The sequence below is a fragment of the Microbulbifer zhoushanensis genome (assembly GCF_021729055.1).
GTDB classification, from domain to species: Bacteria; Pseudomonadota; Gammaproteobacteria; order Pseudomonadales; family Cellvibrionaceae; genus Microbulbifer; species Microbulbifer zhoushanensis.
The window spans coordinates 172,710-230,380 of sequence record NZ_JAJSAO010000007.1 but is presented as its reverse complement, the minus strand read 5'-3'; the positions used below and the strand labels follow the sequence as shown (position 1 = coordinate 230,380).

Annotated in this window: 50 protein-coding genes and 1 tRNA gene; 33 read left to right on the top strand and 18 right to left on the bottom strand. The window is 61.5% G+C overall.

The features are described from left to right. Positions 1 to 27 precede the first annotated feature (27 nt). Positions 28 to 1,053, bottom strand: coding sequence for a UDP-glucose 4-epimerase GalE (gene galE / locus LVD10_RS15690; protein WP_237064243.1), 1,026 nt, complete (start codon positions 1,051 to 1,053; stop codon positions 28 to 30). A gap of 370 nt (positions 1,054 to 1,423) precedes the next feature. On the opposite strand from galE, the gene LVD10_RS15685 reads away from it, so the two are divergent. The 3 genes from LVD10_RS15685 to LVD10_RS15675 are packed head-to-tail and all read left to right on the top strand — an operon-like array spanning position 1,424 to position 6,226. Then, positions 1,424 to 3,349, top strand: a complete 1,926-nt coding sequence (locus LVD10_RS15685; RefSeq protein WP_237064242.1) for a PrkA family serine protein kinase — start codon at positions 1,424 to 1,426, stop codon at positions 3,347 to 3,349. A gap of 16 nt (positions 3,350 to 3,365) precedes the next feature. After that, a complete protein-coding gene (locus LVD10_RS15680) occupies positions 3,366 to 4,646 on the top strand; it encodes a YeaH/YhbH family protein (RefSeq protein WP_232940813.1) in 1,281 nt (426 codons plus the stop codon). Beyond that, a complete protein-coding gene (locus LVD10_RS15675) occupies positions 4,646 to 6,226 on the top strand; it encodes a SpoVR family protein (RefSeq protein ID WP_232940812.1) in 1,581 nt (526 codons plus the stop codon). The genes LVD10_RS15680 and LVD10_RS15675 overlap by 1 nt, the downstream gene beginning before the upstream one ends. A 10-nt stretch (positions 6,227 to 6,236) precedes the next feature. On the opposite strand, the gene LVD10_RS15670 is transcribed toward LVD10_RS15675, so the two are convergent. Beyond that, on the bottom strand, positions 6,237 to 6,803 hold the full coding sequence (locus LVD10_RS15670; RefSeq protein ID WP_232940811.1) for a response regulator: 567 nt from the start codon (positions 6,801 to 6,803) through the stop codon (positions 6,237 to 6,239). Positions 6,804 to 7,318: 515 nt separating this feature from the next. Here LVD10_RS15670 and LVD10_RS15665 point away from each other — a divergent pair. From LVD10_RS15665 to LVD10_RS15640, 6 genes are all read left to right on the top strand, one after another. After that, positions 7,319 to 8,560: a multifunctional CCA addition/repair protein gene (locus tag LVD10_RS15665; RefSeq protein ID WP_232940810.1), complete on the top strand. Its 1,242-nt coding sequence runs from the start codon at positions 7,319 to 7,321 to the stop codon at positions 8,558 to 8,560. Then, entirely contained in the window at positions 8,553 to 9,287 is a 735-nt protein-coding gene (locus LVD10_RS15660) for a pteridine reductase (protein ID WP_232940809.1), read from the top strand. Before LVD10_RS15665 ends, LVD10_RS15660 begins: the two co-directional genes overlap by 8 nt. A 120-nt stretch (positions 9,288 to 9,407) precedes the next feature. Continuing rightward, positions 9,408 to 10,097 (top strand): response regulator transcription factor, encoded by a 690-nt coding sequence (locus LVD10_RS15655; protein ID WP_232940808.1) that lies wholly within the window; start codon positions 9,408 to 9,410, stop codon positions 10,095 to 10,097. Next, the gene (locus LVD10_RS15650) at positions 10,087 to 11,334 is read left to right on the top strand and encodes a histidine kinase (protein WP_232940807.1); all 1,248 of its coding nucleotides are present in this window, start codon (positions 10,087 to 10,089) and stop codon (positions 11,332 to 11,334) included. Before LVD10_RS15655 ends, LVD10_RS15650 begins: the two co-directional genes overlap by 11 nt. A gap of 108 nt (positions 11,335 to 11,442) precedes the next feature. Beyond that, positions 11,443 to 12,546: a type 1 glutamine amidotransferase domain-containing protein gene (locus LVD10_RS15645; protein WP_237064241.1), complete on the top strand. Its 1,104-nt coding sequence runs from the start codon at positions 11,443 to 11,445 to the stop codon at positions 12,544 to 12,546. Between the two features lie 234 nt (positions 12,547 to 12,780). Next, positions 12,781 to 13,695 carry a dienelactone hydrolase family protein gene (locus LVD10_RS15640; protein ID WP_237064239.1) on the top strand — a complete coding sequence of 305 codons (915 nt, stop codon included), beginning with the start codon at positions 12,781 to 12,783 and terminating at the stop codon, positions 13,693 to 13,695. Positions 13,696 to 13,782: 87 nt separating this feature from the next. Here the strand turns inward: LVD10_RS15640 and folK are convergent, their stop codons facing one another. The 3 genes from folK to tsaD are packed head-to-tail and all read right to left on the bottom strand — an operon-like array spanning position 13,783 to position 15,694. After that, positions 13,783 to 14,274, bottom strand: coding sequence for a 2-amino-4-hydroxy-6-hydroxymethyldihydropteridine diphosphokinase (folK, locus tag LVD10_RS15635; protein ID WP_232940804.1), 492 nt, complete (start codon positions 14,272 to 14,274; stop codon positions 13,783 to 13,785). 2 nt (positions 14,275 to 14,276) lie between these two features. Next, on the bottom strand, positions 14,277 to 14,657 hold the full coding sequence (gene folB / locus LVD10_RS15630) for a dihydroneopterin aldolase (protein ID WP_232940803.1): 381 nt from the start codon (positions 14,655 to 14,657) through the stop codon (positions 14,277 to 14,279). Continuing rightward, positions 14,657 to 15,694 (bottom strand): tRNA (adenosine(37)-N6)-threonylcarbamoyltransferase complex transferase subunit TsaD, encoded by a 1,038-nt coding sequence (gene tsaD / locus LVD10_RS15625; protein WP_237064237.1) that lies wholly within the window; start codon positions 15,692 to 15,694, stop codon positions 14,657 to 14,659. The genes folB and tsaD overlap by 1 nt, the downstream gene beginning before the upstream one ends. 358 nt (positions 15,695 to 16,052) lie before the next feature. On the opposite strand from tsaD, the gene rpsU reads away from it, so the two are divergent. The 13 genes from rpsU (at position 16,053) to LVD10_RS15560 (ending at position 29,625) form a co-directional block, all read left to right on the top strand. Continuing rightward, positions 16,053 to 16,268: a 30S ribosomal protein S21 gene (rpsU, locus tag LVD10_RS15620; RefSeq protein WP_020411530.1), complete on the top strand. Its 216-nt coding sequence runs from the start codon at positions 16,053 to 16,055 to the stop codon at positions 16,266 to 16,268. A 237-nt stretch (positions 16,269 to 16,505) separates the two neighbouring features. Then, positions 16,506 to 16,952: a GatB/YqeY domain-containing protein gene (locus tag LVD10_RS15615; protein ID WP_232940801.1), complete on the top strand. Its 447-nt coding sequence runs from the start codon at positions 16,506 to 16,508 to the stop codon at positions 16,950 to 16,952. 71 nt (positions 16,953 to 17,023) lie between these two features. Further along, entirely contained in the window at positions 17,024 to 19,051 is a 2,028-nt protein-coding gene (gene dnaG / locus LVD10_RS15610; RefSeq protein WP_232940800.1) for a DNA primase, read from the top strand. A 199-nt stretch (positions 19,052 to 19,250) separates the two neighbouring features. Then, positions 19,251 to 21,119, top strand: coding sequence for an RNA polymerase sigma factor RpoD (gene rpoD, locus LVD10_RS15605; protein WP_232940799.1), 1,869 nt, complete (start codon positions 19,251 to 19,253; stop codon positions 21,117 to 21,119). 119 nt (positions 21,120 to 21,238) lie between these two features. Further along, a complete protein-coding gene (locus LVD10_RS15600; protein WP_233006716.1) occupies positions 21,239 to 21,628 on the top strand; it encodes a diacylglycerol kinase in 390 nt (129 codons plus the stop codon). Between the two features lie 134 nt (positions 21,629 to 21,762). Beyond that, entirely contained in the window at positions 21,763 to 22,767 is a 1,005-nt protein-coding gene (locus LVD10_RS15595) for an autotransporter domain-containing protein (protein WP_237064235.1), read from the top strand. A gap of 88 nt (positions 22,768 to 22,855) precedes the next feature. Next, a tRNA-Ile gene (locus LVD10_RS15590) sits at positions 22,856 to 22,932 on the top strand. A gap of 304 nt (positions 22,933 to 23,236) precedes the next feature. Next, entirely contained in the window at positions 23,237 to 24,088 is an 852-nt protein-coding gene (locus LVD10_RS15585; protein ID WP_237064233.1) for a DNA adenine methylase, read from the top strand. Positions 24,089 to 24,090: 2 nt separating this feature from the next. Next, positions 24,091 to 25,290: a metallophosphoesterase family protein gene (locus tag LVD10_RS15580; protein ID WP_237064231.1), complete on the top strand. Its 1,200-nt coding sequence runs from the start codon at positions 24,091 to 24,093 to the stop codon at positions 25,288 to 25,290. After that, entirely contained in the window at positions 25,290 to 27,053 is a 1,764-nt protein-coding gene (locus LVD10_RS15575; protein WP_237064230.1) for an ORC-CDC6 family AAA ATPase, read from the top strand. Before LVD10_RS15580 ends, LVD10_RS15575 begins: the two co-directional genes overlap by 1 nt. 16 nt (positions 27,054 to 27,069) lie before the next feature. Beyond that, on the top strand, positions 27,070 to 27,999 hold the full coding sequence (locus LVD10_RS15570) for a hypothetical protein (RefSeq protein WP_237064229.1): 930 nt from the start codon (positions 27,070 to 27,072) through the stop codon (positions 27,997 to 27,999). Between the two features lie 541 nt (positions 28,000 to 28,540). Further along, complete coding sequence (locus LVD10_RS15565) at positions 28,541 to 28,927, top strand: DUF3775 domain-containing protein (RefSeq protein ID WP_237064228.1); 387 nt, start codon at positions 28,541 to 28,543, stop codon at positions 28,925 to 28,927. Positions 28,928 to 29,172: 245 nt separating this feature from the next. Further along, the gene (locus LVD10_RS15560; protein WP_237064227.1) at positions 29,173 to 29,625 is read left to right on the top strand and encodes a DUF2721 domain-containing protein; all 453 of its coding nucleotides are present in this window, start codon (positions 29,173 to 29,175) and stop codon (positions 29,623 to 29,625) included. A 148-nt stretch (positions 29,626 to 29,773) separates the two neighbouring features. Here LVD10_RS15560 and LVD10_RS15555 read toward each other — a convergent pair whose 3' ends face one another. Continuing rightward, the gene (locus LVD10_RS15555; RefSeq protein ID WP_237059388.1) at positions 29,774 to 30,505 is read right to left on the bottom strand and encodes a DNA recombination RmuC family protein; all 732 of its coding nucleotides are present in this window, start codon (positions 30,503 to 30,505) and stop codon (positions 29,774 to 29,776) included. A gap of 328 nt (positions 30,506 to 30,833) precedes the next feature. Between LVD10_RS15555 and LVD10_RS15550 the strand changes: the two genes are divergently transcribed. Continuing rightward, entirely contained in the window at positions 30,834 to 31,319 is a 486-nt protein-coding gene (locus LVD10_RS15550; RefSeq protein WP_237064226.1) for a DUF2306 domain-containing protein, read from the top strand. A gap of 13 nt (positions 31,320 to 31,332) precedes the next feature. Here the strand turns inward: LVD10_RS15550 and LVD10_RS15545 are convergent, their stop codons facing one another. From LVD10_RS15545 to LVD10_RS15530, 4 genes are all read right to left on the bottom strand, one after another. Beyond that, entirely contained in the window at positions 31,333 to 33,291 is a 1,959-nt protein-coding gene (locus LVD10_RS15545; protein ID WP_237064225.1) for a DUF3604 domain-containing protein, read from the bottom strand. A 244-nt stretch (positions 33,292 to 33,535) separates the two neighbouring features. Beyond that, entirely contained in the window at positions 33,536 to 34,612 is a 1,077-nt protein-coding gene (locus LVD10_RS15540; RefSeq protein WP_237064223.1) for a lipocalin-like domain-containing protein, read from the bottom strand. Continuing rightward, positions 34,605 to 36,986 carry an FtsX-like permease family protein gene (locus LVD10_RS15535; RefSeq protein WP_237064221.1) on the bottom strand — a complete coding sequence of 794 codons (2,382 nt, stop codon included), beginning with the start codon at positions 36,984 to 36,986 and terminating at the stop codon, positions 34,605 to 34,607. The genes LVD10_RS15540 and LVD10_RS15535 overlap by 8 nt, the downstream gene beginning before the upstream one ends. Further along, a complete protein-coding gene (locus LVD10_RS15530; RefSeq protein WP_237064219.1) occupies positions 36,962 to 37,648 on the bottom strand; it encodes an ABC transporter ATP-binding protein in 687 nt (228 codons plus the stop codon). Before LVD10_RS15530 ends, LVD10_RS15535 begins: the two co-directional genes overlap by 25 nt. A gap of 150 nt (positions 37,649 to 37,798) precedes the next feature. Between LVD10_RS15530 and LVD10_RS15525 the strand changes: the two genes are divergently transcribed. Then, a complete protein-coding gene (locus LVD10_RS15525; RefSeq protein ID WP_237064217.1) occupies positions 37,799 to 38,767 on the top strand; it encodes an endonuclease/exonuclease/phosphatase family protein in 969 nt (322 codons plus the stop codon). Positions 38,768 to 38,833: 66 nt separating this feature from the next. Here the strand turns inward: LVD10_RS15525 and LVD10_RS15520 are convergent, their stop codons facing one another. Then, the gene (locus tag LVD10_RS15520) at positions 38,834 to 39,526 is read right to left on the bottom strand and encodes a CAP domain-containing protein (RefSeq protein WP_232940786.1); all 693 of its coding nucleotides are present in this window, start codon (positions 39,524 to 39,526) and stop codon (positions 38,834 to 38,836) included. A gap of 125 nt (positions 39,527 to 39,651) precedes the next feature. Between LVD10_RS15520 and LVD10_RS15515 the strand changes: the two genes are divergently transcribed. From LVD10_RS15515 to LVD10_RS15495, 5 genes are all read left to right on the top strand, one after another. Further along, positions 39,652 to 40,527, top strand: a complete 876-nt coding sequence (locus LVD10_RS15515) for an alpha/beta fold hydrolase (RefSeq protein WP_237064215.1) — start codon at positions 39,652 to 39,654, stop codon at positions 40,525 to 40,527. Between the two features lie 179 nt (positions 40,528 to 40,706). After that, positions 40,707 to 41,576: a putative selenate ABC transporter substrate-binding protein gene (locus LVD10_RS15510; protein WP_232940784.1), complete on the top strand. Its 870-nt coding sequence runs from the start codon at positions 40,707 to 40,709 to the stop codon at positions 41,574 to 41,576. Continuing rightward, positions 41,576 to 42,253 carry an ATP-binding cassette domain-containing protein gene (locus tag LVD10_RS15505; RefSeq protein ID WP_232940783.1) on the top strand — a complete coding sequence of 226 codons (678 nt, stop codon included), beginning with the start codon at positions 41,576 to 41,578 and terminating at the stop codon, positions 42,251 to 42,253. Before LVD10_RS15510 ends, LVD10_RS15505 begins: the two co-directional genes overlap by 1 nt. Continuing rightward, positions 42,250 to 43,785 carry a PhnE/PtxC family ABC transporter permease gene (locus LVD10_RS15500; RefSeq protein WP_237064213.1) on the top strand — a complete coding sequence of 512 codons (1,536 nt, stop codon included), beginning with the start codon at positions 42,250 to 42,252 and terminating at the stop codon, positions 43,783 to 43,785. Before LVD10_RS15505 ends, LVD10_RS15500 begins: the two co-directional genes overlap by 4 nt. Before the next feature lie 87 nt (positions 43,786 to 43,872). Further along, the gene (locus LVD10_RS15495) at positions 43,873 to 44,256 is read left to right on the top strand and encodes a DUF805 domain-containing protein (protein WP_232940781.1); all 384 of its coding nucleotides are present in this window, start codon (positions 43,873 to 43,875) and stop codon (positions 44,254 to 44,256) included. 207 nt (positions 44,257 to 44,463) lie between these two features. Here LVD10_RS15495 and LVD10_RS15490 read toward each other — a convergent pair whose 3' ends face one another. Beyond that, complete coding sequence (locus tag LVD10_RS15490; protein ID WP_237064211.1) at positions 44,464 to 45,306, bottom strand: helix-turn-helix transcriptional regulator; 843 nt, start codon at positions 45,304 to 45,306, stop codon at positions 44,464 to 44,466. A 120-nt stretch (positions 45,307 to 45,426) separates the two neighbouring features. Here LVD10_RS15490 and LVD10_RS15485 point away from each other — a divergent pair, with 120 nt between their 5' ends. After that, positions 45,427 to 45,729, top strand: a complete 303-nt coding sequence (locus tag LVD10_RS15485; RefSeq protein ID WP_232940779.1) for a family 43 glycosylhydrolase — start codon at positions 45,427 to 45,429, stop codon at positions 45,727 to 45,729. A gap of 163 nt (positions 45,730 to 45,892) precedes the next feature. Then, positions 45,893 to 46,120 (top strand): dihydroxy-acid dehydratase domain-containing protein, encoded by a 228-nt coding sequence (locus tag LVD10_RS15480; RefSeq protein WP_237064209.1) that lies wholly within the window; start codon positions 45,893 to 45,895, stop codon positions 46,118 to 46,120. Here the strand turns inward: LVD10_RS15480 and LVD10_RS15475 are convergent. After that, entirely contained in the window at positions 46,117 to 47,304 is a 1,188-nt protein-coding gene (locus LVD10_RS15475) for a DUF3667 domain-containing protein (RefSeq protein WP_237064207.1), read from the bottom strand. The genes LVD10_RS15480 and LVD10_RS15475 overlap by 4 nt on opposite strands. A 79-nt stretch (positions 47,305 to 47,383) precedes the next feature. Further along, complete coding sequence (gene pepB, locus LVD10_RS15470) at positions 47,384 to 48,673, bottom strand: aminopeptidase PepB (RefSeq protein WP_237064205.1); 1,290 nt, start codon at positions 48,671 to 48,673, stop codon at positions 47,384 to 47,386. Positions 48,674 to 48,907: 234 nt separating this feature from the next. On the opposite strand from pepB, the gene LVD10_RS15465 reads away from it, so the two are divergent. Together LVD10_RS15465 and LVD10_RS15460 are read left to right on the top strand one after the other, a co-directional pair. Then, positions 48,908 to 49,810, top strand: coding sequence for a tetratricopeptide repeat protein (locus tag LVD10_RS15465; protein ID WP_237064204.1), 903 nt, complete (start codon positions 48,908 to 48,910; stop codon positions 49,808 to 49,810). A gap of 131 nt (positions 49,811 to 49,941) precedes the next feature. After that, positions 49,942 to 51,345 (top strand): hypothetical protein, encoded by a 1,404-nt coding sequence (locus LVD10_RS15460; RefSeq protein WP_237064203.1) that lies wholly within the window; start codon positions 49,942 to 49,944, stop codon positions 51,343 to 51,345. Here LVD10_RS15460 and LVD10_RS15455 read toward each other — a convergent pair whose 3' ends face one another. The 4 genes from LVD10_RS15455 to LVD10_RS15440 all read right to left on the bottom strand — a co-directional run bounded on the left by LVD10_RS15455 (position 51,346) and on the right by LVD10_RS15440 (position 57,606). After that, positions 51,346 to 52,764: a rhomboid family intramembrane serine protease gene (locus LVD10_RS15455; RefSeq protein WP_232940773.1), complete on the bottom strand. Its 1,419-nt coding sequence runs from the start codon at positions 52,762 to 52,764 to the stop codon at positions 51,346 to 51,348. A gap of 250 nt (positions 52,765 to 53,014) precedes the next feature. Further along, positions 53,015 to 55,189, bottom strand: a complete 2,175-nt coding sequence (locus LVD10_RS15450; protein ID WP_237064202.1) for a mechanosensitive ion channel domain-containing protein — start codon at positions 55,187 to 55,189, stop codon at positions 53,015 to 53,017. A 397-nt stretch (positions 55,190 to 55,586) separates the two neighbouring features. Continuing rightward, complete coding sequence (locus tag LVD10_RS15445) at positions 55,587 to 56,417, bottom strand: LytR/AlgR family response regulator transcription factor (protein ID WP_232940770.1); 831 nt, start codon at positions 56,415 to 56,417, stop codon at positions 55,587 to 55,589. Continuing rightward, positions 56,377 to 57,606, bottom strand: coding sequence for a sensor histidine kinase (locus LVD10_RS15440; RefSeq protein WP_233006715.1), 1,230 nt, complete (start codon positions 57,604 to 57,606; stop codon positions 56,377 to 56,379). The genes LVD10_RS15445 and LVD10_RS15440 overlap by 41 nt, the downstream gene beginning before the upstream one ends. Between the last annotated feature and the right edge of the window lie 65 nt (positions 57,607 to 57,671).

Below are 57,671 nucleotides of genomic sequence, written 5' to 3'. Positions count from 1 at the left end.
CACGAGGGCGCCCCCTTTCAGGCAAGGTCAGCCCTGGTAACCCTGCGGATTCTGCGACTGCCAGCGCCAGGTGTCTTCCACCATGCGCGGCAGGTCATATTCCGCTTTCCATCCCAGCTCTCGCTCCGCCGTTGTCGGGTCGGCGTAGCATTCGGCGATATCGCCGGGGCGGCGCGGCACCACCTTGAAAGGAATGGCACGACCGGAGGCCTCTTCAAAAGCTTTTACAATTTCCAGCACGGAACTGCCTCGACCGGTCCCCAGGTTGTAGGTGTAACAGCCGCTGTCGGTGTCCCCACGGCCCAACTTCTCCAGGGCTGCCACATGGCCGCGAGCCAGGTCCACCACGTGGATATAGTCGCGTACGCCAGTGCCATCCACGGTTGGGTAATCGTCGCCGAACACCTGCAGCTCGGGCAGGCGCCCCACGGCCACCTGGGCAACATATGGCAGCAGGTTGTTGGGAATACCCTGGGGATCTTCACCGATAGTGCCACTCTCGTGGGCGCCGATGGGATTGAAATAGCGCAACAGACTGACCTTCCAGCCCGCATCAGGAGCCGCGCACAGGTCACGCATGATGTCTTCCACCATCAACTTGCTGGCACCGTAGGGATTGGTGGCGCCGGTGGGGAAATCCTCGCGGATCGGTACGCTGGCCGGATCCCCGTAGACCGTTGCGGAGGAACTGAAGATCAGCTGCCTGACGCCAAACTCCTCCATGACCCGGCATAAGGCCAGGGTCCCCGCCACATTATTCTCGTAATAACGCAGGGGCTGTGCCACCGACTCGCCAACGGCTTTCAGGCCGGCAAAATGAATCACCGCATCTATCTGGTATTGGGAAAATATTTCCCGCAGCACCTGCTCATCGGCGATGTCCCCACGATGGAAACTGACCGGCTGGCCGGTAATGGCCTCGACCCGGTGCAGGGCGGCCTCGCTGCTGTTGCACAGGTTGTCCAGCACCACCGGCTGCCAGCCAGCGCTGATCAGTTCCACGCAGGTATGGGTGCCAATGTAGCCGGCCCCGCCGGTCACAAGTATTGCCATGGGTCTGGCCCTTCATTTTTTAGTTCTCGGGAATGGGGCGTAAGTAGAGCGCAAAACTGCCGCCCTTTTCAACCTGTATTGAGGTCTCTCCGGCGTCTCCCTTTAAGGGAGAGCTATGCTGGAAAAGCGAGAGTAAAAAGTAATTTTCCTCGCCCGGCGCGTCCCGGCAGCGCCGCCCGGTCATCGAGGGACCGGAAATAAAGATAGATTTTGGTTTAAGCGCAGCAGCGCGATTCAGCACCAGTGTCGCCCCCAGGGCGCCACCATCTCGCCGACAGTCCATGGCCTGGTCACCCCCGGCGCAGTATCCCGCGAGCCTGAGCCCCGACTGGAACACGAAGGTCGCCCGACACGCTACAGGGAGTTGTCAATGAATACGATTTTCAATCACTACCAGGAAAGGTACGAGTCCATCCAGGAAGAGGAGCTCAGCATCCAGGACTACCTGGAGCTGTGCAAGGCGGACCCCAGCGCCTACGCCTCTCCGGCGGAACGCATGCTGATGGCGATCGGCGAGGCAGAATTGATTGACACCTCCCGCGATCCACGCCTGTCGCGCATCTTTTCCAACAAAGTGATCAAGCGTTACGCTGCCTTCAGCGAGTTCTACGGCATGGAGGAAGCGATCGAGCAGATCGTTTCCTTCTTCCGCCACGCAGCCCAGGGCCTTGAGGAGAAAAAGCAGATCCTCTACCTGCTGGGTCCGGTGGGTGGCGGCAAGTCCTCCCTGGCGGAGCGGCTCAAGGCGCTGATGGAGAAGATCCCCATTTACGCCATCAAGGGCTCACCAGTGTTTGAATCGCCCCTCAGCCTGTTCTCTCCAGAAGAGGACGGGCAGATTCTCGAGGAGGATTACGGCATTCCCCGCCGCTACGTGAATACCATCATGTCTCCCTGGGCCATGAAGCGACTGCATGAGTACCAGGGCGATATCAGCAAGTTCCGGGTGGTGAAAGTCCGCCCGTCCATTCTCGACCAGGTGGCAATTTCCAAGACCGAGCCCGGCGACGAGAACAACCAGGACATTTCCTCGCTGGTGGGCAAGGTGGATATCCGCAAGCTTGAGGACTTTCCCCAGAATGACCCCGATGCTTACAGCTTCTCGGGCAGCCTGTGCCGCGCCAACCAGGGCCTGATGGAGTTTGTGGAGATGTTCAAGGCGCCGATCAAGGTGCTCCACCCACTGCTGACTGCAACCCAGGAAGGCAACTACAACAGCACCGAGGGCCTGGGCTCCATCCCATTCAATGGCATTATTCTCGCCCACTCCAACGAGTCCGAGTGGCAGTCCTTCCGCAACAACCGCAACAACGAGGCGTTCCTCGATCGCATCTATATCGTCAAGGTTCCCTACTGCGTGCGGGTGCTGGAAGAAATCAAGATCTACCAGAAGTTGCTGGAAAACAGCTCCCTGAACAGGGCCCCCTGTGCGCCCGACACCCTGCGCATGCTGGCGCAATTCTCCGTGTTATCCCGGATCAAGGCGCCGGAGAATTCGAGTATCTATTCCAAGATGCGAATCTATGATGGTGAGAACCTCAAGGACACCGACCCCAAGGCCAAAACCATCCAGGAATACCGTGACAATGCCGGTGTAGATGAGGGCATGAACGGCCTCTCTACCCGCTTCGCGTTCAAGATCCTTTCCAAGGTATTCAACTTTGACGCCACCGAAGTGGCCGCCAACCCGGTACACCTCCTCTACGTGCTGGAGCAGCAGATCGAGCAGGAGCAGTTCCCGCCGGAATACCAGGAGAAGTACCTGGGCTTTATCAAGGAATACCTGGCACCGCGCTATGTGGAGTTTATCGGCAAGGAAATCCAGACCGCCTACCTGGAGTCCTACGCCGAATATGGCCAGAACCTGTTTGATCGCTACGTCACCTACGCCGATTTCTGGATCCAGGACCAGGAGTACCGCGACCCGGAGACCGGCGAGATTCTCGACCGCGGCGCCCTGAACGAGGAACTGGAGAAGACCGAGAAGCCCGCCGGCATCTCCAACCCGAAAGACTTCCGCAACGAGATCGTCAACTTCGTGCTGCGCGCCCGCGCCAACAACCAGGGCAAAAACCCGGACTGGCGCTCCTATGAAAAGCTGCGCGCAGTGATCGAGAAGAAAATGTTCTCCAATACCGAGGACCTGCTCCCGGTTATCTCCTTCAACACCAAGGCTTCAGCGGACGACAAGAAGAAGCACGCCGACTTTGTCGATCGCATGGTGGAACGGGGTTATACCGAGAAACAGGTTCGACTGTTATCGGAGTGGTACCTGCGGGTACGCAAATCGCAGTAACCGGCTGTAGGGGTTTATGAGCTACATCATCGACCGTCGGCTCAACGGTAAAAACAAGAGCACGGTGAACCGGCAGCGTTTCCTGCAGCGCTATAAAGCGCATATCAAGAAGGCTGTCGGCGAGGCGATGAACAGTCGCTCGATCACCGATATGGAGAAGGGCGAGCGTATCAGTATTCCCACCCGGGATATCAGCGAGCCCATCTTCTCCCACGGCGCCGGCGGTCATGTAGACAGGGTACTGCCGGGCAACAAGCAGTTTTCCACCGGCGACCGGATTCCCCGTCAGGGGCAGCAGTCCGGCTCCGGCGGCGGTGGCGGCAGTGCCAGCGACAGCGGCGAGGGCATGGACGAGTTTGTGTTCCAGATCTCGCAGGAGGAATTTCTCGACTTTATGTTCGAGGGCCTGCAGCTGCCGAACATGGTCAAGCGCCGACTCGCCGGCAATGAATCCTTTCAGGTGGTGCGTGCCGGTATCAGCAACGAGGGTACGCCCGGCCGCCTGAACGTAGTGCGGTCCCTCCGCGCGGCTCACGCCCGCCGGATTGCACTCACCAGCAGCAAGCGCCGCAATATCCGCCTGCTGGAGGAGGAGCTCGAGCAGGAAGAGAACAAGGATCCCGCACTGCGGGACCAGCGCCGCGTGGACCTGCTGCAGGGCCAGATCGCCGACCTGCGTGGACGCGTGAAACGGGTTCCCTTCCTCGACGATTTCGACCTGAAATACAACCTGCTGGTGAAGCAGCCCCGGCCCCGCTCCCGTGCCGTGATGTTCTGCCTGATGGATGTGTCCGGCTCCATGAACCAGGCCACCAAGGACATGGCCAAGCGTTTCTTCCTTCTTTTGTACCTGTTCCTGCAACGCAGCTACGAATACACCGAGGTGGTATTTATCCGCCACCACACCAGCGCCAAGGAAGTGGACGAGGAGGAATTCTTCTATTCACGGGAAACCGGCGGCACCATCGTCTCCAGCGCCCTCAAGCTGATGCGCACGGTGATGCGCGAGCGGTATCCGGCCAGCGAGTGGAACATCTACGGTGCCCAGGCCTCCGATGGCGATAACTGGAACGACGACTCCAGCACCTGCCACAAGATCCTGATCGACGACATCATGCCCCACGTGCAGTACTACTCCTATGTGGAGATTACGCCCCGGGACCACCAGGCACTCTGGGAGGAGTACGAAAGTGTCCGGACGCTGTTTCCCGAGCACTTCGCCATGGAGCAGATCGTCGATGTACAGGATATCTACCCGGTCTTCCGCCAGTTGTTCAGCCAGAAGGTGAGCGCGTAATGTTCGATCAAGCCAGCTCTTCGCCGGATGCGCATGCCGAGGGCCCCATATCCACTACATCCGAGTGGACCTTCGAGCTGATCCGGGAATACGACCGCGCCATAGCCGAGCTTGCCGAGGAGTTTGGCCTCGACACTTACCCCAACCAGATCGAGGTAATCAGCTCCGAGCAGATGATGGACGCCTACTCCTCGGTGGGTATGCCGGTGGGCTACAACCACTGGTCGTTCGGCAAGCAATTCATCAGTGTGGAGAATAACTACCAGCGCGGACTGATGGGCCTGGCATACGAGATTGTGATCAACTCCAATCCCTGTATTGCCTACCTGATGGAAGAGAACACCATGACCATGCAGGCGCTGGTGATTGCGCATGCCTGCTACGGCCACAACTCATTTTTCAAGGGAAACTACCTGTTCCGCTCCTGGACCGATGCCAGCAGCATCATCGACTACCTGATCTTTGCCAAGAACTATATCCGCGAGTGTGAGCAGCGCCACGGCCAGGCCGAGGTGGAAGCCGTGCTGGATTCCTGCCACGCACTGATGAACTACGGCGTCGACCGCTACAAGCGGCCCTACCCGATTTCCGCGGTCGAGGAGGAGCGACGCCAGAAAGAGCGCGAGGAATACCGCCAGCGCCAGCTGAACGACCTGTGGCGGACCATCCCCAAAATGGGAGAGGACGATGAGGGCAACAGCCCACACCGCTTCCCCGAAGAGCCGCAGGAGAACATCCTCTACTTTATCGAGAAGAACGCCCCCCTGCTGGAAAACTGGCAGCGGGAGCTGGTGCGGATCGTGCGCAAGCTGGCGCAGTATTTCTACCCGCAGCGCCAGACGCAGGTAATGAACGAGGGCTGGGCGAGCTTCTGGCACTACACGCTGCTAACCGAGCTGTACAAGCGCGGGCGTGTGACCGAGGGATTCATGATCGAATTCCTGCAGAGCCACACCAATGTCATCTACCAGCCGGCGTTCGACAGCCCGTATTACAACGGCATTAACCCCTACACCCTGGGCTTCAGTATTTTCAGCGACCTGCGTCGTATCTGCGAGGCGCCGACGCAAGAGGATCGGGAGTGGTTCCCGGACATCGCCGGCAGCAACTGGAAGGAGACCCTGCAATTTGCCATGCGCGATTTCAAGGATGAGAGTTTCATCCTGCAGTTCCTGTCGCCCAAGGTAATGCGGGATATGAAACTGTTTTGTATCAGTGATGACGACCGCGAAAATGAAATTGTGGTCAACGCCATTCACGACGAGGACGGCTACCGCCAGTTGCGAGCTAACCTGGCGGGACAGTACAACCTGGGCAACCGCGAGCCCAATATACAGGTGTTCTCGGTGGCCAACCGCGGCGACCGCTCACTAACGCTCCACCATACCCAGCATCGCCGCCGCCCCCTGGGCAAGGACACCAAGGAAGTGCTGCGGCATATCCACCGGCTCTGGGGGTTCGATGTGCACCTGAACAGCCTGCACGGTGATGAGATCACCGCAAGCTTTCATTGCCCGGACCAGGGGCGCGACCGGACAGAACGGGAAGAGGAGTCCATGCTGGTTCCCAAGCCCATCTGAGCCGGGCGCTTCACATTTCCAGCAGCAGCTTCGCCTTGGCCACCAGTTCGGCGCGATCCCCCGGCCCCTGGATTACGGCGTCTGCCCCCGCATCCAGCCAGCGCTGCGAGTCGCTTTCGGACGCTTCGGTCACGACCAGTACCCGCACATTCGCAAACTCATTGCGCGAACGCAGGTGATCGATGATACCGAAGGCGTTGTTGTGCTCGAGGCTGACATCGATAACCAGCAGGGCCGGCTTGGCCGCCGCCAGCATGGTGCCCGCCACAAAACTGTTGCCGGCCACATCCACCTCGCAGCCCCCCTGCTGCAACGCCTGGCGACCCGCAGCAATCAGCTCCTGGCTCTGCGCCATAATCAGGACCTTGCGGCTGGCCGCGGCCAGTTCTGCCGGGACCGGCATGGCGTTGTCGCGCAGGAAGCCAACAAAGTCTTCCACACAGATCCGGTGGTCGCCCCGCCCCGGCAGCTTGTAGGCCTTCAACTGGCCCCGCTCGATCCAGCGGATCACCGTACGGAAATTAACCCCACAATAACGCGCCGCTTCCCCGGTGGTGAGCACATGCAGTTCGTTCATCGTTCTTATTTCCCCCAACATCTGCGGTTACTTACAGGCCATGTCGAAATCTGCGCCACCGTACGGGGCCAACACCCCCCGCCGACGCGCATTTATGCTGTGATATCGACCTACCCTTATAAAATATGCTGCTTGCTTTGGCAAAATCAGCCGTTAGCTCGGCCTCATAGTGTATTAACGAACGTAATCCCAAGTCCCTCAATAAAATCTCGAAATGAATTGTTGACAGGTAAGACAGGTTTAATAGAATTGTCATCATCTGGCAGTCAGGTCTTTACTGCCACCCGAGTCGCCCGGCGACTCCGCCCGTCCCCGGGCACAGTCTTTTTCGGCCCCCGGGCCGACGCGTATACCCTAAGACCCTGGGCCCCCTTGTTTTTTCGGGGCCTTTTTTTTATCTTCCAGAAGCTCAATCCCCTCCTCTTTGAACGCTCTCCACGGCGCCGGACGCAAGGAATTACAGTGGTACAGAGCCGAGACCGGCACAGCAGTATTCCCCCCGCGAGGCCCCCGCGATGAAAATCTACCTGGTGGGCGGCGCAGTCCGCGACAGGCTCCTCGAGCGCCCGGTGCACGAGCGGGACTGGGTGGTCGTGGGTGCAACCGAAGACGATATGCGCGCGCAGGGCTTCACCCCTGTAGGCCGCGACTTCCCCGTATTCCTGCACCCGGATACCAGCGAGGAGTACGCCCTGGCCCGCACCGAGCGCAAGAGCGGCCACGGTTACGGTGGTTTCACCGTTCACGCCGACCCCGACGTCACCCTGGAGCAGGACCTGCTGCGCCGCGACCTCACCATCAACGCCATGGCCGAGGATGACAGCGGCGAGCTGATCGACCCCTATAACGGTCGCGCCGACCTTGAAGCCCGGTTGCTGCGCCACGTATCCCCCGCTTTCGCCGAGGACCCCCTGCGCATACTGCGGGTGGCCCGTTTTGCCGCCCGCTACCACCACCTGGGCTTCCAGATTGCCGACGACACCATGGGCCTGATGCGCCAGATGGTTGAGGCCGGTGAGGTCGAGCACCTGGTGGCCGAGCGGGTATGGAAGGAAATCAGCCGGGCAATCACCGAGCCGGACCCGGATGTGTTTATCCGCGTGCTGCGGGAATGCGGCGCACTGAAGATACTGCTGCCGGAAGTTGACCGCCTGTTCGGCGTGCCGCAGCCGCCCAGGCATCATCCGGAGGTGGATACCGGCGAGCATGTGCTGCTCGCCCTGCGTATCGCACCGCCCCGCCTGGAGGTGCGCTTCGCAGTGTTAATGCATGACCTGGGCAAGGGCATCACCCCCGAAGAGGTCCTGCCCAGCCACCGCGGCCACGAAAAGGCCGGCCTGCCGCTGGTGCGCGACGTATGCAAGCGCTGGCGGGTGCCGAAACAACTGACCGCACTCGCTGCCGGCGTCTGCGAATATCACCTGCACTGCCACCGCGCCTTCGAGCTGCGCCCCCAGACGCTGATGAAAATGCTGCGCGCCCTGGATGCCCTGCGACGCCCGGAGCGTTTCGAGGATTTCCTGCTGGCCTGCGAGGCCGACGCCCGTGGGCGCGCGGGCTTGGCAGATCGCGACTACCCCCAGCCGGACTTCCTGCGCAGGGTGCGCGCCGCCGCCGAGGCCGTCTCGGTACAACCACTGATCGAGCAGGGCTACGAGGGTGCGGAACTGGGCCAGGCACTGGACCGGGCCCGGATCGACGCCATTGCGCAGGTCATGAAAGAGAAAGAACAGGAACAGAAGGACGCAGATGCGTAACGCCCTCGTCACCGGCGCCGCCGCCCGCCTGGGTCGCGCCATCGCCCGCGAACTCCACCGCGACCACCGGGTGGTGATCCACTACCGCAGTTCCGGCACCCGGGCCCGGGCCCTGGCCGAAGAGCTGAACGGTATCCGTGCGGACTCCGCCGTTGCCATCCAGAGCCCGCTTGCCAGCCAGGCGGACTGCGAGGCCCTGGCAGCGGCGGCAACGGCGCAGTGGGGCGGCATCGATGCGCTGGTGAACAACGCCTCGGCCTTCCATCCCACCCCCATCGGCGAGGCCGACGAGTCCGTCTGGGATGAACTGATGGGCAGCAACCTGAAAGCGCCCTTTTTCCTCAGCCAGGCGCTGGCACCCAGCCTTTCCCGCGATAACGGCTGCATCGTCAATATGGCCGATATCCACGCCGAGCGGCCCATGCCGCAGCACACCATCTACTGCGCCGCCAAGGCGGGGCTGGTAATGGTCACCAAGAGCCTGGCGCTGGAGCTGGCACCACAGGTACGGGTCAATGCCGTGGCGCCCGGGGCCATCCTCTGGCCGGAGAGCGAGGACGAGGCCGTGGACAGCGAAACCCAGGCCGGCATCCTCCAGCGTATCCCCATGGGGCGCACCGGCCGCGAGGCGGATATCGCCCGTACCGTGCGCTTCCTGGTCAGTGGCCAGGATTACATCACCGGCCAGGTACTGGCCGTGGATGGCGGGCGCAGCCTGAATATCTGATCCACCCCGGGCGCGGCCCGACCTGCGCGGCCCGACCTACGCGGCCCGACCATATTTCACTGCAATTTCACCGGGAAGTTGCCACAATGCCTTTCCACGTCGGTAATCGGAAAGCCCCCGGTGAACAGCCTCAAGATACTCCTGGTCGAAGACAACCCCACCCTCGCCCGCCAGACCGGCGAATTCCTCGAGGGGCATGGCTGGCAGGTGGATTTTGCCGATAACGGGCGGCTGGGCCTGAAGCTGGCCCTGGAACAGGTTTACGACCTGGTCCTGCTGGACCTCAACCTGCCGGACATGGACGGCGTGGAGCTGTGCCGCCAGTTCCGCCAGCGCGCCACGGTCACGACCCCGGTATTGATGCTCACTGCCCGCGACGCCTTCGACGATAAGGCCCTGGGTTTCCATTCCGGTGCCGACGACTACCTGTGCAAACCCTTCGACCCGCGCGAGCTGGCACTGCGGTGCGGCGCCCTGGCAAGACGGCGGGAGCTACATCGCAATGACGAAATCCGGATCGGCGCTTTACAAGTCCGCGGGCGCGGGCGTGAGGCGGAACGCGATGGCGAGCCCCTCAGGCTCACCGCCATCACCTTCAATATCCTCTGGGAACTGGCCTGTGCCTATCCCGAGCCGCTGACCCGCGCTGAGCTCTGCCACCGCATCTGGGGCGACAACCCGCCGGACAGCGACGCGCTGAAATCCCATATCTACAGCCTGCGCCGCCAGCTGGACCGGCCATTCGCAAGCCCCATGCTGCGCACCATCAGCAATATCGGCTACCGGCTGGAGCTGCCAGATGAAGGCTGAGCAGCCGCAGCGGAGCCTGCAACGCCGGGTATTTACGATATTCGGCAGCTTCACCCTGGTGCTCTGCCTGGTTTATAGCGGCATCGGGATCATGGCGGCTTACATCATCGAGGACCAGCTGCTCGATAACCTGATATCGGACGAAGCCCGGTATATCGAGCGACAGTTCCATACCCACGGCAAGCTGCCGACACCACGACTGCCCAATTTTTCCCTGTACGCTTCCGCCGGCGATGCCCCGAGCAACTTCCGGGTCGCCCTGGCAGGCGGCCGGAAAAGCGCCGAGCTGTTTGTTACCGGGGAACAGCATTACCACCTGCGGCGCCTGGAACTCGACGGTGGGCCGGTACTCGCTGCGGACGTGGGCAACCTGCTGACAGTATCGCGCCAGTCCGGCCGTCTCGTATGGCTGTTACTGGCTGCGCTGCTCGCTACCACTGCCCTGGCCCTGTGGCTGGCACACCGGCTGGCCGCCGGTACCATCCGCCCCCTGCTGGGCCTCGCCCGGGAAGTGCAGCAGCAACACAATGACCGTCAGCCAGTCGCCCTTTCCGCCACCGAAAACCAGGACGAGATCGGCTTCCTGGCGCGAACGCTGGAGCGCAGCCTCAACGAGCTGCAGCAGGCCCAACAGCGGGAAGCGGAATTTACCCGCGATGTCAGCCATGAACTGCGCACCGGCCTCGCCATAGCCACCAACACCATCGCACTGTCCCGGCAGCGGGAATTGCAGGACAGCGAGAAACACGAACTCTGGTCGACGCTGACGGCAATGGAAAAGACCGTCAGCACACTGCTGGCACTGGCGCGCGCCGAATCAATCGAGCGCTCCACTTTTGACCTGCGCCCCCTCCTGGAAGAGAGGCTGCTGGCCCGGCGCGAGATCGCAGCGGGAGAGAATTTCCAATTGGATCTCGCGCTGCCGGACAAGCTGCCGGTCAATGGCAACCCCCGCCTTACCGTACTGCTGCTGGATATCCTCCTGGACAATGCCATTCGGCATGCCGCCGGGCCCGCCCTGCAGATTCATGCGAGCGGCAGTGGGCTGAGCTTCACCAACCCGGTCAGGGAAAACACCGATACCGAAAACCTCTTCCTCGCCGGCACCCGCAGGCCGGGCAGTGACGGTCTCGGCCAGGGACTGTACCTGGCAAGCCGGATCCTCAATGCGCAGGGGTGGGGCTATGGGGCCAACTGCGAGAAACAGCTGTTCTCAATCTCCATCTATCCGGCCTGACATCCCGCCTGGCCCGCGCCCGTTCCTCCACGATATTTCCCGAGGAATTTCACCAGCGCTTCACGCGCACTGCGCCACGATGCTCCTGAAACAGCAAGGAGAATCATCATGGCCAAGAAAATCCTGTTAACAATATTATTCAGCGTGACACTGCTCGCCGGCACCGGCTTTTGGCTGAAAAGCCTGATTCCCCCACCGCCGGATCACCAGGCCCTGGCGCAGACACAGCCCGGGGATATCCCCTATCTCCAGCAACCCCGGCCCGCCGGTGACCGCGGCCGAATCCTGATGGTGGTGACCAGTGCCTCCACCATGGGTGAGCACGGCAAGGACACCGGATACGAACTGACCGAGCTCGCGCGGTCCTACTACGTATTTACCGCCAATGGCTTTACCGTGGATATCGCCAGCCCCCGGGGCGGAGAGCCGCCGGCAGTGATCGACCGGGACGATATGGGGCCAATCGAATACGCATTCCTGAACGACCAACTAGTGAAGGCAAAGCTGCACGACAGCATCCCGGTGGCACAGGCCAATGCAGGTGACTACCGCGGTATTTTCTTTGTCGGTGGCAAGGGCGCCATGTTCGACTTCCCCGGCAATGCCGACATCCACAACCTGGTGGCATCCATCTATGGGGACGGCGGTGTCGTCGGCGCGGTCTGCCACGGACCGGCAGCACTTGCCGATATAGAGCTGGAGCCGGGGGTGCCGCTGCTGCAGGGGCGGCGTATCAGTAGCTTTACCAACGAAGAGGAACTGTTCCTGATTCCGGAGGCGGAGGAAGTATTTCCCTTCCTGCTCGAATCCCGGCTGCGGGAGAACGGCGCCGTGTTCGAGGCGGGCCCGGCCTACCTGCGCCAGGTCAGCACCGATGGCAGGCTGGTTACCGGGCAAAACCCCTGGTCGGTATGGGCACTCGCCGAGGAAATGGTGAAAACACTGGGCTATCAACCGGTACAGCGAAAGGTTACCAGTGAAGAAAACACCGTGGAGCTGCTACTGGCCTATGAAACCGATGGCCACCGCGGCGCCCTGACCAGGCTGGAAACATTCCAGCAGGCGGCCAGTGGTGAGGGGGAAGCAATCAACCGGCGATTACTGGCGATGCACGGCATTGTCGCGGTGATGCAGGGACGGGTCGGCAAGGCGGTGGATATCGTGCGGCTGCTGTCCGCTGCAAAAAAGTGGCAACAGGGGAAACAGGTGTAACCAGGACCGTCGCCCCGGCTTCGTATTTCCGTGTGAGCCAGGCCGCGACCGGCCTGCGCACCCGGCCAGGAGCTTTCAATGCCCCCTGCCAGACCCGGTGGGCTCATAGAGCCCACCGCCAGTGAACCAGCCTTCCCCCGGCAATACTGCATCGCACACGCTTCGGCCGGAATTTTCACCTGAATTTTACCGGGCCACCTGCAGACTTCCCCCATCAATCAGGAGAACCAAACCATGAGCAAGAAACTGAAATTTACGACCCGAATGATCCTGCTGCCAGGGCTGGCAATCGGTTGCCTTACCGCCCTCTGGTATACCTTTGTAGCGCTGAAAGAGGAGCCGGTAGCCCGGGATGCAATCGTGGCGTCCTACGCTTACCAAACGCCGGCGGATATCGGCATGTCGATGGAAGAAATCGGGGGAGGCCAGTTTGAGTTTTCGTACCGGAGCTTTGACGGGGCACTGGTCAACGGCCGCATCAGCTATCCCTCCGTAAAACAGGAAAAATATCCCGTGCTGGTCGGCATGGCGGCCATGGGAAGAGGCTACCAGCGCTGGTGGGTGGACTCCTTCAAGGGACGCCCGACAGTGACCCGGGTGAATGAAATCACCGAGCTCGCCAGCGAAAAAGGCTATGTGGTGGTCGCCATCGATGCACGCTTTCACGGCACCAGGAAAGACCCCAACCGCACCCTGGCGTCGATCATGAATGACCTGCATTACTTCGGGGACAAGCGCGACTACGAAGCAATGATCCGGGACACGGTCCTCGATTACCGGGTCCTGATGGACTGGATCGCTCAGCAACCGGACCTGGACGGTGGCAACCTGACCCTGGCGGGTTACAGCATGGGCGCGCAGGTCGCCCTGCTGGCCTCGGCCCTCGACCCGCGCGTGGACCGGGTTATCGCTATGGTGCCGCCACATATCGACGACAAGACGGCGGTCGTGGCGCCCAGGAACCTTGCCGGCCTGATTAAAAAACCCGGAGTTCTCCTGATCACTGCAGAGGATGATGAGTACGCTTCGAAAGAGGACAACCTGCAGCTGTACGATGCGATTGCAAGCGCAGACAAGAAGCACCAGGCGCTCGCGGGAGGCCACATACTGCCAGGTGATTACATCGATGCGGTGCGCGGCTGGCTGTAAGGCAGCGTAGCCGTTGCTCCCAGCGGGTACGCCCGCAGCCCCACGCGCCGGTTTTGGCACTGGGGCCCGGGTGCAGGACAAAGACAGTCAGGGCCAGGGAAAGTGTACCGGCCAGAGTTTCTGCTTGTCCTTGTCGTAATCTTCCCACATCTCGGCAAAGGTCTGGCCGGTGAGGGGGTGGCGCTGGGCTGGCGCCAGCTCGGCCAGGGGCTGCAGCACGAAGGCGTTTTTCACAATCTCGCCGCGGGGCAGTTTTACCCCATCGAATTCGCCGGCCAGGTCGTCGTAGGTGAGGATATCGATATCCAGCGTCCGCGCGCTGAACTTGGGGCCGCTGCGCACCCGGCCATTGGCATCCTCGATCTCCCGCAGTCGCAGTGCCAGCTGGCCCACCGGCAGGTCGGTGTGCAGGCCCACCACCAGGTTATAGAAATTGTCGCCATCGAAGCCCACGGCCTCGCTCTCGAATACCCGCGAGACACTCAGGTTGCCGAATTCAGCGGCCAGCGCATCCAGGCCGGCACGAATATGCCGCCCGCGGTCGATGTTACTGCCGAGACTGAGGTATACCTGTGCCACGCTCACACTCCTGCGGCGGCGCCGCTGGCCGGGCGTTCGCCGCGCTCGATAATCACACCCACATCGCGGGAACCGCGAACGGCCCCCGGCTTCGACAGCCGCAGCCGCAGCCACGGCACGCTGAACTCGTCGCGCACAATGCCTGCCGCCTGTTCCGCCATGGTTTCCACCAGCAGGAACTCGCTGCCCTCGATAAAGCCGATCAGCCGCTTGGCCACCGCCTTGTAGTTGAGGGTGTGCTCGATATCGTCGGTGCGCGCCGCCTCGGAAATATCGAACGCCATCTCCAGGTCCAGGCTCACGGTCTGGCGCACCTCGCGCTCCCAGTCGTAGATCCCGATAATGGTGTTCACTTTCAGGTCCCGTATATAAACGATATCCATCAGCCGGCCAGGCCTCCTTCCAGTTCCGTCATCGGCCAGCGCGGCCGCACTTCCACACCCAGGCCCGACTGCTGCCCGGCCTTGAGGCGCAGGTAGCCGGCGTAGGCAATCATGGCACCGTTGTCGGTGCAGAATTCCTGGCGCGGGTAATAGACCTCCGCGCCATCCCTGGCCAGCGCCTTCTCCAGGCGCTCGCGCAACAGTTTATTGGCGGAGACCCCGCCGGCCACCACCAGGGTCTTGCGACCCGACGCCTTCAGCGCGCGGCGGCACTTGATCACCAGGGTGTCCACCACCGCTTCCTGGAAAGCCGCGGCGATATCGGCACAGGTCTGGTCGTCCGGGAGCCCGTCTTCCAGGGCGTGGTCGCGCACCGTGGTCAGGGTATAGGTCTTGAGGCCGGAGAAGCTGAAGTCCAGCCCCGGGCGATCGGTCATGGGCCGCGGAAAGGTAAAGCGCGCCGCATCGCCCTTCTCCGCCAGCGCGGCCAGGCGCGGCCCGCCCGGATAGTCCAGGTCGAGCATCTTGGCGGCCTTGTCGAAGGCCTCCCCGGCGGCGTCATCCAGGGACTCGCCCAGCAGTTCGTATTCCCCCAGACCACGCACATCCACCAGCTGGGTGTGGCCGCCGGAGACCAGCAGGGCAACAAAAGGAAAGGCGGGCGGCTTCTCCTCCAGCATCGGCGCCAGCAGGTGGCCCTCCATATGGTGGATCTCCACCGCCGGCACGCCCCAGCCGTATGCCAGGGCCCGCCCGGCACAGGCCCCCACCATCAGCGCGCCCACCAGGCCGGGACCGGCGGTATAGGCAATACCGTCCAGGTCCGCCGGCGCAGTGCCGGAACGCTCCATCACCTGGCGCACCAGTGGCAGCAGTTTGCGCACATGGTCGCGACTGGCCAGTTCCGGCACCACACCGCCGTAATCGGCGTGCAGGTCCACCTGGCTGAAGAGCGCATGCTCCAGCAGGCCCCGTTCGCTGTCGTACAGGGCTACGCCGGTTTCATCGCAGGAGGTTTCGATACCCAGAATCCGCACTTGGTCTCACACTCGTGGCTGAATCAAAGGGCGCCTATCATACTTGAAAGGGTAGTCAGGGTGCAGGCATCCCCCGGGAAGCTGCATATGGCACCCGCAGGCGGGCCAAAGCCCCCGCCAGACGGCCCTCTGGCGCCATTTCCGCTGCTGCCGGGATGCTTTTCTTCCTATATAGGGGCATACCGGCGCCACCGACCCGCAGAGACGGGCGGAAATGGCTATAAACCGGGCGCTGACAGGCTTGCGATCCCCGGACCAAGTGTTTAGAATTTGCGCCCTCGCTGTGAACCGGCCCCCGGATTGCATCTGCGAGAGCAATTGCCGGAAGGCCGAGAGAAACGAATTTTACAGGTAACTTATGCCCTCTGTACGAATCAAAGACAACGAACCGTTCGATATCGCCCTGCGCCGCTTCAAGCGCTCTTGTGAGAAAGCCGGTGTACTGTCTGAAGTACGTCGTCGCGAGTTTTACGAGAAGCCGACTGCCGTTCGCAAGCGCAAGGCTGCCGCGGCTGTGAAGCGTCACGCCAAGAAGCTGCAGCGCGAAAACCGCAAGTTCCAGCGCCTCTACTAAGCAGCGGCCCCCGAGGCTGCTCTCAGCGAGGCCGGCCGGGGCCAGAACCCCGGGGCGGTGATCGAAAAACGGCGTGCGAGCTGGACTCGCGCGCCGTTTTGCGTTGTGCTGGAGTTAAAAGGCGTGGCCCCGCCCCGCCACCCCACCGGGATGCCCCGTGCATGCCGGCGGCCCGGATACTGACCCGCCGCCCGCGCGGCCGGGTGAATAACAACCCTAAAGACCGGATCCATACCCATGAGCACTCTCAAGGATACCCTCGCCCAGTCCACCAAGGAGGCCATGAAGGCCCGTGCCAAGGAGCGCCTGGCGACCCTGCGCCTGATCAATGCCGAGATCAAGCGTGTCGAGGTGGATGAGCGTATTGAGCTGGACGACGCCCGCATCCTGGCCCTGCTGGACAAGATGACCAAGCAGCGTCGCGATTCCATCGCCCAGTACGAGAAAGCCGGCCGCGCCGAGCTGGCCGCCGTGGAACAGGCCGAGATCGACGTCATCCAGGAGTTCCTGCCGGAGCAGCTGAGCGAGGCCGAACTCGCCGAGATCGTCAGCGCCGCGGTCAAGGACACCGGGGCCAGCGGCATGGCCGACATGGGCAAGGTAATGGCCCAGGTGAAGCCGCAGGTACAGGGCCGCGCCGATATGGGTGCGGTGAGCAAAATGGTGAAAGCCCAGCTCGCCTGAGCCGGGCCATTCCTACACTACGCCGGGTGCCCAGCGCCGCCCGGCCGCAGCAAATCTCGTGGAACGACTGAATGGCCGGAAAGATCCCCCAGCATTTTATCGACGACCTGCTCGCACGGGCCGATATCGTCGGGGTGATCGACAGCCGGGTGAAACTGCGCAAGACCGGGAAAAACTATTCCGCCTGTTGCCCGTTTCACGACGAAAAAACCCCGTCCTTTACCGTAAGCCCCGACAAACAGTTCTACTACTGCTTCGGCTGTGGTGCCAACGGCAATGCGATCGGCTTCCTGATGGAATACGACCGCATGGGCTTTCCCGAGGCGGTGGAAAAGCTGGCGGCCAGCCAGGGCCTGGAAGTGCCACGCGAGCAGCTGGCCCCTGGCGTCGAGCAGCGCCAGCGGGAGAGCCAGTCGCTCTACCAGCTGACCGGCAAGGCAGCGGATTTCTACCGCGCCCAGCTGCGCTCGCACCCCTCCGCGGGGCGAGCGATCACTTACCTGAAACAGCGCGGCCTGTCGGGTGAGATCGCCCGCGACTTCGGTATCGGCCTGGCGCCGCCGGGCTGGGACAACCTGCTCAACGAGCTGGCGGACACCCCGGACAAGGCCGACCAGCTGGAGCGCGCCGGCCTGGCCATTCGCCGCCAGGACAGCAACGGCAACAGCGCCTCCCGCGGACGCCACCACTACGACCGCTTCCGCAACCGGATCATGTTCCCGATCCGCGACCAGCGCGGACGCACCATCGCCTTCGGCGGGCGGGTACTGGGTGACGACAAGCCCAAGTACCTGAACTCGCCGGAAACCCCGATCTTCCACAAGAGCCGCGAACTCTACGGCCTGTGGGAGGCGCGCCAGGCCAACCGCGACCTGCAGCGGCTGATCGTGGTGGAGGGCTACATGGATGTGGTGGCGCTGGCCCAGTTCGGCATCCGCTGCGCGGTCGCCACCCTGGGCACCGCCTGTGGCGAGGAACATATCCAGCTGGCGTTCCGCCATACCGGCGAACTGGTGTTCTGCTTCGACGGCGACCGCGCCGGCCGCGCGGCCGCCCGGCGGGCACTGGAATCCGCCCTGCCGCAGATGCAGGACGGCCGCAGTGTGCGCTTCCTGCTGCTGCCGGAAGGCGAGGACCCGGACACCCTGGTGCGCCAGCTGGGGGGCGAGCGCTTTACGCAACTGGTGGAAGAGCAGGCACGGCCGCTGGAAGACTTCCTGTTCGACCTGGTGGGGGAAGGCATCAACCTGCAGACCATGGACGGGCGCGCGCGCCTGTCCAAGCAGGCCGCCCCCCTGCTGGACCTGCTGCCGGCCGGCGTCTATCGCCAGCTGATGTTCCAGCAACTGGCGGCGCGCACCGGCCTCGACCGGGAGATGCTGGAAGAAATCATCGAGGCAGAGCAGGCCAGCCGCGCCAGCCGCCCACCGGAAGCGGCCCCAACCGCGCCGCAGCCCCACAGCGCCCCGCGCAGTGAGCCGGCTGCACCGCGCGGCGAAGCCGCCCCGGGCAGCCCGGACCCGGGCCCCGGGGAGATGCCGCCGCAGCCGCCCCAGGACTATATCGACGAGTTCGACCAGCCCCCGGACATGGCCGCCCCGGAGCCGGCACCGGCAGCCGCCACCCCGCGCCGGCGCAGCGGCCAGTACCGCCTGCCGCCGGAGCGCATGCTGATTGCGCTGCTGCTGCACCACCCGGAGCTGGCGGCACAGATCGCCGACAGCGCGCAGTTCCGCAATCGCGGCGTGGCGGACCTGGCCCTGTTCGCCGACCTGGTGGAGCTGCTTCGGCAGCGGCCAGACTACAATCTGAACCAGCTGCTGGGTTACTGGCGCGCCCACCACGGTGCCGCATCCTGCGACACCCTGGCGCAACTGGCGGCCTCCCAGCTGGTCAGCGGCGTACGCCAGCTGGCCCGCGGCGACGCGGGCCTGGAGTACGACCCCCAGGCCGAATTCAGGGACTGCCTGCAGCAGCTGGAGCGCAGCGAGGCACGCGAGCACAATCGCGGCCTGCTGGAGCAGCTGCGCAGCGGTGGCGGCCAGTTGAGCGACGAGCAGCGGGCGCTGCTGGCCAACTGGCGGCGCAAGGACGACTAGTCAGGTGCCGGGCCTTGAAATACCGGGGCCCAGCACCATATCGATAAACCCCGGACGGGAGACGGGATCGGGAACCGAGCACAACAGACTTCGCACCACGGCGTCACTTGACAGCCAGAGTGGTTATTGCTATCGCAAATACGCTATAATCCCGCGTCTTTGTCCCGACTTTTTAACCCCCAAGATTTCAGGGTTGTGCATGACCGACAAAACCCAACAGCAGACGACTTCCCGCATCAAGGAGCTGATCGCCCGCGGTAAAGAGCAGGGCTACCTGACCTATGCAGAAGTAAACGACCACCTGCCGGAAGATATTTCCGATCCCGATCAGGTGGAAGACATCATCGGCATGATCAACGACATGGGTATCAAGGTGTTCGAGAGTGCACCCGATGCCGAAGAACTGTTGATGGCCGAGGGCGACAGCTCCGCCGATGAGATAGCCGCCGCCGAAGCCGCCGCCGCCCTGGCCGCGGTGGAATCCGACGTGGGCCGCACCACCGACCCGGTGCGCATGTATATGCGCGAGATGGGTACCGTGGAGCTGCTCACCCGCGAGGGCGAGATCGCCATCGCCAAGCGGATCGAGGAAGGCCTGCGTGAACTGATGGCAGCCCTGGCCTACTGGCCCGGTGCCGTCCAGCACGTGATCGACGAGTACAAGCTGATCGAGGAAGGCGAGCGCCGCATTCCGGACGTGATCGCCGGCTGGCTGGACCCGGCCGACGAGGTCCCGCCGGGCGCCCAGACCGGCCAGGCCGCCGCCCCCGCCCCGAGCAGCGACAAGTCCGATGACGACGACTCCGACGATGACGACGACGATTCCTCCGAGGAAGAGGAAGAGAACGTCGGCGGTATCGATCCGGAAGAACTCGCCGAGCGCATGAACAAGCTGATCGCCGCGCAGAAGAAGGCCGACGCCGCCATCAAGAAGCACGGCCGCGACTCCAAGCAGGCCGGCGAGGCCCTGGAGGCCGTGGGCGAGGTGTTCCGCTACTTCAAGCTGGCCCCGCGCCAGTTCGACCCGCTCTACCAGCAGGTGCGCAGCATCCTCGACGAGGTGCGCCTGCAGGAGCGCGCCATCATGCACCTGTGCATCAAGAAAGCCCGGATGCCGCGCAAGACCTTCATCAAGGAGTTCCCGGGCAACGAGACCAACGAGGACTGGATCCCCGGTATCGTCAAGAAGAAGCGCGACTACTCCGACAACCTGCGCCACCTGGCGGAAGACATCATCCGCTGCCAGCGCAAACTGGCCCAGTGCCGCGAGCAGGCCGGGCTGGAGATCGGCCAGATCAAGGAGATCAACCGCCGCATGTCCATCGGCGAGGCCCGCTCCCGCCGCGCCAAGAAGGAAATGGTCGAGGCCAACCTGCGCCTGGTGATCTCCATCGCCAAGAAGTACACCAACCGTGGCCTGCAGTTCCTGGACCTGATCCAGGAGGGCAACATCGGCCTGATGAAGGCGGTGGACAAGTTCGAGTACCGTCGCGGTTACAAGTTCTCCACCTACGCCACCTGGTGGATCCGCCAGGCCATCACCCGCTCCATCGCGGACCAGGCGCGCACCATCCGTATCCCGGTGCATATGATTGAGACCATCAACAAGCTCAATCGCATCAGCCGCCAGATGCTGCAGGAGATGGGCCGCGAGCCGACCCCGGAAGAGCTGGGCGAGCGCATGGAAATGCCGGAGGACAAGGTCCGCAAGGTACTCAAGATCGCCAAGGAACCGATCTCCATGGAGACGCCCATCGGCGACGACGAGGATTCGCACCTGGGGGACTTCATCGAGGACCAGAACCAATCGTCCCCGGTGGATACCGCCACCCAGACCGGCCTGCACGACGCCACCCGCTCCGTGCTCGGCGGCCTGACCGCGCGCGAGGCCAAGGTACTGCGCATGCGCTTCGGTATCGACATGAACACTGACCACACCCTCGAGGAAGTGGGCAAGCAGTTCGACGTGACCCGCGAGCGTATCCGCCAGATAGAGGCCAAGGCACTCCGCAAGCTGCGACACCCGTCGCGCTCGGAGCACCTGCGAAGCTTCCTCGACGAAGGATAAGCACCCAAAGCCCGGCACCGCCGGGCTTTTTTTTACCAACAGGTTACACAGTCGTGGCCAGGAAACCGCGCCTGACCGATACCAACGCCACAGGAAATGAACGCCGGAGGGAAACCGCAATGCAGGAAGAGTTCGTCAACAAGCCGGGCAAGACCGGTATCCCGCGCCTGATCGATGCCACCAACTACTCCTGGCAGGGGTTGCTGGCCACCTGGCGCAACGAGGCCGCCTTCCGCCAGGAGGTAAGCCTGGCCGTCTTCCTGATCCCGCTGGCCCTGTGGCTGGGCGAGACAGGCATCGAGCGCGCCCTGCTGATCGGCGTCACCCTGCTGGTGATGATCGTGGAACTGCTGAACAGCGCCGTGGAGGCCGCGATCGACCGCATCGGCCCGGAAAAGCACCCGCTGTCAAAGATCGCCAAGGACACCGGTTCGGCCGCGGTATCCCTGTCGCTGCTGATGTGGCTATTCACCTGGGTGTGCATCCTGCTGCCGCGCTGGGTCACCTGATCCTCCTGCGGCGTTCGCCGCGCCCATGCACCACTCCTGCCCCGCGCCAGGAAATCTCCGCCACCGCGCGCCACAATTCGTACGCCCGTCTAAACTTTCCCCACTGCCCATAAAGCATCAACCACGGAAGGTTTATGGCACCAAAGTTTCTGGCGACTATAGGGCTGCTCGCCCTGCTCTGCGTCGCCCCCGCGCTCTCCCACGCCCAGGCCGCCGATCGTGGCGAGCTCGCCGTGTTCGCCCAGATCAAGCGACTCGCCCAGCAGGTCTCCCTCGAACAGCTCGACGGCTTCCAGCAACGCCGGGAGGAATGGCGCAATGCACCAATGGGCTACAGCAACAGCCGCCTGCAACTGCACCACGGCGGGCTGGAACTGGACTGGCGCGGCGATGCCCCGAGCCGCTTTGACGGCACCCTGACCGGCTTCCGCGCCAGCCACGACTTCTTCGCCGGCCCCACCTGCAACGGCAGCCAGCAGGCCGGGGTCAGCGCCGGGAGCAGTTTCGCCAGCGGCGACAGCTTTGCCCGCCGCCGCGATGGCAGCAATGGCCAGGTGGGCACCAACGACCTGCAGAGCTATTTTGTTGGCGCTTACTTCAGCGACCTGCGCAATAGCGGCCGCTACCTGGACCTGCAGGCCAAGGTCGCCTACCTGCGCGTACAGACCGACACCTATCGCGGCGCCAGCGGCGACACCCACGGCGTGCAGCTCGCTCTGGCCGCGGAAGCCGGCTACGACCTTGCCCTGACCGAGCGCTACGGCATCGAGCCCCAGCTGCAGCTGCTGGCCAACTACACCAACCTGGCAGTGATCGACGCCGGCCGCTACGCGGTCGATTCCGACGTCACCCCGGAGCTGGCACTCCGTGCGGGGGTGCGCGCCTACCGCAGCGACCGCCCGCACTTCGCCTATGCCAACCTGTGGCAGATCCTGGATGGCGACGACGAACTCTACAGCTCCAGCGCCGCAGACCTGCGCCACCAGCGCGGCGCCCGCTGGATGGAACTGGGTGTGGGCACACGCCTGCTCACCCTAGCCATGGGGGACCTGTCCCTCGACCTCCGTTACCGCACTTCGGTGGACGATCACGACTGGCAGGGCCTGCGCGCCGGCCTGGGCTTCAGCTGGGCCTGGTAGCACCGCGCGACAGGCAAAAGCCGTTGATTTAACGGGGAAAATCGAGTACTTTTCCCGACCGCCTGCCCCATCAGCAGGCACTCCATGGGGGCCCTTAGCTCAGTTGGTTAGAGCATCCGACTCATAATCGGCAGGTCCTGGGTTCAAGTCCCGGAGGGCCCACCATTTTCCCGAAGCGATTTTCGATAATCATCGATTGGCCACTCTGTACTACGGAGCTTAGAAGTGTGTAGACTGGCAGAAAGCCGCGTCTCTCACATATAACCCGTAAATAGCCACTGCTATAACACTATCAGTTGATAAATAAAGCGCTGAAAATCGACGCCGATAGCCTCAACAGCAAGATTGCATTATCATCCCTAATTGCTTCTACGAGCATATTACAGCTGTTGAGCTAATACATTTATGGGTACCACCTCCGCTCAAGGAGGGGCATCGAAAAAGAGCAAAATGAGGCCCCCTGGAGCCAATGCCAGACAACCTAAATATAGCGATAAAAAAAAGTAGCGAAATTTGGACAAATCCAATTTTAAGGTGGGCCGGCAGCAAAAAAAAATTGCTCCCAATTCTGCTCAAGAATATACCAAATAATATAAATCGCTATGTTGAGCCATTTTGCGGTTCTGCATGTCTATTTTTCGCCCTGCGACCTCAGAAAGCGATATTGAGCGACCTGAATAATGAGCTCATGCATACCTACGCTCAATTAAAAAAGCACCCCAAAATACTGCACAGACTGGCTTCATCGTATTCAACCGAGAACGAAGAATATTTACGAATTAGGGCGCAAAACCCTGAAGCACTTACTCCGATTGACCGTGCTGCAAGGTTTATTTACCTTAACCGTCACTGTTTCAATGGTGTCTACAGGACCAACAGACAGGGACAGTTTAATGTGCCGCAAGGTAATCGAACCGGTGCCTTCCCAGAATCCAAGCACTTTTTACGCTGCTCCATAGCCCTGAGGGACGCAGAACTTAAAGCATGTAATTATAAGACTATTATTACCCGAGTTAAAAAAGGTGACTTTGTATACCTGGACCCACCATATGCTAAAGCAGATAGCAGGAACCGTGGCGAATACGGCCCTAAATCTTTCACCTATGCCGACCTACCAGACATGCTTAGCCAACTTGCCGAGATTAACAGAAGCGGGGCCACGTTCCTCTTTTCCTATTGCTTAGAGCCTAATCACATTGAATATTTCAGAGAAAACTGGAATGTTGAAGTAATAAAGGTTCAAAGACACGTGGCGGGTTTTTCGAAGCACAGAAATAAAGTCAGTGAAATTCTAGTATCGAACCGGAAAATAACGGTATAAAAATGTCGACGCATGGAAAGGCGATAAAGATAATCGTTCTCAGCGATATTCACCCAACAATGAGCAGCTTGCCGGAGCTCGGCGAGAGCCATTTAAAAATCGACCAATCAGAAGAAACCTATAACAATCCTTTTGCGGGCTTATTTACTCTGGTGTCAAAGGAAAGCATTGAAGCGGACATCATATTATGCGCTGGTGATCTAGGCACTCGAGCCCACCCCCTGACAATCAAATACACTTGGGACAAGCTTCAAGAACTTAAGGAAAAAGCAAAAGCACAAGCATTGATAGTTACCCCAGGCAATCACGATCACGATTCCAGGTCAAAATATCTGAAATACGACCCCAAAGGGTTTCTCCAATCTTTAACCCCCCCTTTTCCGTATGATTTTGGAGATGAAAACTCTCACTTTTGGGCGTGGAATTTCGACATCATTGAACATGACAATGCGAGAATAATCACCTTAAATAGCTCTGCATATCATGGCATAAGCGATGAATATCTCTATGGGAGAGTCACCGAAATAACCATAAATAAAATAAAAAATAAGCTAGCTTCACTACCAGAAAAACCAATAAATATTTTACTCTGCCATCATCATTTCCATAAAAATGAAGAAATAAAAGTGGAAGACTATGACGCAATGGAAGGCGCATCTCGTCTAATGGCAATGTTATCTGAAGAAGCCACTGGAGACTGGATGCTCATCCATGGGCACAAACACTTCCCCAAAATTTATTACGGGCAAAGCTCTTACGGACAATCACCCATTATATTCTCTGCCGGCAGCTTTTCGGGCGACACTAATGGAGAACTGGGAACAGTTGCCAGCAATCAGGTTTACCTTCTCGAATTTAATCTCGAAGAGATTGAAAATTACGGACTCGTGGGCAAATTTAAAACGTGGGACTGGGCCCACGGAAGAGGCTGGCTCAAAGCGTCGGATCGGTCTGGAATCCCCCATGAAGGCGGATTCGGGTGCCAAGCGGCGCCAAAACTACTATTAAAAGAGCTGCAAGAAAAGTTAAACGGGAAATCTTCATATTCACGAGATGAAATAGTCTGTCTTATACCCCAGCTTCAATTCTTAACCCCAATGGCGGTTCAAAAGCTCAAACAAATCAGTGAAGAAAATTTAGCTTTTGAGGTCTTCACGAGCTCAGGGCAAATCACGGAAATATCAAAAATAAAGAGAACATAATGAACACGGCACCAAGCATATATGAGAGCTTCAATGCAAAAAACTTGGAGCCCGAGCAAGTTGCAAAATCCTTTGTTCCTTCAGAAAATTTTCAAAAACTAGCTCGTAGGCGCCACAGCGTAATTGTTGGCCCCAGAGGTAGTGGCAAAACCACACTACTGAAAATGCTCCAAGCTGAAGCTCTTACAGCCTGGCCACACCCTGAAGCACAGAAGTATAGAGAGCTGGTTGATTTTAATGGGGTATTCATTCCCACAGATAGAGTATGGAAAGAGCAAATAGACGCCATACTTGACTATAAGCTCCCCAGAGAGGCTTGCGAAGATCTGGCTATAGGCACATTCACAACTCATGCACTACATAAGTTTGCGTGCGCAATAGACTTCGTTCTTATTCAAAATAGCGTCACACCCACTGAGGAGTTCATTGATGCACTTTCTAAGGCCTGGAAAACACCAGCTAAATCCATCAGCCTACAATCACTTATCTCCTCTTTGTCAATTCGAAAGAGCGACATTCCTCTTTTTGCAAACAAAATTAAGAGAATGGATAAAGAGAAAATCAGTGAATACCTATTAAGCGATGAAAGAGAATACTTATACTTAGACCTAATTCAGGCTATTCATGCGGGAATAGATATAGTCAACAACCACTTCGACCTAAGGACACAAAACTGGGCATTTCTATTCGACGAGTTAGAGCTCGCTCCACCAACGATTCTTCAGAAACTCATTGATGCCCTGAGGGGCTCTCATGAAAATCTAATCCTAAAACTATCACTTGCGCCTTTTGGGCAAGAGCGAAACATCATAAAAGACGTCTTCTCTGCCATGCCCGGCAACGACTACGAAACAATACTTTTATGGAATGCGAGGAAGAACTCCAACAATAGAAAGTTTTCCCGATCTCTCTTAAAGTCGATGCTAAAAGAACGCGGAATAGATCTAGAGGATCCTGATAGTATTTTCCGAAAGCCTCCACTGAAATTACACGCGGCCCTTTTTCAGGAAGCATATAAAAACGATCCATCTTTTAGGCATTACCTAAACAAGAGAAATATTGACCCCGAATCGATCGAGAAATTAGCCAGCAAGGATAAAGATAAAATAGTAAGAAAAGTTTCTCCTATTTTAAGAATCCGAAATCACGCAAGAAGACCACAAAATGAAGGAGACAAGCCAGCATTAAAGAGCTTGAAGTCTTTACATTATTATTATTCAGGTCCTGACTCACTGTACGACATCCTAGAGGGTAATCCTCGATTTTTAATTGGGGTAATGACTGCCCTAATAGATGAATATGAAGAAAATGGTAAAATTAAGACCGAAAAACAGCTCCAAGAAATTAATTTGGCTATCGAAAGGTTTAGCTCTCTCCTAAGAACTATTCCAAGCCCCATCCATGAAACCAAGAGAAAATCCCAAGGGTTGGACTTCACCATTTCCTTGATAGGTAACTTTTTCAAAAAATCAGTAATTCTTGATGATTTTAAGGACCAGCCTTTCGGCTCTTTTGTCGTTGATAAGTCTACATCAAGGGAAATACAAGAAAGCTTGGGAGCAGCCCTCAATGCCGGCGCGATTGTTCATGTATACGGCGATTCGACAGATGTCTTCCTAGGAAATCTCGAAAACCAGCGTTTCCGGCTCTCTTACCTACTAGCACCCAAGTATTTCCTACCACTAACCTTATTAAAAGAAGTTACTTTAAGAAAAATATTTGAAGCCGAGAGCCAAAATTATGAACTTTCACTCTTTGAATAAAAGTACCTCTCTCTCTGTGCAAGTAAAGCAAGTCGACACCAAAGAGTGCATTTCTAAAAATTATGACTTTTGCATTTTTTCACTTGGCTACGAGAGTAGATGTACCAACTTGCCTAAACTCATGGCAAAAAATCCCTCTAAAAAAATTTCATATAGATTTTCGCACAGTCAGGTACTTAGCTATAAATCCAATGAGGACTGGTACAATTCAAACGATATTGAAATCCTGTCTATTCCGCACGACGAGATCGAGAATCATATATTTAGAACTTTCGCCAAGAAAAAATCTAAAGAATTTTCTGTGCTGCTTGACATCTCTAGCTTTGATAGGGCTTACATAGCTTCGTTCCTGCAAGCTTTTTATCAGCTTTCAAAAGAAGAAACCATTTCGATTAATGTTAATATTTGTTATTCGATTGCGAATTATACGCCACCAGTAGAAGATGGTCCTGTCATCAAAGCAGGCCCAGTGATCCCAGAGTTTGCAGGCTGGCCTAGGGACCCTGCCCTACCCACTGAATGTTTTATTGGCCTGGGCTATGAAGAAGGAAAGGCTCTAGGAGCTTTAGAGTACATTGAACCAAAATCAACATGGCTCATCAAACCAAATGGCATTGACAAACGATTTGATCAGTCAGTGGAATTGGCCAATAAAACTCTATATGACTATTCCTCAAAAACGAGAGTAATCGGCTACAATCTCACACGCCCGTACGCTACGTTCATAGAAATTGAATCTTTAGTTTCCTCCTTTATTGACGACTCTCGTCCGATCTTCGTCCCATTTGGTCCGAAAATTTTCTTTGCCATTTCTGCACTCATAGCGCTCAGAAATTATCCTTATGTATCTGTTTGGAGGGTTAGTTCAGGCGTTAACGCAGAGCCCGTAGACCGAGAGGCTGCCGGTCAAGTTTGCTGCCTATCAGTAGTCTTCCAGAACCAATAGTTAACTTTCTATTGTACGTCGCAACGGATAGTTATTGCCCGACAAGAAATCTACTGTCTAAGGGATATTTGGTGCAGGAGTAGGGAACTGGAGCTGATTGCAAATATATCGTAAATATCGCTTGGTTCGGCTTGCTCATAGCAACGGCGGGGCCGCTGACTGTCTGCGGCTTCTCGTCCTTGATGGGTTCTGAGAGCCCCTCGAGGGGTCAGCAAACTAATCAACTTTGCCATTAACGAATGGCGAGCTTCATGCTAGCGTCTGCACACCGTCTTAGCGAATACTGTGGCCACAACGCCCTCCATCAATATTCAATCAATGATGGAGCTCTGACCACCGCCTGCAGCGACATACAGGCGGCTGTTGTCACGCCTTCGGTTTTGATCGGCCATTCCGTCGCTTCGCAGTTCCATGACTTCTATGTCTCTTCGTCTAGCCACATCCAGACTTCACTAAAAGCGCCTAACCTATATAGAACCGGAAAGCTATGCAGACGATTGGCTCTGCTACGATGGCACCAAATTGCCTGAGGGAGAACACTATGCTCAGTCTTAACCTCGACACAACCTGCCGCCTCATCGACCTGGCGAAGGAATTTCATGCCCAGGAGGGGGTAAGCTTTCCCGATGAGCCGGACAACGCCAGTGGGGACTGGGCACGGCAGATCCTGGCCAGCCACGGGGGCGACAAGACTTTCCAGGAGTTCAAGTCCATTGTGGAGGACCTTGAGCCGGACCAGCAGCAGGAGCTGGTCGCACTACTGTGGATAGGCCGCGAGGATTACAGCCTGGGGGAGTGGCAGGATGCGCTGGCGCAGGCCGCCGATGACTGGACACCGCAAACCGCAGAGTACCTGGTCGGCCACCCGTTGCTGGCTAATTACCTTGAGAAGGGGCTCGAGCTGTTCGGCTACCGCTGCAACGAATAGCGCTTGGCCTGGTCACTCATCGCTGGTGACCCGCCCAATATCTTTGGCTGGTTTTCGCGCCTGATAATCCGATCAACCGGCCGGTGGAGACCTGCGGAAAAGTCCGGTACGCTATCGCGAAAACCCGTGCCATTTATCCAATGCCTTGAGCGTCCGGGCAGCAGGTCGAGAATGCGACCGGGTGTGCACCTGAAAGATAAGCACTTTATCGCCAATAAATATGTGCCTCGTGACGAGCTAGCAATATGGCTTCAACCCCTGAAATCCTCAATGCCAGTGCAAGCGCGATCCAGCTTGCACTGGCGCCCGCTTTCCTGCTGACCGGGATTGCCGGGATGCTCGCCGTCATGACTGGCCGCCTTGCCAGGATCATCGATCGCGGCAGGGCCCTGGCAGAAGGTCAAATTGACCTCTCGCTCATCAAGCCGGACTCGATTGGTGGAGAACTTCGCGCCCTTGATCGCCGGAGACACTACTCCAGTGTTGCCATTACAGCCTCCACGATTTCAGCCCTCTTGCTGTGCGTGGTGATCGCGATGCTGTTTGTTGGTGTGATGATTGATGCACCACTGGGTAGCGTCGTCGGAGCCTTGTTTGCTGCCGCGATGCTGGCGCTGATTGCCGGGCTTGCGTTCTTTTTGCGTGAAGTGCACCTGGCGATGCAGAGCATTCGTATACCGGACTTCAAGGTCGAGTAACGCCCCCCGCAGACGCAACTCAATTGACGCAGGTGGCCTACAGGGCCGAGGTGACATTTCCATGAATGAGCAGCCAGCCGCAGTGCATGTACACCGTGCACCGCGGGGCTCTCTATTTAGTTGGAAGGATTACCAGGCCAGATATCAATCAGGCAGGAAGCCGGTTCCATTCGAAGACCGTGCTCTTACCTTGTAGCGGGCCAACGGCTGCAGAATCCATGGGCTTCTGTTCCGGCGCCGGCAGGCTGTTCTGGTCTTCCTCCAGCGATTGCTCGATGGACTGCTCCATTTCCTGCAGGGCCTTGTCCAGCTCCTCAGAGTAGCGTTCCAGCGCCTCGGAGGCCTGCTTGCCCAGCTCCTGGCCGGCGCCCTCCAGTTCTTCCAGCATGCGCTCCACCTCGGCATTGGCGTCCTTGGTCGATTGGTCGAACTGCCGCGAGAACTCGCGGCTGAGGCGGTCGAACTGGTTGAACATGTCGCCGAACAGGCCGCCGTTGACGCTGCGGGCGGTGCGGTCGTAGTCCACCAGCCAGGTATCGTCGCGGCGCACCAGGTAGGTGACAAAGGAGCGCTCGCTGTCGCGCGCGCCATCGGGGCGGGCAAATTCCGACACCACGCTGGCCTGGTCGCCATCGATGATCACCCTGCCCCAGGACGGGCGGTAGCCGTCCCAGTCGCGGGCGAAGCCGTCAAAGGCGTCCGGGTGGCCCAGAGTGGAATAGCGGGCCACATCGCCGCCATCGCCATCCACCGCCGCGCCCCAGAAAGCCTGGGTGACCTCCTGCGGGGTCTCCGGCCTGCTGCAGCCCGCAAGCAGGGCCAGGACGGAGGCGGCCAGGGCAAAGGCGGCCAGGATTCTGGCGGGGTACTGGATTCTCATACTGGGTCTCTATTCAGGATATGACTGCTGCACGGCGTCTTGGCGCCGGGCCGGGTAATACCGGCAGGCCATTGTAAATCAGGCGCGGCAGGTTGCGCCAAGGGCGGCTGCCGGGTCATGGATGGTGGATACCGGCCCGGTCCCGGGTGAGAACGGCGGCTTGACCGGGGTCAGGAAATCCGACTTACTGTGTAGCGCGGTATCCGGGCACGGGGCCTGGGCAAAACCACGGGGTAGTAGGGAGCAGGCGCTGGTTCACGCGCTGGAAAACAACTAGGGATAGGTGCCGGTGCATACAAGCTGGCCCGGCCGGGAGGGAACCTGAATCATGTTGGGCACTATTCACTTTGTACTCGCCTGCGCGTGTCTCGCATTTGGAGCGGCGGCGCTGTTGCAGAAAAAAGGCGGGAGGAAGCATCGTTGGCCGGGCTACCTGTACTGCGCCTCCCTGTTGCTGGCTAACCTGAGCGCGCTGTCGGTGTATGAGGACTCAAGCACCGCCGGCCCCTTCCATATTCTTGCCTGGATCAGCCTCGCCACCCTCAGCGCCGGGTTTATCCCGGCCTTCCTGCGCAGGCCGGCCAATGGGTGGATGAACCTTCACGCCTACTTTATGAGCTGGTCCTATGTCGGCCTGGTGGCCGCTGGCGTCGGGCAACTGCTGACGGAGTACTCGACCCTGTCCGGCACCTTCGCCGTCGGCTTGCCGTCCCTCGTCATCGTGGCCGCTGGCGGGTTGATGATTCATTCGCGCCTGCCGGAGACCCTTACCTCGCTGGCCTCACGGAGTATCCAGCCCCAAGAGACAATCTAGCGGCCCACCCTGCTTACGGCGAATACCAGATCGGCGAGGTCCAGGCGCGTTCCTGGATTGTCTCCGGCAGGCTGTCGGGCGGTTCGCGCCCCAGCTTTGCGGCATCGTAGGTGGACCAGCGCGGTGTGGGGATCTCGATTACCCGGGCGTAATAGAAAGCATGTTGTGCCGGGTCGAATTCCTCGTCCGTCCATACTGCGGAGAGCTGGCCGGAGCCGATATCGTTGGTGTAGGTTGCCTTTTCCACATTGACGGTATTGCCCACCGGCGGCACCTTGCCATCACTGCCGGGCTTGCGATCGCCGGACAGCGCCACATCGTAAATTTTCTTGTGCTGCTTGCCGTCCTTGTCCACCCAGCCCTTGATGATCTGGATGCGGTCCAGGTTAGCCCCGGCGCTGTCTTTCATCGCCTGCACCAGGAAGACCGGTTTCCTGTCGCCACTGCCTGGCTCCAGGTTGCCACCCATGGGGACGCCCTTTTCATAGGCAGCCCTGGCCCAGTCGCCCTGCATACTGTCCTTGTCGTAATCCCAACCACCGAAGAAGCGCACCTGCATCCGGGTGCCGGAAGTTGCGTAGGTTTCCTTGCGCTTGATTGCATCCCAGATGGCTTCCCGTGTATTTTCCGGCGCCCACACCGCGGCAAGGCCACCTGAGCTGAATTCCCGCACGCGCTGGTTGTTCACCTCATCACCAGGTACCGGGCCATCCAGCCGGTGTTCCGCTTTCGACTCGATACCAAATTTACCGGTGTAGTTGTCCTCTTCTATGGTGGCCGCGGAATTGTGGGTATCGGAGTCGCCGATCAGTCCGAACACATAGGGGTTGCCCCTGCCCTTGGCGGCCATGGCCAGCCCATCGAGATAGGCCTGGCGGGCGTAGCTGCCTTTCTTGTTCTTGGGGCGTTCCACCCTGGTGGAGGAGAGGGTGTAATCCCAGATCTCGAAACCCGCGAATTCGTCGTTGGGCGCCAGCTCCGGATGGGTTTCCGATGTGCCCTTGATCTGCGAGACCTCGTATACCGGCTCATTCCGGACCCGGGTCTCGATATAGTCCGCCGTCAGTGGCTCGCCATCGAGCGCCACCGGGAACATCAGCCCGTCACTGGCATTGCCGTTATGGGGAATGGCAAACAGGGTGGCGCCGCCCTCGCGCATCTTCGCCATCCATTTCCACAGGTCGCGGGGATCGTCGGAGTCCAGCGCCGAGTAAGGCATATCCGGAACACCCTCGGAGGTGCGGAATACCACCACCCGGTGCAGGTTCAGCTTGTCCGGGTTCGAGGTCCACTCGAAGGCGGGGAAGGTGGTGAACTTGCCCGGCTTGTAGTGCCTGTCAGCAGTCTCCACCATTTCCTGCCAGATGGGTTTGGTAATCGACGGATCCGACAAGGCCGGGTCCGAGTTGCCCGGCTGCATCGAGTCCAGCACACGGGCATAGGCATCGAATGCCACTTTGGTATCGTCCGAGGTAATTTCCTTCGCGATCGGCAGCTTGCTGGCCGGGCTCTCCGGGTCGTACATCTTCTTGAACACGCCCAGGTACTCGGCGTGGTCGGATACCGAGTAGAAATCCAGTGGCCGCTCGATCTGCAATTCGCCACCCAGTGTCCCGGCGGAGATGGCCTCACCCTTCGCCCAGCGGTAGGCGTCATCCGGGGTGGTGGTGGCGCCATTGGTTACTGCATCAAATGAGTAACTGGTGTGGACGTGGAAGTTCCCGAAATAGACGTCTGTGGCTATGTCGCCGGTGACATTGCCGGCAGCCGCATCGCCATCCCTTTCCCCGGTTGCCGCCTCTGTATCAGTGCTTCCAGTCTCCGCATGGCCAGCCGGGACTTCTGGCCCTGCCGACGCCTCACCATTTTCCGCGCCGGCACTTGCATCCGGTTCCGGTGCGGGCTTTTCGTTTTCACCACCGCAAGCGGTGAGCAACAGGGAAAGCAGCAGTAACTGGCTGAAGCGATGCATTTAATCCTCCCGCAGCCGGGCATCGGGGAAACACAATGTTGCAGGAATCATAGGATGGCATTCGAGGCCACGCCGCCTGGCACCGGTGACTGGCGCGCCCGTCCTGCGACCTACATCTGCTATTCCGCAACCAGGGTATATTGCCGCGCCGGGCCTGCACCCACAGCGCGATATGGAAAAGGGAGTGGTGCAATCAGGCAGGGGCGGGAAATTTCCCGCGACGCCGGCAGCGCGCCGGGCATATTCAGTTGCCGTAGCCGGTCATCTCCAGGTAGCCCTCACCGGCGTGGCTGCCGCTGACACTGACCGGGCCCTCCCAGTAACGCAGGCTGCCCGGGTTCCAGTAATCGCCGGGCCAGGAACGGACTTGCAGGTCCAGGTTGGCAGCCGGAACCCGCAGCTGCCAGGCGACCGGCACCCGGCCAAAGCGGCTGTCGCGGTATTCACGGGGCTGCAGGCTGAAGTCGCCGGCACTGAGGTTACGGGTGGTGCCGTCGGCTTCTACTAAAGTGCCGGAAAAATAGGGGTCGGCACCGCGCAGGCGGAACACCATCAGGTGACGGCCATCCTCCAGGTGCAGCGCCAGCCAGTCCCAGCCCTGCTGGTCCGGTTTCAGGTACTGGCTGCTCCACTCCCGGTCGAACCAGCCCCGCCCGCTGACCGGAAAATCCTGGCCATCGACCTGCACCGTGCCGTCAATTGCCAGCATTGGATAGCTGAAATACATCGAGCCGCCGCCACCGGCGGACTTGGCACTGAAGCCGCGCTCACCGTGAAATACCGGGGGCAAACGTGGCTGCAGTTGCAGGCGGTAGGCGAACTCCCCACCGTCCACCGCCAGCGACCAGGGTTTGCCTTCGTCACTTTCCAGCTGCCAGTGGTCAATCCAGGCCCTGAAGGGCCGTACCGTGATGCCGGCCTGGCCGGTGCCGCCGCGGGCACTGCGGGCGGCAAACCGGTGATCACCCGGGCGGCTGAGTGCCGCGTGGGCGAGCCAGACCTCATTGCGGTGCCAGCCGGGCTCAGGGTTTTCAAAGGGCCCGGGCTTCAGGCCAAACCGGAACAGTGTCCACTGCACACCGAAGCGCTCGCCACCGGCGCCCTGCAGGTTGGCGGTCAGGTACCACCACTCGAGGCGGTATTGTCGGTGCGCCCCCATATCCTCCGGCAGGCGGACGGTCATACCCGGTAGCGCCTGCCGAAACTGCCCGGGGGCGTCGCTCAGGGCGCCGAGGGATTCCCCTCCTTCGCTGTTACCGGCGCGCTCGCCACAACCGGCCAGTATCAGAGCAAGCAGTGCGAGCCGGAGCAGGCTATTCATTTTTCAGGGTCTCCAGTCGCACCGGGTTGCGCATCAGCAGGCCCACCAGGGCACCGATCAGCAGGCTGGCCAGCCACACCTGCAGCCAGAAACCCGGGTAGAGTTCCAGTGGCAGGGACCAGCCAAAGGCAACCGGATTGATCCGCGCCACCAGCACCCAGCTGAGGAAAACTCCCAGTGGCGTTGCCACGATTGCCAGCAAGCCGGTGACCAGCATGCTGTGGGCCACCAGCCGCCAGCGCAGCTGCCGCCGCGGCACGCCGTACACATGCAGCAGCGTATAACTGCGTTGCCGCAGGCGGAAAATCACCAGCCCCATCAGTGCCAGGGCGGTGCCGGCGAGGGCCAGCGTCAGGATATTCAGCAATCGGGTCATGCGGAAGGTTCGCGCAAAGGCGGCGCTGGCGGCGCGCTTCAGGCCCGGCTGGTCCCGCAGGCGCCCGCCCGCCAGCCAGGGATATTGCTCCGGCCAGTCCTGCCAGCCCGGAGTGGCTGTGTCGTTCACCCCCAGCACAAAGGTGGTGTAGCGCTCGGGCAGGGAGTCCGGCACCAGCGCCAGCGGTAGCAGCAGTTCGCCCTCGGGCCTGCCGTAGTCGGCATAGATACCAATCACTTGCCGTGACAGTGGCGCGCTGCCAAGCCGGAACCGCACCCGGTCCCCCACCGACAGCGACTGTCGCCGGGCCAGCTGCTCGTTGACCATCACTCCCTGTGCGGCAAGTGCGGCCCAGGGCCCGGGAGCGGCAGCCAGTAATGGCCAGTCCCGCACCAGCGGCGAGGCCGGGTCCACGGCCATGACGTCCACCGCCTGGCCGTCGAGCAGGCCGCGACCGCGTACCATGGGCAACACCGTTTTCACTCCGGGCAATTGCTGCAGCTGTTTATTCCACGCGGCGGTCGCCACGGGCCGGCCGGGATCCAGGTAGAGATCGCCCTGCAGGCGCTGGTCGAGCCAGCGCCCGAACGTGGACTCGAACCCGGTGACCATCGCCTGCACCCCGATCGCCGCCGCAATGGCGAATGCCAGTGCCACCAGCGGCAGTTGCAGCAGCCGGCACAGTGCGCGCATCTCCGAACAGGACCACTCCAGCAGCGGCGCACCGCTGCCCATCCCCGCCGCGCGGCTGCGCCGTTCGGCCCGCGCCAGCAGCCGGTCCAGCAGCGCGGGCAACAGCAGGCCGGCGCCCACCAGGCAGCCGGTGGCGGCGAGGAATACCAGCCACAGTTTTTCCGTCGCCAGCAATACAACCAGGGAGGCCGGCACCAGCAGCAGTGCCACCATTAGCAGGGCCAGCTGCCGGCGTCGCCCGCCTTCCAGTTCCGTGCCCGGCCGCACGCGCCGCAGTAGCAGCAGGTCGATACAGGCCCAGCCCACCACCAGCACCAGGATCAGCACCATGCCGAGCCAGGTTTCCAGCGCGGGCGGGCTTTGCGCCAGGATGTCCACGCTGAACAGGCCGCTGAGCGTCCACTGGAAGCCGCCGGCCAGCGCAGATGCCAGCATGGCCCCCAGCCACACACCGACACTGCCGCCCGCCACCGCCAGCAGCAGCACCTCCGCCGCCAACACCAGCCGTAACCGGGCCACCGGCACGCCCAGGCGCACCAGGATCTCGAGGCTGCGGCGTCGCTGCTCCAGCGCAAAACGGTAGATGCTGCGCACCAGCAGCGCGGCCACCAGCAGTGCCAGCGCCCCCAGCGCATCCAGGTTGAGCAGGAAGGCTTCCACCAGCGACTCCGGTTCGACACCGTAGTCCTCGACCCGGGTGGTATACCCCGGCGGCAGCGCCCGCCCCTGTAATTCAGCCGCCGGCAGCAGGATCTCGAGGTCGGCACGCCCGCCGGAAGCCAGCTCCGCGGCGACGGCGATATCCGCCAGCAACAGGCCCGGCGGTATGCCCTCGGCCGGTTGCAGCCGGTAATCGCCGCTGCCCGGCAGGGAGAGTTGCCGCCAGCGCGCCAGGTCCCGCGCATTGCCCAGCAGCAGGGGGCGGGCGGGCCCGGCCAGCAGTTCTTCCACCAGCGGAGATTCGCCGCTGTACTGCCGCAGGCAACCGGCCGTGAACGGATCGATACCCACGACTTCAGGCGCCTCGCTCACCGGTATATAAACCTGCAACCGCGGCGAGGCACACAGCCCCGCCCGGCGCAGGCGGGCGAAATCCTCCACCCCCACGGCACGGCCGTCGACGCGCAACACACTCAGGCGCGGCTCCAGCGCCGCCCGGGACTGGGCGACGGCCTCCTCCGCGCGGCCGGTCAGGGAGCGCACCCCGCTCCACAGGGTGGCGGCGCAGGCCAGGATCAGCAGCAGGCCGGCCAGTTGCCCGGGATGGCGCCGGTAGTGGCTCAGGAAGACAGTGCCGAGTCCCATGGCTCCAGGGCTCCCTGCCGCAGTTCCAGCACCCGGTCACAGCGCCGGGCAAGCTCGGTATTGTGGGTGACGATCAGGGCGCCCAGCGCCCGCTCGCGGATGGCGTCGAAGAACAGCGGCGTTACCCGCCGGGCGGTGGCCTGGTCCAGGCTGCCGGTGGGCTCGTCGGCCAAAATGATTTCCGGCTCCATGGCGAAGGCGCACGCCAGTGCCGCCCGCTGTCGCTGGCCGCCGGAAACCTGGTCGGGATAGCGCCGGGCAATGTCGGCAATATCCAGGCGCTCCAGCAATGCCTGGCCACTATGCTGCTGCAGGCCGGCGAGTCCGGCGCGAAAGGCAATATTGCGCTCCATTGTCAGCGTGGGAACCAGGTTGCCGTCCTGGAATAGGGTGGCAATGCGCGTGCGGCGCAGCCGGGCCCAGTCGTTTTCTGCCAGCCCGGCCGCGTCCCGGTCGAGCACCCGCAGGCTGCCGCTGTCCGGTTGCAGCAGGCCATTGAGCAGGTTCAGCAGGGTGCTCTTGCCGGAGCCGGACGGGCCGATAATGGCCACCGCCTCACCGCGCCGCAATTCCAGCGACAGTCCCCGCAGCACGTCGATCCGCTCGCGCCCGTTGCGATAGGACACGCACAGGTCCCGCGCCTGTATCAGGACTTCGTTCATGGCTTCCCCGGTTGGAGTCGGCCCCGGCCGACAGCAAAACGCATCAGGCGACATGCCGCTGGAGATCAAAGTATAGGGCCCGGCAGGACTATGCTTTCAGCAACAGGGTACGCCGTCAACGGGATACCGGACGCCCGCGCCGGAGGGACAATGGCCTCGATCCATGACAATCCACCTGCAGCCGTCCGCGCCGAGCTCGACGCGCTGCGCGCTGCCCTGGATGCCGAGATTCCGCCAAAGGCCACCAGCAACCTGCTGATCGCAACCTGGAATATCCGCTCGTTCGCCTCATTGACGCGCAAGTGGACCGCCACCGGTGATGCCAGTCCCAAGCGCGACCTGCGCGGCTTGCGGGCGATCATTGAGATCCTCTCGCGGTTCGATGTGATTGCCATCCAGGAAGTAAAGGGTGACCTGCGCGCATTGCGGGATGCACTGGCATTCCTCGGTGAGGACTGGGCCTTCCTGATGACCGATGTAAATATCGGTGACGCGGGTAATGATGAGCGGCTGGTATTCCTGTTCCAGCGCTCACGGGTACGCCCTTCAGGACTGGCTGCGGAGATTGTCATCCCCCCAGAGCAGCTGCAAGACACCGGGCAGGAAGTGCTGCACGAGCAGTTCGTGCGCCCGCCGTATGCCGTCAGTTTCCAGCGCCGCGACACCACCTTTATCCTGGTGACACTGCACGTGCTTTATGGTGACCGGGAGACAGACCGGCTGCCAGAACTCAGGGGCGTGGCAAACTGGATGGCCGACTGGGCGCGGCGCTCGAATCGCTTCCATCACAACCTGCTGACGCTCGGCGACTTCAACATAGACCGCCAGGGAAGTCCCGGGCACGATGTTTTTATCTCCTCCGGCCTGACCGTGCCGGACATCCTGATCAACCAACCCAGGACCATCTTCGATGATCCCGGGGATCCGGACGACGACGCTTTCTATGACCAGATTGCATGGTTTACCGTCGGCGACCAAGCCCTGCTGGACATGGAAGTGCGTAGCGGCGGCAGCTTTGACTTTATGCCCCACCTTTATGCCGGGCTGGGCCTGAGCCGCACATCGGTCTCCTACCGGATATCCGATCATTACCCATTATGGATCGAGTTCGGGATCTGAGTGATTGCCGGACCCGGCCGAAAGCCGCTGTTGCTGCAGCGGCACGGATAAAAGTCCCGGCCCATGTTATTCCGCGCGGTAGGGAAGCTTGCCCCTGAAGTTGCCCGCCGGCGCATAATTACAGGCGATATAGGTTTTGTACCACTTGCCCGACCGACACTGGTATGAACCACAGCCCACCGCCTTGGGCAGCCGGTTGCCGGCGCTGTCGAACACTTCCGTGGCATTCCAGACCAGCTGGGTGTAATGGCCCACTACCGGGCCGCGGCTGGTGAAGGGCCGGTAGCGGTACTGGTTGGCCTCGGACAGCCAGGAATCCACCGCCCGGCTGATGGCCCCTTCCCCCACCGGGAAAATATCCCCCCGGGTGGATGAGAATACGGCCAGGTTCTCACCAATGTGCCGGTAATGCGGGTTGCCGCCATTGGCGTGGAAATCCCGCACCCGGTTGCGGTTGTGCCTCATGGCGTCGCGCTCGCACATCTGCCGCGCCCAGTTAAATGCGGTGATGCCCAGGGCCCGGTCGTGCACCAGCATATCCACCGGTGGCAGGGGTTTGGGGCTGTTGGCCAGCCGGCCGCGATTCAGTTGCTTGCGCACCGCATTGTGTAGCCGCACCGCCGCGCAGGCGTCCCCGTCCAGGCAGAGCCCCGGGTGGCTGTCCGGTAGCGAGGAGGCGGGGCCGGCAACGGCGAGTTTGGCTCCTGGCATTACCAGCAGGGCCAGCAGCGACAGGCAGAAAATAAATGTACGTTTCATCGGTGTCCCGGGGTGGTGGTCTTCCCAAACCTTAGTGATGCGCTGCCACGCATTCAAGCGGAAAAGGGCCGGGCGGCGGGGGTTCGCTATGCTTGTAGCGTTCATGCCGGGGAGGACACCACCGCGTGCTTCATGCCGTTTTCCGTTTCAGCATTCTTGCCAGCCTCTTCCTGGGCCAGCTCGCCAATGCGCAGGTCGCGGGGTCGGCGGACGGCAACTGGCAGCGTTCGGTGGTCGACCTGGGCAGGGCCAAGCTGGAAATTTTCCAGCAGGGCAGTGGCAGGCCGGTGCTGATGCATCCCTCCCTGGGTCGCCCGGCGCAGGACTTTATGCAGGTGGGCGAGAGCGTGGCGGCGGCGGGCTACCGGGTGGTCCTGGTCAACCCGCGGGGCATCGGCGGCAGCACCGGGCCAATGGATAACGTCAACCTGCAGGTGCTGGCGCGGGATCTCTGGGCCGTGGCCGACAGCCTGCAGCTCGACCGGGTGTTTATCGTCGGCCAGAATTTCGGTAACCGGGTGTCACGCGCGGCCTCGTGGCTGCAACCGCAACGGGTGACTGGCCTGGTATTGATGGCCGCCGGTGGCGAGATTGAGCCGGACCGGGCGGTATGGGAGGAATTCCAGAAGGTGTTCGATCCCGACCTGCCGCAGGAGCAGCACCTGCAGGCAGTGGCCGACTCTTTCTTCTCCCCCGGCAACGACCCCTCGCTGTGGAAGGATGGCTGGCATGGCGAAACCGCACAGAAACAGATGGAGGCCGCCCGGCAGACCGATTTCGAGCCCATCTACCTGGGCGGCACGGCACCGGGGCTGGTAATCCAGGGGCTGGACGACAGGATCGCGCCGCCGCAGAACGCCTGGAACCTGGTCCAGCGTCGCCCGGACACCCGCCTGGTGGCCTATCCCAATATGGGCCACGCGATGCTGCCCGAGCAGCCACAGGCGCTGGCCAACGCATTGATTGATTTCCTCGACAGCGTGGAGGCTCCGGACCAGTAGGGTCCTGCCCATGCACCAGCATGGGTCACCTGACAGAGAATTCATCCGCATTTTCCCCGCCCCTGCCCCTACCCCGGATTCGGGCGGGCAATGCGCCGGCAGGGCGCTTGTATAATCGCGCCCCCTGGGCTAAAACGGCCCCCCGCAATTCCACCATTTCCATCGCAAGGCACCGAAACATGCGCTACCTGTTCGCCGTACTGGCACTGCTGGTATCCCTCGGCAGCACCGCTGCCGATAACCAGCGCCCGCAATTTACCTTCACCGCCATTCCCGACCAGAACGAGGCCGAGCTGGTGCGACGCTTCCAGCAGGTGGCCGATTACCTTTCCAAAGAACTGGATGTCGATGTGAAATACATGCCGGTAAAGAGCTACCCGGCGGCCATTACCGCGTTTCGCAACAACCAGGTGCAGCTGGCCTGGTTTGGCGGCCTGTCCGGTGTGCAGGCGCGGCGCGCCGTGCCCGGTTCCGAGGCCATTGCCCAGGGCTACGAGGACCAGTTCTTCAAGACCTACTTTATCGCCCACGCAAGCGCCGGCCTGCAACCAGCCGAAACCCTGTCCGACACCCTGCGCGGCAAGACCTTTACCTTCGGCTCCAAGGGCTCCACTTCCGGGCGCCTGATGCCCGAGTTCCACCTGCGCGAAACCTTTGGCGAGGCCCCCGGCGAGATTTTCTCGCGGGTGGGTTTCAGTGGTGACCACAGCCGTACCATTGCCCTGGTGCAGTCCGGTGCCTACCAGGTGGGCGCGGTGAATTACGCGGTGTGGGAAAAGGCCGTGGACAAGGGGGAAGTGAACCCGGACCAGGTATCGGTGATCTGGACCACGCCCGCCTATGCCGATTACCAGTGGACCGTGCGGGGTGATATCGACCGGCAACTGGGTGCCGGCTTCAAGCAGCGACTGACCCGTGCGCTGCTGAAACTCGAGGACGAATCGATCCTGCGGGCCTTCCCGCGCTCCCGCTTTGTGCCCGCGGATAACGACGTTTACCGGGCGATCGAGGAAACAGCCACCGCCATTGGCCTGCTCGACGACTTCTGATGCCGATTGCGATTGAGCTGCACGACTGTGACCTGTCCTACCCGGCCCCGGACGCGGGCGGGCCGGAGCAGCTCGCCCTGCGCATCGGGCACCTGGCCATCCGCGAGGGGGACCGTATCGCCCTGCTGGGCAGGAGCGGCTCCGGCAAGAGCACCCTGCTGCGCCACCTGCGCAGCCAGCTCCCCGGCACCGCCAGCTGGTGCCCGCAGGAGACATCGCTGGTGCCGCAACTCAAGGCATTCCACAACATTTACGCCGGCGGCCTGGACCGCCACTCCGGGCTGGCCAACCTGAGGACGCTGTTCCTGCCGTCAGCAACGTGCAAGGCGGAGATCGGCGAGATCGCCGCCGCCCTGGGCATCGACGAGCTGCTCTGGCGCAAGACCGATGAACTGTCCGGCGGCCAGCAGCAACGCGTGGCCGTGGCCCGGGCCCTGTACCAGCAGAATCCCTTCCTGCTTGCCGATGAGCCGGTATCGGCACTGGATCGCCAGCAGGGTGAGCGGGTGCTCACGCACCTGCTGGGCCAGCACACCACCGCGGTGGTGGCCCTGCACCAGGCGGACCTGGGACTGCGCACCTGCAACCGGGTGATCGGCCTGCAGGACCGGCGTATCCAGTTCGACCTGCCCGTGGAGCAGCTGGAAGAGAGCGCCCTGCGGCGGCTCTACCAGTGACTGCGGCGCTGCGCTTTTTCAGCCAGCGCCGCAGCCTGCGCCGGCTCAGTTTTTACTTCGCGGTATCGGCGCTGCTGTGCCTGGCACTGGCGGATATCGAGATCAGTGCGCCGGACCCGGGCCACGAACTGGGGCTGATGCTGGCGGGCCTGTTCAGCCCGCGCATTGCCGACCTGGACCAGTGGCTGGATGCCAGCCTGACCACCGTGGCGTTCGCGCTGCAGGGCGTGACACTGGCGGCGGCGCTGGGGCTGGTGCTGTCCGCGTTTTACCAGCGACCCTGGGCGCGGCGGCTGGCGGCGGGCCTGCGCTCGGTGCACGAGGTTTTCTGGGCGCTGATTTTTATCCAGGTGTTCGGCTTTTCTTCCCTGACCGGCGTGCTGGCCATCGCCCTGCCTTTCTGCGGCACCATCGCCAAGGTGTTCGGTGAGCAGCTGGAGGAAATCGACCAGCGCCCCGCCCGCGCGGTTTCCCCCGGTCGCGGCGGTATCAGCCATTTCTGTTATACCCGCCTGCCACTGGCCCTGCATGCCATGCGCAATTACACCGCCTACCGCATGGAATGCGCGATTCGCTCATCAGTGGTGCTGGGTTTCATCGGCCTGCCCACTATCGGCTTTCACCTGGAGACCGCATTGCGCACCGGTGAGTACAGCGCCGCCAGCGCCCTGCTGCTGACAGTGCTGGCGCTGGTGTACTCCCTGCGTTTCTGGTTCCGCGCCCGCTGGCTGCTGTTGCTGGTACCGGCTGCCTTTGTCGCCAGGCCGGTCACTGCGGAGTGGAGCGCTGCCAACCTGCTGCGTTTCCTGTGGGAGTGTGTGCCGGCGCCACTGCGCCAGGACTGGCCGCTGGAGAAAACCCAGCGCTGGCTGGGCTGGCTGGGTGAGCAGGTCCTGGCCGGCACCTGGAACACCGTGCTGCTGGCCCAGGTGGCGCTGGTGCTGACCGCCCTGTTCGCGCTACTGGCATCACCACTCAATTCCTCCCACTTTGTCAGCGGCTGGTCCCGCCGCGCCGGCGACAGCCTGCTGCTGGTACTGCGCTCGCTGCCGGAGTACCTGCTGAACTTTATTTTCCTGATTGTGCTGGGCCCCTCGATGCTGCCTGCGGCACTGGCCATGACGCTGCACAATGGCGCCATCATCGGTCACCTGCTGGGCCGGCACAGCGATGAAGTCCCGCCGCCACCCGTACCGGCGGGCCCGCTGGGCCGCTTCGCCTACTTCTACGTGCCCACCCTGTACCAGCGCTTCCTGGCCTACTGCTTTTACCGCTGGGAGATCATTATTCGGGAGACCGCCATGCTGGGTGTGCTGGGCATCCCCACCCTGGGGTTCTATATCGATTCGGCCTTCCAGTTTATGCGCTTCGACGTGGCCATCCTGCTGATCGGCGTCAATGCCGCGCTGATTCTCGGCGCCGACTGGCTGTCGCGCCGGCTGCGCCGGCAGTTCCTGCTGGCAGCGCCACTGGCGGGACCGGCATTGCCGGCAGAATCCGGCGCCTTCCGGAGGCCACTGCCAGGCGCCTGACTGCCCGGGACTGGTCTAACCTCAAGTTAAGGTGCGGTCCCGTGGCCACATCGAGGCAACAGGCGTAACCGGCAGCGGAGATTCCCCATGAACTGGTACCTGGCAGCCCTGCAAAAATATGCGGTATTCCGCGGCCGGGCCCGGCGCAAGGAATACTGGTACTTCGTGTTGTTCAATATCCTGATCAGCCTGGTGCTGGGCGCGGTCGACAGCGCCACCGGCATGTTCCACCCGGAAACCGGGCTGGGCACGGTGAGCGGCATCTACGCGCTGCTGGTGCTGGTCCCCTCCATCGCCGTCACGGTGCGCCGCCTGCACGATACCGGCCGCAGCGGCTGGTGGTTCCTGCTGGCGCTGATCCCCGTGCTGGGCACCATCGTGTTGCTGGTATTTATGCTGCTGGACAGCGAACCCGGCCGGAACGAGTACGGCACCAACCCGAAAACCGGCCTGCGGGACGTGCTGGAATAGGCGCCCGCGTACCACCCGCCGCCCCGGCACCGGATATCGCTCTCCGGCAAAGAAACTCCATCGGCATACTAACCGCTCAGCAGCCCATGCCCATGGGGCTCAGTTCGGGCTCACTATAGGGGCGTTTGTGCCGGTGATGCACAGCTCCTCCCATCAGGAATTACGGGCGCATTGCCGGTCGCCCCCGGGTCCCGGCAACGGAATTGATTACAGGTTTTCTACCGTCGCCTTGCGGAACTGCTGCGGCGTGACGGAGAAAAGTCGCTTGAACTTGCTGCAGAAGTGGGCGCTGTCACTGAACTCGCACTGGCAGGCAATATCGGCGATACGCAGCCGGGTATTCACCAGCAGGTAGACCGCGTGCTGCAGCTTGCGCTTGAGGAGAAAATCCTGGTAGCGGAGGTTCAGGGTCTGGTGGAACAGCCGCGAGAAATGGCTGCGGGAAATACCGCAAAGTGCTGCCGCATCATCCAGCGGCAACGACAGCTGCTTGCTGTCCTTGAAGTGCTGCAGTACCGGTTCCAGCCGCCCCACCGCCGACGAGCGCCCAGTCAGGCCGGCGCCCCGGCTCGCCACCAGCTGTGACAGGTTGTGCACCAGCAACTGCATGACCCGGTTGCGCAGGGTTACCTGTGCCGGCTGCTCATTAATATCGCAACACCAGTCCAGCAGCATCGTCAGGCGCTCCAGCTCGCGGCCGTCCACCCGGTTCAGGAAGGGGGCAAACTTCTGCAGGTCGGCTTCCAGCTCCTGGCCCTCCAGCAGGGAGGGATCGAACTGCAGCAGGAAAAAATCCTGGTCGCCGCCCTCCATGTGCAACTCGTGCACCGTCAGCGAAGACAGGAACAGCACACTGCCGGACTCGATATCGAAGCGCTCGCCATCCAGCATGGCGTAACCCCGGGCGCGGACGAACACCATCACTTCCAGCAACATATGAAAATGCGGTGCAATTTCCAGCGGGTTGCCCTCGGGAAAGTGGTAGCGCGCCACCTTGACCGCCTGCCCCGCCGGCAGGTCGACGTTTTCGTACACCAGAGCGCTGTGCATCTTGATTCCCCGGATACGGTGTTATCAATATTTTTATATTTATTAGGGTTTTTCTTACAAGCTTGTGCAGTTCACATCAATATCATACTGCAAATAATGGTTTTGCACACGGGGATACCCATGCAGTCCCCACCACCGCCGGCCACCACCCACCGCATCCGCAACCCCATCCTGCCCGGCTTTAACCCGGACCCCGGCACCATCCGTGTAGGCGACGATTTTTATATCGCCACTCTACCCTCGAGTGGTTTCCGGGTGTTCGCATCCACCACTCCCGCGGCCTGGTCAACTGGCGCCTTGTGGGGGGAAGTGCTGACCCGGCGGGAACAGGCAGACATGCGCGGCCGCGGAGCGGGCGATAAGCACGTCCACAATTTCACCTTCCGCCACCTGGGCCTGGAAGGCCGACGCCAGCCTCGGTGAGGGCCCCACTTGGGTTCCGGTCGAAAGAACCCGGTATCGGGTGGATATCATCGAACAGCGACTCTTTCGCTATATGCCGGCCACAGAGAGATGAGGAAGCTGGGTCACCAGTTCACTACCCTGGCACCGCGATAGGGTGGCGGCTTCGTCGGGACTTTGCGCAATGACATTACGCTGCTCGAACCCCCTGGCCGAGAGCGGTCCGGTGGGTTTCCCCGGCTCGGGGGAGGTAGTGAAGGTGCTGCCGCCGAGGGCGCTGGTAAAGCGGGGCACCACCTGCCTGCCCACCATGGGAGGCGGGCGCCAGAGTGGTACCCCAGGCAGCCCCCCGATCCTCAGCATCCCTCCCGAGGCAGCCATCGGCGGAGGCCTGGAGGAGCATCAGAGCTAGAGACTGACCAGGGTTGCCAGCGCTGTAATGGTGGTCGCGAGGCCCACCAGAATACAGTACAGGATACCCAGCACGCTGTATTTAAGCAGGGTCATGGCCCAGCCCTGTGCATACACCCGTTTTTGCATCAGCAGCAGGTACAGCGGCATCCACAGGGCCAGCAACATGCCAGCCCACCCCACGGCACCCCGCAGGACCCCCGGTGCCAGGGTATCCTCCACCTCGCTCAACAATTCAATCAGCAACAGCGCCAGGCACAGGAAGGCGTGGCTGTGGAGGGCGACTATCAGGTGCTCCATGTACAGGCGACGCTGGAAAACATAGAGCACCCACAGCATCAGGGAGAAAAGCGGCAACAGGACCAGCAGCATGGAGGGAATAGCCCCGATAAGAGCCTCCCGAAACAGGTTCGGGTCGTCACGGATTACCCGGGCATTTTCATCCACGCGTTGCAACCGCTCGCTCAGCCAGGCGTTCACCCCCGGACTGAAGTTTTTCACTTCAGTCCACTCGCTGCCATCGGGTGATCCAGGCTCTTCCGCGCTCGTCACCGCCTCGGATTCCACCGGAGCAGATTCTGTGGGCAACTCACCACCCAACTGTTCGATACGCCGGTCGGCCTGGCGGTCGACCTGCTTCCGAGCAGCTGCAAGACCATCATTCAGTACGCTCGGAACATTCTCCTGCTGGCCCTCGACGATGGCTTTGTCCAGCCCGGCAAGCGCCTCCCGGCGCAGCTCCTCGACTTCCGCCACCGTTTCCGCATCGGCAAAATCGCCCATCACTACCTTGTCGGGTACCAGTTCCGTACCCCAGTCAGTGGTCAGGCGCATCACGAAAAAGGTGGTCAGGCAGAGGAAGATAAACAATCGCACGGGGCTTACATAGCTTACCCGACGGCCCGCCAGGTATTCCCGGCTGAGATATCCCGGTCGCAATAACAGCGGCACCAGGGTGCGCCAGATGCGGGAGTCGAGCGCCAGTAGCGTATCGAACAGGTCGCCAATCACACTCGAGAAGTGCCGCACCAGCCCCTTGACCGGCTGTCCACACTGGTGGCAGTGCGGCCCCAGCAATTGCGTCTGGCAATTGGCACAGGCTCGCGGGTGGGAGGGGGTAGCGGTGTCTGTCACGGCTTCCCCGGTAACAACCGGCTCCCCCGCTGTGACGGTTTCAGTGTGCATCTCAGTGATTTCCGTTTTTTATTATTGGGTTGCTCCGGCGCCGGCCGGCCCCGCCCATCAGCGTGGCCGGCCGATTATGTCAGCAGTCCTGCAGGAAACGCGCGATGGTGCGCAGGCCGTGCCCCTTCGCCCCCTGGGCCCACTGGTCGTTGCCGGATGGCAGGTAGGAGCCGGACAGGTCCATATGCACCCACTTGCGGCCGGTATCACGCACAAAGCGGGCCAGGAATGCCGCGGCAGTGGAGGCTCCGGGACTGCCTTCCACGCCCACATTGGCAATCTCCGCAAAACCGGAGGGGATCTGCTCCAGGTGGAAGCTGTCCAGCGGCAGGCGCCAGGCCTTCTCGTATTCTGCGGCGGCGGCGTCCAGCACCCGCTGGGCGGTGTCATCCTCAAAGCTCATGACAGAATTGTAATCGCGGCCCACCGCCATCTTGGCGGCACCGGTCAGCGTGGCGGCATCAAGGATCCAGCGGGGCTCCTCTTCCGAGGCGGCAATCAGGCCATCCGCCAGCACCAATCGGCCCTCCGCATCGGTGTTGAGGATTTCCACCGTCACACCGTTCTTGTAGCGGATGATATCGCCAAGCTTGTAGGCATGACCGGAAATCAGGTTTTCCGCGCAGCACAGGTACAGCTTGACACGCTTTTTCAGCCCGCGCGCAATCGCCAGCGCGAGGCCACCGCTGACCATGGCTGCACCACCCATATCGGATTTCATCGCCGCCATATTGTTCGACGGTTTGATGCTGTAGCCACCGGAGTCGAAGGTAATCCCCTTGCCCACCAGGCAGATATCCACCGGCGCCTCGGGGTCACCGCCCGGGTTGTAGTCCAGCTGCAGCATGGCCGGCTCGCGTACGCTGCCGCGGCCCACATTGTGGATACCGGCAAACCCCTGTTCGAGCAGGGAATCCCCGGCAATGATCTGGTAACTGATCGCATCCGGCGCGAGCTTCTGCAGCATGTTGGCCGCACTCTCCGCCAGTACCCGCGGGGAGATATCCTCCGGCGTGCCGTTGGTCACCTCCCGTACCCAGCGCGCCGCGGCCTCCCGGGCCTGCAATTCCTTCAGCTGGCGACCGGAAGACAGGCCCCAGTCCAGCTGGTTGTCCTTCAGCGGGTTGTAGTAACCGGCCCAGAATGCCCAGCGACTTTCCAGGTCCCAGCCGTCCCCGGCCAGCTCCACGGCCGGTACACCCATGCCATCGAGCCGTCGCGCAGCCCGCTGCGCCGCAACATTGCCGTCACCGTTGGCACCTGGCGTATGTACCGTGGCCACGGCGCCGGAGAAACTCAGCAGTGCCTTGTCACCCCATGCTTCTGCCGCGGGGTTCTGTTCCAGCTTGACCTGCATTGCTTTCGTCATAGTCCACCTTGTTGTGAATTGGCTTACAGTTTGTTCCATCGATTTGCGCAATATTCTAACAGGCGCAGGCGGCGATACCTGCCTGCTCGGTCGCGAGCCGCCCATGGGTCGGCGCTCAGTACCTGTTTCCGCCGCCGCAACAGATTCCGGGAATTCATTATGGCAGCCGCCTGTAATTACCATCCGGCCAACCGGGCCACCCATAACTGCGAACGCTGTATACGGGGGTTTTGCATGGCCTGCTTTCCCGCTGCCGCAGCCGATCCTCACCAGTGGCGGCAACGATCGCTGCGCTGCCCGCTGTGCCGCAAGCCCCTTACCCCCCGCGCCCCGGTTGGCCTGCACCGCTGGCTGAGTGTTCTGGCTCCACTGCGCCACCCGCTGCCCCTGGCCCTGCTGGCGCTTGCAGCGGCCGCAAGTTTTTTCCTCCCCTCCGGCCCACGGTGGCAGGTCCCGGCAGTCTGGGGCGTAACGGTTACCCTCATCGTACTATTTATCCTCGCACGGCGACGCAGGCCGGCAGCCAGCGTAACCGCGGTAACACCACGCACCGAACGGCGCAGGAGCCCCGCAACACCCGAAGACACTGACCGCGACAGTGCTCTGGCCCGGGCCAGGATCCTGACCGTCGAGGGGGATTACAATGGCGCCCGACGTGTGCTGATGGATGCCTTGCGCCGGTACACCGGCGATCCGGAACTCAACGAGCGCTACTACCGGCTGCTGCTGGTTTCAAAGGATACCCGGTCCCTGCGGGAACTGGCCCCGCACCTGCTGGAAAAGCTCGTGCGGCTCAATCGCACCCACAAAGCGGCCAGGTTTTACCTGGCCACGACACCCCGCCCGATTATTGACAAGTCACACCTGCGCCACGCCCTGGCCGAGGCCCTGTTCCGCCAGCGCAAGTTTGTAGAGGCGGCACACCTGCTCAGAAACCTGCACCGCGAGGACAGCCACTACCGGCAACTGGAGGCGGCCTACCTGCTATTGGCACGCATTTACCTGGAGGGGCTCAAGCGCCCGGATGATGCTGCGCGGCTGTTGCTTTACCTGCGGCGGGAATTCCCGCGCGGTCGCCTGGCTCGCCAGGTCCAGGCACTGCAGCAGCGCGTGGCAAACACCCGACAGCCGGCCTGACGCCTTTTCTTACCCATATCCATAATGCGAGGCCCGAGGTGGTGTAATCCGGTGAAATTGCGGGCGTTTCAACGGACCGTTTACACTTGCGCCAATTAAAAGGAATTTCTGCCAGATTCAGGGAAGGCACAATGGCGCAATCCTGCGATTACCACCGCCGCTCGACTGCCGAATGGCACTGCGCGTCCTGCGCGAAAGATTTCTGCCGCGGCTGTATACCGGGCGCCGCTGCCAACTACCACAACGGCCAGCCCGAGTGCCCGCTTTGCCGCAAACCGCTGGAATACACAGGTGCCTGCAATAATGCCCGGCCCTTCTGGCAGATGGGCCCCTTTTTCTTCCGCTATGCCCTGCAACCCGGCCCCCTCACCGTTGTCGCCCTCAGTGCCCTGGCGAGCCTGCTGATTTCCGGCCTGAACCTGCTGTCCCTGGCGATGCTGGTGGGCGCCATGGCCCTGGTGACCCGCTACAACCTGCTGGTAATCGAGACCCTGGCCCGGGGTCGCATGAAGGCCCCGGCGCTGGGTGAAGCCCTGGATGGGCGCAGCGCCGTATTGTTCCTGAAGGTGATCGCGATGATGCTGGTGGCCGGCTTTGTCGGCTACAAGTTGATACCGCTGGGGGAACGGGCGCTACAGCTGTACTCGATCGCTCTGTCCCTGCTGGCGCCAGCCGCCATGATCATCCTCGCGGTGGAAGGCAGCCTGCGCGCAGCCATCAATCCGTTGAAGCTGTTTTATTTCACGGTGGTCATAGGCTGGCCCTACTGGCTGTTGTGGCTCACCACCGGTGCCGTGTCTTCGGCGCCGGGGTACCTGATCCTGGCAATCGGCGACGAACTGCCGCGCTGGGCCATCATGCCGGTCATCGCCGCCAGTACCGGCTATTTCTATATTGTCACCAGCGCCATGATGGGCTACATCTGCCTGACGCGACAGCGGCAACTGGGTATCAGCCCGGACCTGGAAGACGATGCAGAGCTGATGGACGAGGCAGAATTCGAGCGGGCGAGGACGCTGGCAGAAACCCACATCCTGCTCAGTGAAGGGGATTATTCAGGGGCGCGCCAGGCGCTGGTGCAGACACTGCGGCGTTACAGTGAGGACCCTGCCCTCAACGAGCGCTACTACCGGCTGCTACTTGCCCAGCGCGATACCGGGGCCCTGCGGGAACTGGCGCCCCACCTGCTGGAGAAGTTCGTCCGCCTGGACCGGGCGTACAAGGCAGCGGAACTGTACATGGCAACTGACCCGGTGCCTGTCATCGACAACTCGCGGCTTCGCCACGCCCTGGCCGATGCGCTCTACCGGCAACAGAAATTCCGCCCGGCGGCGCAGCTGCTGAACAACCTGCATCGCGACGACCCCGCTTACGGCGCACTCGACGCTGCCTACCTGTTACTCGCCAGGGTCTATATCGACGGGTTCAACCGCGAGGACACGGCGCGCAAGCTGCTCAGTTTCCTGCGCAAGAACTTCCCGGACAGCCAGTTGCGCGATGAGATCAGTACCCTGCAGGGAATCCTGGCCGGCTGATCAGTCCGGCGCTCCGGCGGTCTGTGTCAGCCGCAGGATTTCCCGCGCCCGCACTTCCTCCCCCAGTCGCCGGTAGTGCTCCACCAGCGCCATTCCCAGCCGTGGCAGCAGCGGGTGCTGTACCTGCTGCTGGTTGAGGCGGTGGAGCAGGTCCTCGAGCCAGCCCCAGTTGCGATCGCGGGCGGCCCGGCGGGCCAGCAACAGACAGGCGCGGCCGGTCAGAGCCCGCGGTTGTGCAGTCAGGTCCAGGTAGCGGTAGTAGTTGGCTGCGAGCGTATGCCCGTCTACAGCGGCATCGTCAGCCAGCCCGAACAGGGCCAGATTGGCGCGGTGGAAACCCTCGCTGTCCGGCGCGACGGCATTGAGGCTGATCGCGAGTTCAATCAGCGGCACGGAGCGGGGGAATGACCCCAGCGCGGCCAGCGATGCCCGGGCCGCCTCGTCCAGCCGCCCCTCTTCGTGCAGGTGACCGATACGCTCCAGGGCGTGGTGTTCACCGGAGGGCAGCTCTCCCTCGTCGGTCGCGCCCTCCACAGGCAGTGCGTGAACCCCGCCGCGGTAGGCGACATAGGCCAGCGCGGCGATGAAACCGGCCACCAGGCCGCCGAAATGCGCCCAGTAGGCAATGCCCGCATCGCCGTAGAAGTAGCCGAATACTTCCTTGCCCAGCCACAGCGGCAGGACCAGTAACGCCGGCGCGCTGAATTCGCCGAACAGGAACCCCACCGTGTAAAAGAAGCGCAGCCGCCGCACACCGTAGACAGCCACGAACATCCCCATCACCGCGGATACGGCACCGGATGCCCCCACCATCGGCACCGCACTGCCGGCCTCCACTGCCATATGCAGTCCGGCCGCGGCCAGCCCACCGAGCAGGTAGAAGGCGGCAAACCAGATTCCGCCGAGGGCCAGCTCCACCGACAGCCCGAATAACAGCAGGAACAGCATATTGCCGATCAGGTGGTCCCAGCTGCCGTGCAGGAACATATGCCCCAGCAGGCCTTTGGCGTCGGGATCCGCCGGCACCAGCCCCAGTGCCAGCGTGCTCACCCGGTCCCGCAACCCGGCAAAGTGCTGCCGCTGGGCAAGCCATTCCGTTTCGCCCTCACTGCGTAACTGGGGCAGCAACCACTGGTGGAACTCGACATTCCACAGCAGCTCGCGGTACACGAAATCCTCCCCCATGGCGTCCATCTGCATGCGCCACTCGGGGTGCTCTTCATTCACGTAGATCAGGAACCGCTGCTCCTCGAGGACCGGCAGGTCACTGGAGAAATAGTAATTCTCGGCTTTCTGCCAGCGCTCCTCATCCCCACCCTGGTAGAAAACGAACATCAGCAGGTTGATCGCGATCAGCACAAAGCACATCAGCGGGGGCCGGCGCCAGTCGGGCTTGTTCTGGACAGGGATAATCAGCAATGGGATGTCCTTGCAGGTCGCGTCATGGTGCCAGCACCGGGTATGGATGGAAGGCCGGGCGCAGAACGCTGTTCCTTCTTTCTTTTTCCATGCGCAAAAATGTCTTATCGGGCACCGATCGTCAAATTGCTTTCGGGACTCCGGGGGAAATGTGGGTCATGCCGGTGCAATGCCCACATGTTGCGTCATATTCGACCTTACCAGACACACGGGAAAAGTTTTAGCTCGCCGGTGCCCGGGACCTGCCTCACTATTCCCGCTCGCCCCGTTGCAGGTGTAGTGGTACCGGCGGCTCCCAGCTGCGTACGTGCACATCGCGCTGCGGGAAGGGTACCTCGATGCCGCGCTGGTTGAACTCGCGCAACAGCTCCAGGTTATAGAGGGCGTAGGGGTCCCCCAGGGGCGAAACCATATTGCTGTTTACCCAGACCACCAGCTTGAAGTTCAGTGCGTTGTCACCGAATTCCATCAGCCAGACCTCGGTCTTGCGCTGCCAGTCGGTGTGGGTGATGTTCACCCGCTCGGCCGCTTCCATGGCCGCCTCGCGCACGACATCGGGATCCGAGCCGTAGGCAACCCCGAACGGCACATGGATACGCCGCACCGGGTCATCCAGTGTGTGGTTGATCACCCGCCCGGCAACGAACTCGGTGTTGGGCACCAGGATATCGATATTGTCGCGCGTGGTAATGCGTGTGGAGCGGACATTGATGTCGCGTATACGGCCGAACACCCCCGACTCCAGCTCCACCAGGTCGCCGACCCGCAGCGGCTGTTCGAACAGCAGGATCAGGCCCGAGATAAAATTGGAGAAGATTGCCTGCAGGCCGAAACCGATACCCACCGACAGGGCACCGGCAACCAGTGCCAGCTTCGACGTATCCAGTCCCAGCATGACCAAAGCCACTAACAGGCCGGTTGCGATCAGGCAGTAGTGCAGCACCCGCCCCAGGTTGTACATGGACGATTCGCTGGCCCGGTTTTTGGCCACCAGCCGGCCGAGGAAGCGGCGGGCGAGGTTGGAAACCACGAAGGCCCCGATCAGCACCAGCAGGATTTTGGCGATGTCCCGCAGGGAAATCGGGTTTTCTGCGATACTGAACAGTTTGTAATTCGCCAGGTTGCGCCAGCTGGTGGCCACCACATTACCCAGGTAACCGGCCTGCTCGCGCACGGTGCGCCACCACCCCTGGCGCTGCTGGAATACCTTGAGGGCCGCGGACTCATAACGCAGGGCATCCTCAACCAGGTCATCGATGCGGGTTACTGCGTTACTGACTTTCTCGAAGTAATTCCACCAGCGGTTCATTACCTCACTGTCTTCCCGCCGCCAGCTGGCCACCTGTCGCTGGCGTACGTTCAGCTCGCGTAACGTCTTATCCACCACGCCCCGCGCTCGCTCCACCAGCTCGCGACTCTGCACCAGGTTCACGTCTTCCGCGTCCGGGTTGAGGACGTTGTTCATGGCCAGCAATTGCTCCAGCTTGTGCCGGCGCAACTGCTCTTCCGTTTCCTGCAGGCGCAACTCCATCAGTCGCAGCTCGCGCTCCAGTCGCAAGCCGGGATCGGCTGAGCGCGGCCGGGTTTCGGCCAGCTGCTTCTCCTGGGCGGAGGTCTCGCTGATCGCCTCCTCCTTCTTCTCGATATCCTGCTGCAGTTTTTCCGCGGCCGCTTCACTGTACTGGAGTTCCGCCAGCATGCGCTCCAGCTGCTGCTCGGCGAGCCGGATTTCCTCTTCCCAGGCAGAGGTCCGTTCCGCCACGGTCTTGCGACGCTCCACCACATCCAGGTGACGCAACTGGGCCAGCAGCAGGTTCAGGGTGGCCACCTGCACCGCGGTGGGATCGCCACTCACTTCCCGCAGCGCCGCCACCTGCTTGCGCAACCGGTCGAGGGAGGCGGCCTGGGATTCATCGAGACTCTGCGCTTCCAGCTGCATGCTGGAAAGGCGCCGGCGGGACTGGGCGACAATCTGGTCAGTCTGGGCCCACTGCAGGACATTGGGGTTCTGCGGGTATTCGACGTCGGGCAGGAAGGGGGTTTTCTGGTATTCCCGGTAACGGTCCCAGGTATTGTCGATGTCCTCCAGCGTGGTAGTGATCGAACGGGCGAGATCCTGTACCGGTTTGCTGTCCGGTAGTTTTTCGCGTCGCTCCTGCCAGGCTTCCCGCAATTCCCCATACCACTGCTCCCGTTGTTCCCGGGTGGCGTCGGGCCAGCCGGTCCACCAGTCAGCGGAGAGGTTATCGAAATCGGGAATCTCCGGCGCAAACTCCTCGGGCTTCTTGGTGCCGGGTAATTGCGCCAGCGCCTGGCAGGAAAAAAGAGTCAGCAGTAATGCCAGCAGGAAAGCTGCCGCCCGGGAGGGCAATGGCAGTGTTGCGCCACGAGCGCACGGAGGGGAAAGTCCGGGATCACCCACCATAGCCGTATCAGTCCATGAAAGTCCCTGGCGCAAGAAATGCACGAGCGCGCGGGTGCCGGATGCATCCGCGGACTCAGTTTTCAGTGTAGTCCAGCCGCTTTTCCAGCCTGTCAGCACCGATAGATTCGCGCCAGGTCGGAGCGGTTGCGGCTGTCCCGGTCGCGATAGTGACGGTGGCGGTAATGTGCATGGCAGGCACTCAACCGCCCAAGTCCATGCAATGGACGCAGAACCCCACAGTCAATGTGGCATCCGGCTGCTGGAGAACCGCCTCAGCTGGCGCCGCCGCGAGCCACGACCGGTCCCGCAACCAGATCACGACACTGGCCAGGATTAGCCTTCAAAGTCCGCCGGCTAGCGGCCGGCGCGGGAGGGACTATGCAGCGGCCAGCGGATGTCAGAGAAAGTGCTGGACCTTGTTCTTGTAGCTGCGACTCATCTTGAGGCGTTCGCCATTATTAAGCACCAGGTGGTACTCGCCGTTGATATGCGCGCATATCTCCCGCACCCGGCCCAGGTTGACGATAGTGGAGCGATGGATCCGCTGGAATTTCGCCGGGTCCAGCTGCTGCTCCAGCTCCTTCATGGTGATACGCATGACATGGGTCTCGCCATTGGCGTGCACGCACATGTAGTCACCGGCGGCATCGATCCAGTCAATGTCGGCAGCGGGCACCAGGGTGATCCGGCCCGCATCCTTGATGGCTATCTTTTCCGGGTAGCGGCTACCGCCCCACTCCCCCTGGAGATCTCCCGCCGCCAGTTTCTGTTCCAGCACCTCGGGGGATTCGCTGGTAAGGTCCGCCACCGCTTCCAGCAGCTGCTCCCGCTGGGTGGCAATATCAGCGCTGGCGATCTTGTTCCGCACCCGCTCCATGGCGGTCCGCAACCGCTCTTCCTCGATGGGCTTGAGCACGTAGTCCACGGCATTGACCTCGAACGCCTCCACCGCGTACTGGTCGTACGCGGTGACAAAGACCACCTGCGGGATCTCTTCCCGCGGCAGTTGCTGGACCATCTGCAAGCCGTCGACCCCGGGCATCTGGATGTCCACAAACAGGACATCCGGCCGCAGTGCCGGCACCTGCTCCAGGGCCTCGCGACCATTGCTGCACTCGCCGATCACCTCTACATCACCCAGGGCCTGCAGCCGCAGGCGCAGGCCCTTGCGGGCCAGGGGTTCATCGTCAATGACGATGGCTCTCAGTCTGTCTCGGTTGCCACTCATGTCTCGATTCCTGTTGGTAGGGAATTCTTATATGCACTGCCAGCCCTCCCTCATTGCGGTTGCGGAAGCGCACCTTCTGCTCCGGGCCATAGAGTGCACGCAGGCGCTCGCAGGTGTTGCGGATACCCACGCCCTGCCCGGACCCTAGGCCAGCCAGCACCTCCTCGGATACGCCAGGGCCATTGTCGCTTACCTCCAGCAACAGTTCACCGGCAAACACCCGCGCCTTGATATTGATCTCGCCGCCCCACTCCCGCTGTGAGATAGCGTATTTGATCGCATTTTCCACCAGCGGTTGCAGCAACAGGCTGGGCACCAGTGCCCGCGGCGAGTCGCCATCCAGGTCGACGTTTACCGCCAGGCGGTCATCGAAGCGCACCTTCTCGATATCCAGGTAGAGCATCAGCGCCTCGACTTCCTTGGCCAGGGTGACCTTCTGCATCGGGTCGTTATCCAGCGAGTGGCGCAGGAACTGCGACAGGCGCGACACCATGTCGTTGGCCGTGCGCCCCTGGCTGTCCAGGATCAGCGTGGAGATGGCATTGAGGGTATTGAAGAGGAAATGCGGATTGAGCTGGTAGCGCAGCATCTTGAGCTGCGCCTGGTGCGCCATGGACTCGGCACGCAGAGCCTTGGCCTGCTGCGCCAGCGAGGTCTGGTAGTACTTGATGCCGTAATAGAGCGCCGCCCAGGTCATCAGGATCAGGAATGAGTAGGAAAACCAGTAGACGGCCAGGACTGCCGGGTGCTCGCCCTTCTCGGTGCCGTAAAGCCAGGCCGAGCCCGCGAACTTGATTGCCGCCCAGAGGACCGCCGCCAGCGCCACCACGCCCAGGGACCCGAACAGTCGCAGCGCCGGGGGCTTGTTCCACAGGCGCTGGAAACCTCGCCGCATGACCTCGGACAGCAGCACGCCGGACGCGGTGGCCGCGGCGATATAACCGGTATGCAGCCAGTGGTTCTCCACCCAGAAGAAGCTGCCGACAAACGTGAGCAGGGTGTAACCGCCCCAGCCGGAAAGCTGCAGGGCCCGGTATTGCCAGCGATGCGTGGCGAGCCTCTCGGCCAGCCAGTGAAAGACATTGTTGCCCATATGGTTCCGCAATTGCGCGCGGACCGGGATCCGCGCAGAATTTACTGCCGGGAAGCCGCCGATGCGGCCACTGGGGCCGAACGGGGCCCTTCCCACTTTGGTCAAACATACTAATTGCCCGCTGCCCCGGGCGAAATACCGCCGGGCGCAGCCTGGCAACA

Coding starts and splice junctions, on each gene's coding strand:
- galE (WP_237064243.1), bottom strand. CDS start 1,053: ATGGCAATACTTGTGACCGGCGGGGCCGGCTACATTGGCACCCATACC.
- LVD10_RS15685 (WP_237064242.1), top strand. CDS start 1,424: ATGAATACGATTTTCAATCACTACCAGGAAAGGTACGAGTCCATCCAG.
- LVD10_RS15680 (WP_232940813.1), top strand. CDS start 3,366: ATGAGCTACATCATCGACCGTCGGCTCAACGGTAAAAACAAGAGCACG.
- LVD10_RS15675 (WP_232940812.1), top strand. CDS start 4,646: ATGTTCGATCAAGCCAGCTCTTCGCCGGATGCGCATGCCGAGGGCCCC.
- LVD10_RS15670 (WP_232940811.1), bottom strand. CDS start 6,803: ATGAACGAACTGCATGTGCTCACCACCGGGGAAGCGGCGCGTTATTGT.
- LVD10_RS15665 (WP_232940810.1), top strand. CDS start 7,319: ATGAAAATCTACCTGGTGGGCGGCGCAGTCCGCGACAGGCTCCTCGAG.
- LVD10_RS15660 (WP_232940809.1), top strand. CDS start 8,553: ATGCGTAACGCCCTCGTCACCGGCGCCGCCGCCCGCCTGGGTCGCGCC.
- LVD10_RS15650 (WP_232940807.1), top strand. CDS start 10,087: ATGAAGGCTGAGCAGCCGCAGCGGAGCCTGCAACGCCGGGTATTTACG.
- LVD10_RS15645 (WP_237064241.1), top strand. CDS start 11,443: ATGGCCAAGAAAATCCTGTTAACAATATTATTCAGCGTGACACTGCTC.
- LVD10_RS15640 (WP_237064239.1), top strand. CDS start 12,781: ATGAGCAAGAAACTGAAATTTACGACCCGAATGATCCTGCTGCCAGGG.
- folB (WP_232940803.1), bottom strand. CDS start 14,657: ATGGATATCGTTTATATACGGGACCTGAAAGTGAACACCATTATCGGG.
- rpsU (WP_020411530.1), top strand. CDS start 16,053: ATGCCCTCTGTACGAATCAAAGACAACGAACCGTTCGATATCGCCCTG.
- LVD10_RS15615 (WP_232940801.1), top strand. CDS start 16,506: ATGAGCACTCTCAAGGATACCCTCGCCCAGTCCACCAAGGAGGCCATG.
- dnaG (WP_232940800.1), top strand. CDS start 17,024: ATGGCCGGAAAGATCCCCCAGCATTTTATCGACGACCTGCTCGCACGG.
- rpoD (WP_232940799.1), top strand. CDS start 19,251: ATGACCGACAAAACCCAACAGCAGACGACTTCCCGCATCAAGGAGCTG.
- LVD10_RS15600 (WP_233006716.1), top strand. CDS start 21,239: ATGCAGGAAGAGTTCGTCAACAAGCCGGGCAAGACCGGTATCCCGCGC.
- LVD10_RS15595 (WP_237064235.1), top strand. CDS start 21,763: ATGGCACCAAAGTTTCTGGCGACTATAGGGCTGCTCGCCCTGCTCTGC.
- LVD10_RS15585 (WP_237064233.1), top strand. CDS start 23,237: ATGCCAGACAACCTAAATATAGCGATAAAAAAAAGTAGCGAAATTTGG.
- LVD10_RS15580 (WP_237064231.1), top strand. CDS start 24,091: ATGTCGACGCATGGAAAGGCGATAAAGATAATCGTTCTCAGCGATATT.
- LVD10_RS15575 (WP_237064230.1), top strand. CDS start 25,290: ATGAACACGGCACCAAGCATATATGAGAGCTTCAATGCAAAAAACTTG.
- LVD10_RS15565 (WP_237064228.1), top strand. CDS start 28,541: ATGCTCAGTCTTAACCTCGACACAACCTGCCGCCTCATCGACCTGGCG.
- LVD10_RS15560 (WP_237064227.1), top strand. CDS start 29,173: ATGGCTTCAACCCCTGAAATCCTCAATGCCAGTGCAAGCGCGATCCAG.
- LVD10_RS15555 (WP_237059388.1), bottom strand. CDS start 30,505: ATGAGAATCCAGTACCCCGCCAGAATCCTGGCCGCCTTTGCCCTGGCC.
- LVD10_RS15550 (WP_237064226.1), top strand. CDS start 30,834: ATGTTGGGCACTATTCACTTTGTACTCGCCTGCGCGTGTCTCGCATTT.
- LVD10_RS15545 (WP_237064225.1), bottom strand. CDS start 33,291: ATGCATCGCTTCAGCCAGTTACTGCTGCTTTCCCTGTTGCTCACCGCT.
- LVD10_RS15540 (WP_237064223.1), bottom strand. CDS start 34,612: ATGAATAGCCTGCTCCGGCTCGCACTGCTTGCTCTGATACTGGCCGGT.
- LVD10_RS15535 (WP_237064221.1), bottom strand. CDS start 36,986: ATGGGACTCGGCACTGTCTTCCTGAGCCACTACCGGCGCCATCCCGGG.
- LVD10_RS15530 (WP_237064219.1), bottom strand. CDS start 37,648: ATGAACGAAGTCCTGATACAGGCGCGGGACCTGTGCGTGTCCTATCGC.
- LVD10_RS15525 (WP_237064217.1), top strand. CDS start 37,799: ATGGCCTCGATCCATGACAATCCACCTGCAGCCGTCCGCGCCGAGCTC.
- LVD10_RS15520 (WP_232940786.1), bottom strand. CDS start 39,526: ATGAAACGTACATTTATTTTCTGCCTGTCGCTGCTGGCCCTGCTGGTA.
- LVD10_RS15510 (WP_232940784.1), top strand. CDS start 40,707: ATGCGCTACCTGTTCGCCGTACTGGCACTGCTGGTATCCCTCGGCAGC.
- LVD10_RS15505 (WP_232940783.1), top strand. CDS start 41,576: ATGCCGATTGCGATTGAGCTGCACGACTGTGACCTGTCCTACCCGGCC.
- LVD10_RS15495 (WP_232940781.1), top strand. CDS start 43,873: ATGAACTGGTACCTGGCAGCCCTGCAAAAATATGCGGTATTCCGCGGC.
- LVD10_RS15490 (WP_237064211.1), bottom strand. CDS start 45,306: ATGCACAGCGCTCTGGTGTACGAAAACGTCGACCTGCCGGCGGGGCAG.
- LVD10_RS15485 (WP_232940779.1), top strand. CDS start 45,427: ATGCAGTCCCCACCACCGCCGGCCACCACCCACCGCATCCGCAACCCC.
- LVD10_RS15480 (WP_237064209.1), top strand. CDS start 45,893: ATGACATTACGCTGCTCGAACCCCCTGGCCGAGAGCGGTCCGGTGGGT.
- LVD10_RS15475 (WP_237064207.1), bottom strand. CDS start 47,304: ATGCACACTGAAACCGTCACAGCGGGGGAGCCGGTTGTTACCGGGGAA.
- pepB (WP_237064205.1), bottom strand. CDS start 48,673: ATGACGAAAGCAATGCAGGTCAAGCTGGAACAGAACCCCGCGGCAGAA.
- LVD10_RS15465 (WP_237064204.1), top strand. CDS start 48,908: ATGGCCTGCTTTCCCGCTGCCGCAGCCGATCCTCACCAGTGGCGGCAA.
- LVD10_RS15460 (WP_237064203.1), top strand. CDS start 49,942: ATGGCGCAATCCTGCGATTACCACCGCCGCTCGACTGCCGAATGGCAC.
- LVD10_RS15450 (WP_237064202.1), bottom strand. CDS start 55,189: ATGGTGGGTGATCCCGGACTTTCCCCTCCGTGCGCTCGTGGCGCAACA.
- LVD10_RS15445 (WP_232940770.1), bottom strand. CDS start 56,417: ATGAGTGGCAACCGAGACAGACTGAGAGCCATCGTCATTGACGATGAA.